The sequence below is a fragment of the Amycolatopsis sp. NPDC005232 genome, from assembly GCF_040607795.1.
Classification (GTDB): Bacteria; Actinomycetota; Actinomycetes; order Mycobacteriales; family Pseudonocardiaceae; genus Amycolatopsis.
The window spans coordinates 1-55022 of sequence record NZ_JBEXHL010000008.1 but is presented as its reverse complement, the minus strand read 5'-3'; the positions used below and the strand labels follow the sequence as shown (position 1 = coordinate 55022).

Genomic DNA, 55022 nt, shown 5'->3' with positions numbered 1-55022 from the left:
GCTCGTCGACGAGCACGGTGAGCCCTACCCGCGCGAGGAAGTGCCGCTGCGGCTGCGGTTCGCCCGGTCGATACGGATCTCGATCGACGGCAACGCGCACTTCTGCCGCGGTCTGCTTCGCACGCGTTACCCCGGGTCGGAGACCGACCAGACGACCCGGCCGCACGACCCGTCCGTTTCGGCTGTCGCCGGTGAGGAGGCACGAGCTTCGTGAAGGCTGTCCAGGTCGTCGGGTACGACGAGAAGCTGCGTATGACCGACGTTCCCGAACCCGAGGTGACCGGGCCGCACGACGTGCTCGTGCGCATCGGCGGGGCGGGTGTGTGCCGCACCGACCTCCACATCCTCGAGGGGCAGTGGGCGGAGAAGTCCGGCGTCACGCTGCCTTACACGATCGGGCACGAGAACGCGGGCTGGGTGCAGGCCGTGGGCTCCGCGGTCTCGAACGTGGCCGAGGGCGACAAGGTGATCGTGCACCCGCTGATCACGTGCGGGCTGTGCCCCGCGTGCCGGCGCGGCGACGACGTGCACTGCGAGAACAGCCAGTTCCCCGGCATCGACACCGCCGGCGGCTACGCGCAGGTGCTCAAGACGTCGGCGCGCAGCGTGGTCAAGCTCGACGACACGCTGGAGCCTTCGGACGTCGCGGCGCTCGCCGACGCCGGCCTGACCGCGTACCACGCGGCGGCCAAGGCGTCGCGTCGCCTTCACCCGGGCGACAAGTGCGTGGTGATCGGCGCGGGCGGGCTCGGGCACATCGGCATCCAGGTGCTCAAGGCGATGACCGCGGCCGAGCTGATCGTCGTCGACCGCAACGCCGACGCGGTGAAGCTGGCCGAGTCGATCGGCGCGGACCACGGCGTGGTCGCCGACGGCGGCCACGTGGCGGCCGTGCAGGAGCTGACGGGCGGCCACGGCGCGGAGGTCGTGGTCGACTTCGTCGGTGAGGGCGGCGCGACGCGCGACGGCGTGGCGATGCTGCGCCGCGCGGGTGACTACCACGTGGTGGGCTACGGCGAGAACATCAACATCCCGACGATCGACGTGATCTCCACCGAGATCAACTTCATCGGGAACCTCGTCGGCTCCTACACCGACCTGTGCGAGCTGATGGTGCTGGCCGCGCAGGACAAGGTGAAGCTGCACACCACGAAGTACTCGCTCGACAACTTCCAGCAGGCCCTCGACGATCTCGACGGCGGCCGCATCCGCGGGCGGGCGATCCTGGTCCCGTGAGCGCGGCCGTCCACAGCGGACGCGCCCGCGGCGGCGCTACGCTGCGGAGGGCACGAAGGAGGAACAGATGATCTTCATCACCGTGAAGTGGCAGATCAAGCCGGAGTACGCGGACCGGTGGCCGGAGCTCTCGCGGGAGTTCACCGAGGCCACGCGAGCCGAACCGGGAAACAAGTGGTTCGACTGGTCCCGCAGCCTCGACAACCCGAACGAGTATGTCCTCGTGGAGGCCTTCGCCGACGACGCGGCCGCGGCGCACGTCAACGCGGACCATTTCAAGAAGGCGCAGGCCGACTTTCCGCAGTACCTGCAGAAGACCCCGGACATCATCAACGCCACGCTCGACCAGGACACCTGGTCGGAGCTGGGTGAGATGAAGGTCGGCTGAGGCACCCCGGACGCGACGGCGGCGGCGCACCCCTGGGCGGGTGCGCCGCCGTTTTCGTCTGCCGTACTCCCTCGCTCGGCGGTGGCGTGTCTGTGGCGATCGAAACGAAAGCGGCATAGTCACGTGGTCGGGACCAGCCGTCGGCGGTGGTCTTCGCCGCGCTCAGCGCTCACGACGTACCCGTGCACATCGCCAGGACCATTCCCGAGTTGCTCGACCTGATCCGCCGGCGCGCTTCGGTCACGCCGACGGGGGAGTGGATCCGGACCACGACCGCAGGCGAGTCCACAAAGGATCAAGTGGCGTACGCGGCCATGAACAGGTCGATCAGGCCGTCGACCGCGGCTTCGTCGACCGGGCGGGTCGAGAGCAGGGCGCGGTAGTAGAGCGTGCCGCACAGGACCTCGGCGGCGAACCCGAGCTCGGCGTCCGCCTTGAGCTCGCCGGCGCGCTGGGCGAGAGTGATGCGCTCGAGTGTGCTCTTCTCCACGGTCGCCAGGAACCGCTCGTGCAGCGTTGCGCGCAGCGCTTCGTCGGACTGCGCTTCGGCGATCACCGCGCGGTACACGGGCCCGATCGGGGGTGTGGAGAGGGCGGGTGCCGAGCGGAGGAACTGCTCGCGCAGGTCGGCGCGGACGTCACCGGTGTCGTGGTAGTCCAGGTCGGTCGTCCAGACGCGGGAGAGCGCGTCGAGCAGCAGCGCGGACTTCGACGGCCAGCGCCGGTAGATCGTGTGCTTCCCGACCCCGGCCCGGCGCGCGACGGCCTCCATGCTCAGCCCGGCGTAGCCCACCTCCGTCGCGAGGTCGAGCGTGACCCGCAGGAGCTCGTCGGTACGCGCGGCGCCTCGGCGCCGGGGTTCCTCGCCCATGGTCGGGGAGTCTAACGGCACGGACCGTGCCATTGACAGGTGCCGACGGGGAAGCAATGCTGAGCCCAGATCGGCACGGTCCGTGCCGATCTTGACGGAAGGGGAATCTGATGGCCACCAGGCAGGCGGCTCGGCGCGAGGGCTTCAGCGCCCAAGAGCGCGCGGCGATGAAGGACCACGCGAAGGACCTCAAGGCGGCCGCGCGTGGCGGCTCGAAAGCCGAGAAGGCGGCGCAGGCGCGCCAGGACGTGCTCGACAAGATCGCGGAGTTGGACCCGGCGGACCGGGTGCGGGCCGAGCGCGTGCACGCCGTCGTCCTGGCCGCGGCGCCGCAGTTGGAGCCGAAACTCTGGTACGGCATGCCGGCCTACGCCCTCGACGGCAAGCTCCTGTGCCACTTCCAGCCGTCGGCGAAGTTCAAGACGCGCTACCCGACGCTCGGTTTCAGTGACCTGGCGAAGCTCGACGACGGTGCGCTGTGGCCGGTCGCGTATGCCGTGACCGAGGTGACCGCCGAGGTCGAGAAGCAGATCACCGCGCTGGTGCGGCGGGCGATCGGCTGATCTTGCGCCGGCCACGGAGGGGGTGCGCGTTTGACATCGCGTACTTGTGACGGTCGGCACGGGTGCTATACGCTCGCGGGCGGTCACCGTGGACCCGTTCGCAGGAGGTTCGAGATGTTCGTCGCGCTTTTCTGGGGCAAGGTCAAGCCGGAGTGGCAGAACGACGAGTACGCCGCGATCGGGGCTCGCATGTTCGAGCGGGCCTGCGCGATGCCGGGGTTCGTCGCGCTGCACAAGCTCGACGTGCCGGACGGGCGTGAGCTGGCCATCGCGTACTTCGAGACCGAAGAGCACATGCGCGCTTGGTACGACGATCCCGAGCACCGCGCCGTGGAAGCGTTGGGGCACCGGGAAATCCTCGACGACTACACGATCGAGATCCTCGAGCTGACGCGCTCGTACACCAAGGCGACGTCGACTTTCGAGGCCACCGAGGAAGATTGCTGCGCCGCGGACGAGCTTGTGGCAGGGCTGCGCGCGAAGGCCTGATCCTGCCCGGAAGGGCCTGACCGGGTGAGGTGCCGTAGAGCTCGCGGTGGAGCGCGGCGAAGCGGTGGGCGTTGCTGGACCCCCACCGCAGCGCCACCGCCGTCACGGTGGTTTCTTCCGCGCTCTTGGCCACGAGCTCCTCGTGGGCGCGCCGCACCCGGAGTTCGCGCAGGTACTTCATCGGCGACGGCAGGTCGGCGCGGTGGAACGCCGCGTGCAGGCCGCGCTCCCTCAGTCCCGCCGCGGACCAGACCGGGGAGATCATGGTGGTCAGCCAGCTGCTCGGCGGTGAGCAGGTGGCTGCTGTGGCACCTGCCGCGCCGGCGCACCGCCGTTCGCGCCGACGTGCTCGGCGTGGTGGTCCGCCCGCACCCGCTGTGGGCGACCGCGAGCGGCCGCCGGCGCAACGCGGCCCGTTGCTGCCGGAGGAACCGATGCTCCGGCTCACGGGGTAGGCGCCGGTGGACTCGGCCGGGCTCAAGAGCGTGATCAAGACCGGGGTGAAGGACGGGCTGCACTTTCGAGCAGGGCGAGGTCCACAACGGACTGTGGTGCTGCTCCGTGGCGCTCGAACCCACCGCGGCCGACGAACGGCTCGCCCTCGCGGCGATCTGCCTGACCGCGCCGGACGTCGTGCAGGAAAGACGAATCCATCGCGTGCTTCGGCAAGAGGCGTTCAACACGATCGTCGGGCTCACCGCGCGCGGGTGAGGCACACTCGGGACGCCGCTCGGAGAGGAGTGTCATGAGCGTGACCACGGGAACCGCCGGCGTCGACGGCGGTCTGTTCCGCGAGGCCATGGCGGGAGTGCGCGCGCCGGTGTCCATCGTGACGACGCTGCACGACGGCGTGCCCTATGGCACCACGGTCAGCGCCTTCGCGGCGCTCTCGGCCGATCCGCCGCTGGTCAGCGTCGCGCTGGACACCGGTTCGAGGGCGCTGGCGCGCAGGTCACATCGGCGGTGCCGTGGCTGGACGAGCCGCTGACCTACCACAACCGGGCGTTCGGAACCCACCTGCCGCAGCAGGTCGGACGGGAGGAGAAGGCGTGAAGGTCGTCATCGGTACGGAGCTTCGGCCGACGGTGGTCGAAGCCGAGGAGCTGAGGTCGCTGTCGGTCGAACGAGCCGAGGGAGTCACCGAAGCCGACGTCGACGCGGCGTTGCGCGGCGCCGGAGCCGGGACGGCGGCCGGCGGGCACGCGTGGCTGTCGGTGTCGTGGCTGCGGAGCGAAGGACCGGGTGACGATCCACAGTGGACGGAAGCGTTCGGGAAGATGATCGTTTACGCTGAGAGCAAGGGCTGGACCGATCCGCGAAGGGACGCGGTGCGGGCCCACCTGTCGTGACGAGGACGGTGTGAAGGGGAAGCGGATGCCGGACGCGATCGTGATCGGCAGTGGCGTCAACGGGCTGGTGGCGGCGGCCGAACTGGCCGGTGCGGGTTGGTCGGTGACGCTCGTGGAGCGCAACGACCGGCTCGGCGGGTTCATCGCGAGCGAGGAACGCACGCTCCCGGGGCTACGTGCACGACACGTTCTCCTCCTGGCACCCGCTGTTCGTCTCGGGCGGCGCGTACGCGGCACTGGGGGAGGAGCTGCACCGGCACGGGCTCGTCTACCGCAACGCCGACGGGCCGCTCGCCGCGAGCATCGCCGACGACGGGCGCGCCGTGGTCGCGCACCGCGACCCGGAGCAGACCGCGGCGGAGTTCGCGCACGCCGAGGACCGCACCCGGTACCTGAAGGCATTGCAGGACTTCCTGGACCACGCCGGCCCCGTCGGCGGGCTGATGGGTTCGGAGCTGCGCTCGCCTCTGTTGCTGAAGCACGCCGGCGGGCTCGCGCGCGGCCTCGGCCGCACGGGGACCGAACGCTGGCTGCGTGACTTCGTGAGCAGCGGCCGTTCGTGGTGCGCCCGGGAGTTCACCGGCTCCGAGGTCGACCACCTGTGGATCCCGTGGCTGCTGCACGCGGGCCTGGCCCCCGACCAGGCCTCGGGCGGGTTTCTCGTGCCGGTGCTGGCGGCGACCATGCACGGGTTCGGCCTTCCCGTGGTCGAGGGTGGGGCCGGACGGTTCGTCGAGGCGTTCCGGTCGCTGCTCGAAGCCCGGGGTGTGGAGATCCGCACGGGCGCGCCGGTCGAACGCATCCTCGTGGAGGGCGGCCGCGCGGTCGGTGTCGTGGCCGGCGGTGAGACCCTGCGGGCCACGCGGGCCGTGGTCGCGTCGGTGACGCCGACGGCGCTGTACGGCGAGCTGCTGCCGGCCGGGTCCGTGCCCGAGCAGGTCACCGACGAGGCCCGCCGCTTCCGTTACGGCCGCGCGGAGCTGCAGATCCACGTCGCCCTGTCCTCGCCGCTGGACTGGCGCGACGAGCGGCTGCGCGAGATCCCGCTCGTCCACGTCTCCGACGGTTCGGCGAGCACCGGCATCGCCTGCGCCCAAGCGGAAGCCGGCCTGCTGCCGGACCGTCCGACGATCGTGGTCGGCCAGCAGTACCTGCTCGACCCCTCGCGCGTGCCCGAGGGCGCGGCGGCGTTGTGGTTGCAGCTGCAGGAAACGCCGTTCGCCCCGGTCGGTGACGCGGCGGGGGAGCTCGACGTCACGGACGGCTGGACGGCGCGGCTCGCCTCCGCCTACGCCGACCGCGTGCTGGACCGGATCGCGCGGCACGCGCCCGGGCTGCGGGACAAGGTGCTGGCCGTCGACGTGATCACCCCGCCGGACCTCGAAGCCGCGAACGTCAACGCCGTCGCCGGTGACCCGTACGGCGGCGCCGCCGAAGTCGACCAGAGCTTCCTCTGGCGCCCGTTGCCCAGCGCGGCCCACCACCGCACGCCGGTGCCGGGGCTGTGGCACATCGGCGCGTCGACGCACCCGGGCGCCGGGCTCGGCGGCGGGTCGGGCCACCTCGTCGCCCAGAGCCTCACCACGCCGTCGCGCGTGGAGACGGCGAAGTCCACGCTGACGTCGTGGTTGAGGGGCTCGCGCCCCTGAGCGTAGGGCCGTGACAACGGGTGCGGCGGCCGGGAAACCGACCTGGCATCAGCGGTCACGGCGGCAGGCGGGAGACGGCATGGCGGCCGGCAGCGAACCCCTCGGCACCCCGCCCGCGAAGGCGGTGCTGCGCGCGTCTCGTCCGGAGGTATGAGACGGCGGCCGAGGTTCGTTCGCGCGGTCGATCTTCGCCGGCGCCGGTTGCGGGAGTCTCGACGCATCGGCACACGAAGGAGATCCCGATGCTGAAGACGGACTTCATCCCCGAGACGCAGTGGCTTCCGCAGGGCAGGATCACCGGGCTGCCCGCGTGGTACTTCGTGCTCGTGGGGCTGCTCGCGGCGAGCGGGGACCTCACCGTGCAGTTCCAGGACCGGTACCCGTGGGTGGCGCTGCTGCCGCTCGTCGTGCTCGCGGTCCACCTGGTGTTGTGGTCCACGATGCTGGCGCGGCGACGCCGGCTGCTGCGTGCGGTGTGGCGCCGCAAGCAGGCGCTGGGCCTGGTGGCGACGCTGTTCGTGGCGCGGCTGCTCGTGCAGCTCGGCCTCACGCGGCTGACCGACAGCGTCGCGCCGCTGCACAGCTACACCCACCTGATCCTCGGCTTGGTGATGCTCGTGGTGACGACCGTGGGTGCGTGGTTCGACCAGTGGCTGGTGCTGCGCGTGGTGAACAAGGACCGCGCGTGAGCCGTCAGCGGCGGCGCTTCGCGTCCCGGAGCACGCGCTGGGCCGCGAGCCGGCCGGACGTCGCGTTGGTGCCGGCGCCCGGCCAGGTCGCCGCGCCCGTGAGGTAGAGCCCGTCGACCGCCGTGCGGTAGCCGTGGTGGCCCCAGCCGAGCGGGCGGAACACGAAGTTCTGCGGCAGGTGGTGGCTGCCGCCGGCGCTGTCGCCGCCGACCAGGTTCGGGTTGGCGGCTTCGAGGTCCTGGGGTGTGTGCACCGCGTACTTCGCGATCCGGGCCGACGCGCCGGGTGCGTAGCGCTCGAGCTTCGCGAGTACGCGTTCGGCCATCGGCCCGGCCGCTTCGGGCCACGTCGTCGCGCGGATCGTGCCGGCGGCGTCGCCGCGGATCACCGAGGGCACGGTGCGGACCTGCAGCCACGCGACGTGCTTGCCGGCAGGGGCGCGCGTCGGGTCGACGGCCGAGGTCTGGCCGACGACCAGCAACGGGTCGGCGGGCAGCAGGCCGGCCTGGGCTTCGGCGTAGGTCTTGGCGAGATCGTCGACGTAGGGCGCGGCGTGGACGTAACCGAACTCGGCGAGGTCTTCGCCGGCGGCCCAGGGGAGCGGGCCGTCGAGAGCGAGGTGGAGCATGAGCGTGGCGGGGCCGTAGCGGAAGTTGTTCGCCTTGCGCCGCAGGTCTTCGGGGACGTCGTCGAGCAGCTTCCTGTACAGCGCTCGTGGTCCGACGTTGGCCACGACCGCGCGCCGCGCGCGCAACCGGGTGCCGTCCGCCGTTCGCACCCCGACGGCGCGGCCGTCCTCGCGCAGCACGCCGTCGACCTCGAGTCCTGTGTGGACTTCGCCGCCGTGCTCGGCCAGCAGCGCGGCGAGTGCGTCCGGGAGCCGCTGCGCTCCGCCTTCGACGACGGACATGCCGTTGTCCATGTCGGCGAACAGTTCCAGCAGCGGGAACATCGCGCCGCCGCCGACGTCCGGCGCGAAGTCGAGGTGCATGCCCCAGCACGCGGCCATCGCCTGCGCTTCGCGGGTCTCGAACCAGGTTTCGCCGAACTCGCGGGTGCTCATCAGCAGCGTCCGGGCCAGGTCGAGTGCACCGCGCACCCCCTGCTTCCGGACCAGTCGCGCGACTTCTCCGACGGCGGCTTTCGACGGCAGCGCCGAGCCGTAGAGCGCGAACAGGTGCGGGGCGAACCGCCGGTACACCGTGTAAAGGCGCTCGAATCCCTCGGCGTCCGCCTGCGAATGGGCGGCGAGGCCTTCGAGCGTCTTCGTGTGGTCGTGGTGGACGCGCAGGCTGCGGCCGTCGGGGAAGACGTTGGAGTAGGGCTGGTGCGTGACCCGGAACTTCAGGCCCAGCCGGGTGAGGTCGGCGCCGAAGTCGGCATAGGCGGCGGAACCGAGGAACAGGTTCTGGTTCGTCGAGTACAGGTCGTGCTCGAACCCCGGCAGCGTCACCTCCCCGCTCGCGATCGCCCCGCCCACGCTGTCGTTGCGCTCCACGACGGCCACTGACCAGCCGGCCTTCGCGAGGTACAGCGCCGCGACGAGCCCGTTGTGCCCACCACCGATCACGATCGCGTCGTACGTGCTCACCGGTCCACCTCGCGCATCGGGGCTCCTCCTCGAGTCCGGCTCAGCGTAAGGGTTTTCGGCCCGTCGCGGCGATCGTTCCCGGTCTGTGGCCGCTTTCGGTCAGCCGCGTGAACAGTGTGTCGTCGAGCAGCACTTCCGCGCCGGATGGCAGGGAGAGAACCTCCGTAGGACGGCGAGGACCACCCAGGAACTACGGGCCGAAGACCTCCGCGTTGTGCTCCCCGACGGACGGAGCCGGGCTCGGGTCGAGGCGAGCGCCGTCGACCACGAGCGGCGATTTCGGCGCCAGGTGCGAGCCGACGCCGGGCTGGTCGAGGGGGGCGAAGAGGTCCTGGTCCGCCAGCTCGGGGTCGCGGCCGACCTCGGCGAAGGTGCGGTAGCGCTGCCACAGGATGCGCTGGGCGTCGAGGGCCTTGGCGGCGTCGGCGTACGGCGTGGTGGCGAACCAGCGGGCCAGCAGCACCGAGATGAGGTCGCGGTGTTCGAAGCGGGCGGCTTCGCCGGAAAAGTCGATCGCGAGGCAGTCGGCGAGAGCGGCGAAGGCGGCGGTGAGGCCCGTGGCGGCCAGCAGCTTCGTCCAGTGGCGTTCGGTCAGCACGACAACCACGACGGGCACGCCGTCGGCCGTGGTGAAGTCGCGACCGTAGGTGCCGTGGATGTCGTTGCCGGACTTGGCGCGTTCGTGGCCGGTGACCTGGGCTTCAGCGAGGTACCCGAGGTTGCCCGCGGTGGCGAGGGCGACGTCCTCCAGCGCGACGCGCAACGACGCGCCCCGGCCGGTCTGAAGGCGGCGGCGCTCGGCGGCGAGCAGGCCCGTGGCGAGGTACAGACCGGCGGCGAGGTCCCACGCGGGCAGGACGTGGTTCACCGGCCCGGGCACGTCGGCCGGGCCGGTGATCAGGGGGAACCCCGTGGCCGCCTGGACGGTGTAGTCCACGGCGGCGCCCCCGTCGGAGCGGCCTTCCAGCAGCACGTGGATCACGTCAGGTCGCCGTGCGGACAGCGCGGAGTGCGTGAGCTCGGGATGCCGATCGGTGTTGGTGACGACGACACACGGTCCACCGTGGACGATCAGATCCGCCACCCGTTGCCGGTCCACTTCGGACGCGAGATCCACCGCGATCGCGCGTTTCCCTTTGTTGAGCCCGGTCCAGTACAGGCTCGTGCCCGAGTCGGCCAGCGGCCAGCGCGTGCGGTCGGGCGCGCCGCCCAGCGGTTCGACGCGCACGACGTCGGCGCCCAGCTGGGCCAGGGTCAAGCCGCACAGGGGAGTGGCGACGTAGCTGGAGATCTCGACCACCCGCAGCCCGTCGAGCAGTGCCTCAGGCATCGGCGCCGCCCCGGCCGGTGAAGTCGGGCTTGCGGCGTTCCCGGTGCGACGCCAGGCCTTCGCGAACTTCCGGTCCCGCGAACCCGTAGAACTCCAGCGCCAGCGAGGAGTCGAAGATCGCGCCGGCGATCTGCCGATACCACGCGTTGAGGCTCTGCTTCGTCCACCGGATCGCGTTCGGCGCACCGAGCGCCAGCTCCCGGGCGAGGCCGCGCGCAGTCGGCAACAGCTGCGCCTCTTCGTCCACGCACAGCGAAACCAGGCCGATCCGCTCGGCCTCCTCACCGGTCATCGGCCGGCAGGTCATCAGGTAGTACTTGGCTTTCGCCATCCCGCACAGCAGCGGCCAGCAGATCGCCGCGTGGTCCCCGGCCGCGACGCCGAGCCGCGTGTGGCCGTCGACGATCTTCGCTGTCTTCGCGACCACCGACACGTCCGCGAGCACCCCCGCCACCAGCCCCGCGCCGACGGCCGGGCCGTGGATCGCGGACACGATCGGCTTGGAGCAGTCGATGATGTTGTAAACGAGGTCCCGCGCCTCCCGCATGGTGCGCGAGCGGGCCTCGAAATCGGTGGTCAGCTTCTCGACCAGGTCGAACGATCCGCCGGCGGAGAACCCTTTGCCCTCGCCGCGCAGCAGCACCGCGTTCACCGCGGGGTCGCGGTCGAAATCGCGCCAGATCTCGGCGAGGTCGCCGTGTGCGGCCTCGCTCACGGCGTTGAGGTTCGGCCCGTCCAGCACCAGTTCGACCACGCCGTCCTCGTCCGGCCCGTCGACCCTGAGGTGTTCGAAACGCGCGTACCGGCTCATGCGGCTCCCTCCGCTCGTGGATGATCAGAGCTCAGTCTGCACCGTCGGAGCCCAGGAGTTCGGCCACGACGGCCGTGGTCGCGCGCAGCACGGCCTCGCGGTGGCGCTTGCGGCGGGCAGCCGAGTCGTGGCCGGCGGGGGAGCGGATGTCGGGCGGGGTGAGATTCCACGACTGCGCCAGCGCGAGGGTGAGCATGAGGACGTCGATGCCCTGCTCGTCGTCGACGTCGTGCGCGGTGGAGATCTCCGCGGCCTTGTCGAGGTGGGCGCGCACCTCCGCGGCCGACGCTTCGGGGCGCTCGAGCGCTTTCCACTGCATGAGGCGCATCACGGTCGGCTCGGCGACGAGGTAGTCGAACAGCGCGCCGATGTAGCCGGGCAGGTCGTCGGGGGTGAAGGGGACCAGGTCGGCGAGCACGCCGAGCCGCGCGTCGAGGACGGCGTCGAACAGGGCGTTCTTCGAGCCGTAGTACGCGTAGATGGCCTGCTTGTTCGCCGAGGCAGCGGCCGCGATGCGGTCGACCCGGGCACCGGCGAGGCCGCGCTCGACGAACTCGTCGTGGGCCGCCTCCAGCAGGCGGGCGCGGGTCGCGTCCGAGTCGTACGTCATGGCCCCAGGGTAATAAACCAACTGGCTGGTTGACAATCCGGCGGAGCCGTGGCTAGATTTTAAACCATCCAGTTGGTTTCGTCTTGCCGCAGATTAAACCAACCAGTCGGAACTATCGAAGGAGTGCGACTTGGTCACCTGGTTCGTCACCGGCGCGTCGACCGGCATCGGCCGGGCGGTCACCGAGCAGCTGCTGGCGCGGGGACACCGCGTGGCCGCCACGGCGCGCCGGCCGGAGACGCTGGCCGGCCTGGGGCACGCGGACCTGCTGTGGACCGCGCAGCTGGACGTGACCGACACGGCGCAGCTGCGGTCCGTGGTCGAGAAGGCGTTCGCGGAGCTCGGGCGCATCGACGTGGTCTTCTCCAACGCCGGCGCCGCGGCGTTCGGGGCCGCCGAAGAGCTGTCGGACGAGGCGATCGAGGGGCAGCTCGCGCTCAACACCACCGCGCCGATCCAGCTGTTCCGCGCCGTGCTGCCGCACCTGCGCGCGCAGGGCGGCGGCCGGTTCCTGCAGACGTCCACGATGGGCGCCCACATCTCCAGTCCCGGCGGCAGCATGTACCACGCGTCGAAGTGGGCTGTGGAGGGCTTCCTGGAGTCGGTGATCGGCGAGGTCGCGCCGTTCGGCGTCGGCATCACGATGGTGGAGCCCGGCACCATCCGCACCGGCTTCGGCGCGGCGATGTCCGTCGCCGAACCGCTCGACGTCTACGCGAACACGCCCGTCGGCCAGATGCGCCAGTACCTCGAAGGCGCCGGCAACCTCACCGGCGACGCCCCCGGCGACCCGGCCCGCGTGGCGGCGGCCGTGATCGACTCGGCCGGCGTCACCCCGGCCCCGCGCCGCCTCGCCCTCGGCACCGATGCCTTCGAGGCCATCCGGGCCGCACTGACCACGCGCCTCGCCGAGCTGGACGCGGGCGAGGACGTGGCCCGCAGCACCGATTTCCCCCGCTGAACCTTCGGTACCCGGGTGCCGAGAAGAGTGAAGAGAGCTGGAAAAATGACTGACACCGCACTGCCGTTCAGCGCGTCGTCCACTGCCGCCGAGGTGCTCGACGGCGTCGACCTCACCGGCCGCCGTGCCATCGTCACCGGAGGCGCGTCCGGCATCGGCCTCGTCACGGCCCGGACTCTGGCGGCGGCCGGCGCCGACGTGACCGTGGCCGTCCGCAACCCGAAAGCCGTCGAGGATCTGCCCGCCGTGCAGCTCGACCTGGCGGACCGCGCGAGCATCGCGGCTTTCACCGCCGCGTGGGACGGCCCGCTGCACATCCTGGTCAACAACGCCGGGATCATGGCGCTGCCCGAGCTCACGCGCACCGCCGACGGGTGGGAGCGGCAGTTCGCCGTGAACCACCTCGGCCCGGCCGTGCTCACCCTCGGCCTGCACGACGCCCTCGCCCAGGCCGGCGGCGCCCGCGTGGTCAACGTCGCGTCCTCGGCCCACCTCATGTCCGCGGTGGACTTCGACGACCCGCACTTCGAGCGCACGCCCTACGAAGCGTGGACCGCCTACGCCCGCTCGAAGACCGCGATGATCCTCTTCACCGTCGCCCTCGCCGAACGCTGGGCGGCCGACGGCATCACCGTCAACGCCCTGCACCCGGGCGGCATCATGACCAACCTGCAGCGCCACCTCGACGAAACGCAGCTCGGCTTCGTCGGCGCCATGGACGACCAAGGCAACGTCCTCGCCGTTCCGCCGGGGTGGAAGACCCCGGACCAGGGCGCGTCGACGTCGGTGCTGCTCGCGGGTTCGCCCCTGGTCGAGGGGCTGACGGGCCGCTACTTCGAGGACACCGCCCTCGCGCCGGTCCAGCCGAACCCCACCCCGGACGGCAAGGGTGTCGCGCCGTACGCGATCGACCCGGCACTCGCGGCGCGGCTGTGGGACGAGACGCAGAAGATGCTCGGCTGAATCCAACGACCACAGTGGACGGTCCGGGACCGGCTAGCGTGCGGCTCCCGGAACTTCGAGCTCCTTCAGGAACAGATCGTGGAAGCTGAGCCCGAGCACCTGGCGCACGTCGGGCTCGGCCCAGCCGCGGCGGTGGAGCTCGGCGGTGATGCGGGGGAGCCCGGCCGGGCCTTCGAGGCCGGGCACGAACTCGCGCGCCGTGCGGTCGTCCCACGAGCGTTCGTCGGCACGGCGGAGGCTGTCGGAGACCTCCTTGATGAAGTCCGGGCCGAGGCCGACGTGGGCGACGCCGACGACGTCCGCCGCGTGTTCGATGTGGTCGGCGACGCGGGCGACGGTGTGTTCGTGCTCGTCGACGAACTGGGCCAGGACGTTGATCCCCACGACCCCGCCGGCGTCGGCGATCGCGCGCAGGCGGGCGTCGGTGAGGTTGCGGTGGTGGGCGCGCACGGCGAAGGCCGAGGAGTGCGACGCGACCAGCGGCCGGGTGGCGAGCTCCAGCAGGTGGTCGGTGGACGTGGCGCCGAGGTGGGAGACGTCGAGCATGATGCCGAGCTCCTCGCACACCGCAACGGCGTCCACGCCCGCGCTAGTGAGGCGGCCGCCCGTGTCGTCCTCGGCCGAGCCGTCGGCGAGCATCGTGCGCCCGAAGTGCGTGAACGACGCCATCCGCACGCCGAGCCGGTGAAGCGTCTCGAACAGGCCGACGTCGAGGCCCACGGCTTCGCAGCCCTCCAGCGCCAGCACGAGGGCGATCCGGCCGTCGGCGAGGGTTTCGCGGATGTCGTCGCCGGTGAGGCACAGCCGCACGGCATCGCGGTTGCCGGCCTCGACGCGCCAGGCGGTTTCGATCATCCGCAGCGTCTGGCGCAGCGCGCCTTCGGGGCGGAACTCGGGTTCGAGGAACACCGGCAGCACCTGGAGGTCGACGCCGCCGGCGCGCAGCTGCGGCAGCCACACGCGGCGGAAGTACCCGGCCTGCCGGGCGGCGGGGTAGCGCGAGCAGAGCATGAGCAGGTCGTTGTGCGCGTCCGCGACCAGGGCGTCGTGGTGCAGGGCGACTGCTTCGGCCATGACAAGGCACTCCTCGACGGTCCACAGTGGAATCACCGGCGAGTCTAGGCGCATGGTGGCTGTGCCGTCACGTAGTGATGCTCTGAGAGCACGCTCTCAGGACGCCCGGCTCATGATGGCGCTCAGCCGGCGCGCGGCGACCTTGGTCGTCGCGCTGAGCTCGGTCAGGCGGTCCAGCGCCCGGCTCGTCGGCGCGGACACGTTGAGCGACGCGATGATCCGCCCGGTCGCGTCCCGCACGGGCGCGCCGACCGACAGCAGCCCGCCCTCCAGCTCGTCGATCGCCACGGTGCAGCTCTCCTGCCGCTCGTGGTGCAGCCGTTCGAGCACCTCGGACACGCTGCGCAGCGCCCGGGGGCCGAACTCACCTGGCGGCGTGCGGGCCAGCAGCGCGCGGATGTCGTCGTCCTCGTGGTCGAGGATCAGCGCGCGGCCCGACGCGGTCACGTGCAGGGGCGAGGTCCGCCCGACCCAGCCGCCGGCCTGCACGGTGTGCGGCGAGCGCTCACGCAGGATCGTGAACGACTGGTCGCCCTGCAGGATCGACAGCAGCGCACTTTCGCCCGTCTCGGCGACCACGGCGCGCAGCACCGCCGTGCCGCTGCCGAGCAGCCGCTGGTCGCCGGCGCGCGCCGCGAGCACGTGCAGCTGCCAGCCGAGCCGGTACCCGCGCGTCTCGGGGTTCTGCTCGACCAGCCCGTGGGCGGACAAAGCCTTGAGCATCCGCGAGATCTGGCTGCGCTCACGGCCCACGCGGCGGGCGATCTCGGCCCCGGACAGCTCGGGGTGGCGCTCGTCCTCGCCGAGGGTGCGGAGCACGGCGGCCACGCGGCCGACGGTCGAGGTGTCGGAGTTTTCGGCCATGCCTCGACGTTAGTGGTGCTGTGAAAGCTACACAAGTGGTCACGAGAGCACACTGAGACGATTCAGAGTGCTCTCGTGGCAACACCGGTGGCTTCGGCCGGGCCTCGGATCGCAGACTCCCCGGCCATGTCCATCACCGCCCCTTCCGGGGCCGCACTGTTCGGCGAGCAGACCCGCAAGGCGCTCGCCCACCTCCCGGCCCACGGCCGGCGCCTGGCCGACGTGCCGGCGTTCCTCACCGCGTACGCCCAGGTCAAGGCCGCCGCCGCGCGCGCCAACGCGGAGCTCGGTGTGCTCGACCCGATCCGTGCCGACGCCATCACCCATGCCGCCGACGAAATCGGGGTGGGGCACCACCGCGACCAGTTCCCGCTCACGCTCGTGCAGGGCGGTGGCGGGACCTCGACCAACATGAACGTGAACGAGGTCCTCGCGGCCCGCGCCGAGCAGCTGCTGCGCGAGTCGGCGGAGCCGCTTTCCGTGCACCCCAACGATCACGTCAACCGGTCGCAGTCCACCAACGACACCTATCCGACCGCGATGGCGCTCGCGCTGACGGAGCTGGCCGAACCCGTCACGACGGCGCTGAGCCGCCTCGCCGACGCGTTCGACACGCTCGCGGCCGACCAGGGCGCGCTCGTGCGCCTGGGCCGCACCTGCCTGCAGGACGCGGTCGTGCTCACCGTTGCCCAGACCCACCACAGCCACGCCCACGCGATCCGCCGCACGCGCGACGCCGTGAACCAAACCGTGGCGGCCCTGGCGGAAGTCCCCCTCGGTGCCACCGCGGTCGGCACCGGCATCGGCAGCCCCGCCGGCTACGCGGAGCTGGCCGTGCGCCACCTCGCCGAGCTGTCCGGACGTCCGCTGAAACCCGCCGAGGACTACTTCGACGCCCTGGCCCACCTCGACGCCTACGCCGCCGTCGCCGCCGCGCTCGTCCGCGCGTCCGGCGTGCTCGGCAAGATCGCCCGCGACCTGCGCCTGCTGTCGTCCGGCCCGGTCGGCGGCCTCGGCGAGGTGCGGATGCCGGAGCTGCAGGCGGGCTCGTCGATCATGCCCGGCAAGGTCAACCCCGTGGTGCCGGAACTGGTGCTGCAGCTCGGTTTCCGCGTCCGCGGGGCGGCCGCGACCGTCGCCGCGGCCGCCGACGCCGGCGAGCTCGAGCTGAACGTGATGGAACCGGTGGTCCTCGACGCGCTCGCCGGCGCGTTCGAAGACCTCGCCGCCGCGGCCACGATCTTCCGCGAGAAGTGCGTGACCCGGTTGCAGTGGGACGAGGAAGCCGTGGCGCGCAACGCCGCCGGCGCACTCGACGAGTACGTGACCCTCGCGACCACGGCGGGCTATCGCACCGCCGTCGGCGCGGCCACCTCCGCCTCCGCAGGAGAGTCCTCATGAAACCGATGGCACGCACCGACTCCGGCGCCACCGAGCCGGCCGGAGTGGCGAGAATGAGCGCGAAGACCACCTTCGCGTTGTCGGTCGGCACCTTCGTGGAGTGGTTCGACTTCGCGCTCTACGGGTTCTCGACCGCGATCATCGCCACCCAGTTCTTCCCGGGCACCAACCCCACGGCGGCGCTGCTCGGCACGCTGGCGATCTACGGCGTGTCCTTCTTCGCCCGCCCGATCGGCGGCGTGGTGATGGGCCGCGTCGGCGACCGCCACGGCCGCCGCACCGCGCTGGCCGTGTCGCTGGTCCTCATGGGACTGTCCACCGCGCTCATCGGCGTGATCCCGCCGTACGCGACGATCGGCTTCGCCGCACCGCTGCTGCTCACGCTCTGCCGTCTGGTGCAGGGGTTCGCGGCGGCGAGCGAGCTGACCGGTGCCGCGACCTACGCTGCCGAATCCGCACCGGCCGGGAAGCGTGGCCTGTACGTGAACATCGTGCTGTGCTTCGGCAGCGTCGGCACGGCGGTCGCGACCCTGGTGGTGCTGCTGTTCCGCCTCAACGAGGACTTCTACGCCTCCGGCGGCTGGCGCTGGCCGTTCGTCGCGGGCGGGCTGCTCGCGTGCGGCGGCATCTACCTGCGGCTGCGCCTGGCCGAAACCGGCGTGCACCTGCGGACGCGGGGAAAGGCGGCCACCTCCTTCCGGCAGACGCTGCGCCGCCACGGCCGCACCATCGGCGTGCTGATCGTCTTCTACGCCCTCGTCGGCGTCGGATTCCACACGCTGCTCGGCTACATGCCCACGTACATGACCAAGGTCGCGGGCCTGTCCTCGACCACGGCCCTGTGGATCAGCCTCTTCGCGTTCGTCACGTTCGCCGTGTCGTGCGTCGGGTTCGGCGCCCTCACCGACCGGGTGGGCCGCAAGCCGGTGATGATCACGGCGGCCGTCGCGATCCCCCTCCTCACCGTGCCGGCCTACCTGCTGATCGCGGGCGGGAACCTGCCGCTGGTCTGCGTGGCCCAGGCGCTGCTGGTCATTCCGGTCGCCGGCGTGCAGGCCGCGGGCAACGTGACCAACGCCGAAGTCTTCCCGCCCGAGGTCCGCTACTCCGCCGGCTCGATCGCCTACACCTTCTCCTACGCCGTGTTCGCCGGCACCGCGCCGCTGCTCGACGCCGTGTTGCTCGACGCGGGCGGCAAGCTCCTGCCTGCCCTCTACGGCGTGCTGATCGCGGTGATCGCGCTCCCGTTCCTCGTCAAGGGCATCCCCGAAAGCCGCGGCTTCGCCATCGAAACCGGCGCCCGGCCCCTCGCCGGCCAGCGAAAGGAATCCTGACCCGTGGCACCCACCTACCGGCTGGCCTTCGACATCGGCGGCACGTTCACCGACTTCGCCCTGCTCGACACCGAAACGGGCGCGCTCGAGATCTTCAAGTGCCTCACCACACCCGACGACCCGTCGCGCGCTTCCCTGCACGGCTCCCGGATGCTGCTGGAGCGCGCGGGCGTCGGCGCCGAGGCGCTGACCAACGTGATCCACGGGACCACCCTGGTGACCAACGCGCTGATCGAACGCAAGGGCGCCAAGGTCGCGCTGCTGACCACCGAGGGCTTCCGCGACACGCTGGCGCTGCGCACCGAGCAGCGCTACGACATCTACGACCTGGCCCTGCGCTTCCCCGAGCCGCTCGTGCCGCGGTACCTGCGCCGCGAGATCCGCGAACGGACCGAGCACACCGGCGAGATCGTGGCCGAGGTCCGCGAAGCCGACGTGGCCGCGGCCCTCACCCGGATCCGGGAGGAGGACGCGAAGGACCGCCGTGCCGATCCGGGAGCACCGGAGCTCTCCAGCGTCGCCATCTCGTTCCTGCACTCCTACCGCAACCCCGAGAACGAGCGGGCGGCGGCGGACCTGGTGCGCAAGCTCTGGCCCGAGGCCGACATCTCCGTCTCCAGCGAGGTCGCGCCCGAGATCCGCGAGTACGAACGCACCAGCACCACCGTGGCCAATGCCTACGTGCGCCCGCTGACCCGCGAGTACCTGCGCACGCTCGCCACCGCGTTCGCCGAGACCGGTTACCGCGGCCGGCTGTACCTGATGCTGTCCTCGGGCGGGATCGCGACGGTGGAGACCGTGTCCGAGGTGCCCGTGCGGCTCATCGAGTCCGGCCCCGCGGGTGGCGCGATCGGTGCGGCGCACTACGGCGGCCTGTGCGGCGAGCGCGACCTGATCGCGTTCGACATGGGCGGCACGACGGCGAAGATCTGCCTCATCGAGGACGGCCGGCCCGCGATCTCTCACCAGCTGGAAGTCGCGCGGGTGCACCGGTTCAAGAAGGGCTCCGGCCTGCCGATCCAGTTCCCGTCCGTGGAGATGCTGGAGATCGGCGCCGGTGGCGGCAGCGTCGCGTGGATCGACGAGCTCGGCCTGCTCAAGGTCGGTCCCCAGTCGGCGGGTGCCGCTCCCGGCCCCGCGTGTTACGGGCTCGGCGGCACCCTGCCGACGGTCACCGACGCCGCCCTCGTGCTCGGCTACCTCGACCCCGCGAGCTTCCTCGGCGGCGAGATGACGCTGGACCGGGCGGCCGCCGAACGCGCGATCGACGAGCACGTCGCCGGGCCGCTCGGCGTGTCCCGCACCGAGGCGGCGTGGGGCATCCACCAGCTCGTGGTGGAGAACATGGCCGCCGCGGCGAAGCTGCACATCGTCGAACGCGGGGGTGACCCGCGGTCCTACGCGCTGCTGGCGTCCGGGGGAGCGGGCCCGATCCACGCCGCGTCGGTGGCCCGGCTGCTGGGCAACGAACGGATCCTCTACCCGCTCGCCGCTGGGGTGCTCTCGGCGATCGGGTTCCTCGTCGCGCCGGTGTCGTTCGAGTTCTCGCGCTCGCAGCCGCAGCTGCTGGACACCACCGACTGGGACGCCGTCGGCCGGCTCGTGACCGAGCTGGAGGAGCAGGGCCGCGATGTGGTCGCCGAGGCGGGGGTGGCGCGCGCGGACGTGACGCTCGAACGCCAGGTGTCGGCGCGCTTCGCCGGGCAGATCAACGAGATCTCCGTGCCGCTGCCGGGTGGCGAGCTCGACGCGTCGTGCCGCGACGAGGTCCGCACCCGGTTCCTCAAGGCCTACACCGATCTCTACGGCCACGCGCACGACGACATCCCGGTGGAGGTGATGACGTGGCGCGTGGTGGCGAGCGGCCGGCTCGCCGAGGTCGCGGTGGAGCGGCGCGGCGCCCGTGCTTTCGAGGACCCGGTGCCTCAGCACGCGCGGCCGGCGTACTGGATCGAACTGGAGTCCTACGTGGACACCCCGGTGTACGACCGTTACCCGCTGGAGCCGGGGATGTCCGTCCCGGGGCCGGCGCTGGTCGAGGAACGGGAGTCCACGGTGCTCGTCGCGCCGGGCAGCACGGCCGTCGTCGACGAGTACCGCAACCTGGTGGTCACCCGAACGGAGGCACAGCTGTGAACCGATCCGTCTTCGACGACCCGATCACCCTGGAAGTGGTGTGGGGGCGGCTGGTGACGCTGGCCGACGAAATGCAGACCGTGCTGCGCCGCACCGCGTTCAGCACCGTCGTGTCGACCGGCAACGACCTCGGCTGCGAGATCATGGACGCCCGCGCCTGGTCCGTCGCCCACGCCGTGACCAGCAACCCGACGTTCAACCTCACCCTGCCGCACCTCACCGCGGCGCTGCTGGAGACGTTCCCCGCCGAAACGCTGCGCGAGGGCGATGTGCTGTTCACCAACGACCCGTGGATCGGCGCCGGGCACCTGCCGGACGTGGCAGTGGTGACGCCGTTCTTCAAGCACGGGCGCGTGGTCGGGTTCGCGGGGTCCATCGCGCACGTGAGCGACATCGGCGGCCTGCTGAACCAGTCCGAGGCCCGCAGCGTGTACGAGGAAGGCGTGTACTTCCCGCCGCTGAAGCTGTACGACGCCGGCGTGCGCAACGAAGCGGTGTTTTCCACGCTGCGGGGGAGTGTGCGCACGCCGGAGCTGGTCATCGGCGACGTCAACGCGATCGTGACCGCGAACTCCGTGGCCGCCGCGCACACCGTCGACCTGCTCGACGAGTACGGCCTCGACGACCTGCAGCAGCTGTCCGACGCCGTGCAATCCCGCGCGGAGAAGGCGATGCGTGCGACCATCGAGTCCATTCCGGACGGAACCTACCCGTTCGAGCTGACGTTCGACGAGCTGGACGGCGAGCTGACGCTGGGTGTCGCGCTGGTCGTGTCCGGGAGCGACCTGCTGGTCGACTACGTGCGCGTGCCGCCGCAGCACCCGCACGGCGGGATCAACTCGACGCTGACGTTCACCACCGCGCGCACCACGTACGCGCTGAACTGCCTGTTGACCCCGCAGATCCCGAGCAACCAGGGCCTGTTCCGCCCGGTGCGGGTGCAGGCGCCCTCCGGCTCCGTGCTCAACCCCGTGCACCCGGCATCGGTGAACGACCGGACGAAGGTCGGCTGGCACGTCATCCCGCTCGTGCAAGGCGCCCTCGCCGGGGTGCTGCCCGAGCGGATCCCGGCGGCGGGCGGGTTCAAGAGCAGCCTGCGGCTCATCGGCACCGGCGCGCACGACGTCGCCGTCAGCTCGCTCGCCTTCGCAGGCGGCGGGCTCGGAGCCGGCCACGACGGCGACGGGGTCGACGCGATCTGCTACCCGACGAGCTCGTCGAGCATCCCGGTCGAGATCTACGAAACCACCACTGGCGCGCGGATCGACCGCAAGGAGCTCGCGCCAGGGACGGCCGGCGCCGGCCGGTTCCGGGGTGGCCACGGGCAGGTGGTGACGCTGCGGCCGCCGCGGGCCGGGAGCGGGCTTACCTTGGCGGCGGGGTGTCACCAGCAGAGCCATCCGCCGTTCGGGCTGGCGGGTGGTCGCGCGGCGCGGCCGACCGAGGCGCGGATCGACGGCGTCGCGGTGCCGGTGTCCGAGACCTCGGCCCGGTTGGGGGCACTGCCGTTCGACGCCGGTGCTCCGACGGTCACGCTTCGCACGGCCGGCGGCGGTGGGCACGGGTCCCCTGTGGACCGTCCGGTCGAGGCGGTGCTGCGCGATGTGCGTGACGAGCTGCTCTCCGTGGAGGAGGCGCTCGACGTGTACGGCGTGACCGTGGACCTGGAGGCGCTGACCGCGACGCGGAACGCCTGATCCTCGACGCGGGCACCAAGTTCCCGAGCGCGTGGTGAGGTCCGTGGCGGAGATTCGCTCCCGGTACCCCGGGGGTGAATCTCCGCCACGGAGGTGATGATCTCGACACCGTCCGATGAGGACAGTCGGTTCCCCGGTTTTCCGGGCAGGTCAAGGGGCGTCGTCGACCTCGTGGACCGGCGACGCCCGGTCGGCGCGACCTGGCTGGGACCGCGTGCCGCGCCTGAAATTCGGGTACCCCGTCTCGCGGGGGTGAAACCTTGGCGGAACGTGAACGAGCTCCTGCAGGAGCTGCGGGCGGCCCAGACTCGACGGGCAGTCGCGAGCACATCGTCACCGTGGGCAACCGCGGCCGGCTTCGCGCTGTTGCTCTTCGTCGTGTTCTGGGGTGTCGTGCCGCGCTTGCTCGGACGCCGGTGAGCCACACCTGGACCCGATCGGCTGGGAGATTTTCAACGCCGGGCCCGCTTCCGGGCACAACGGCTACGCTGGGGCGCCTGCGTTGCCACGGGAGGCGGGATGACCACGTCGGAGAGCGGGCTCGAGAACGTCGACATGAAGGTCGAGGTGCTCGTGGTCCCCGTCGCGGATGTCGAGCGGGCCAAGGCGTTCTACACGGGAATCGGCTGGCGGCTGGACGAGACGCCGCCGGGGATCGTGCAGCTGACGCCGCACGGGTCGCCGTGTTCGGTGCAGTTCGGGGCGAACCTCACGGACGCGAAACCCGGGTCGGCGAAGGGGTACGTGATCGTCTCCGACATCGAGGCGACGCGCGCCGCGCTGGTCGCCGCCGGCGCGGCCGTGGGCGAGATCCTCCACTTCGGCCCGGATGGGCCGGAGCCCGGGGTGGACCCGGATCGCACCAGCTACCGGTCGCAGGCCACGTTCGCCGATCCCGACGGGAACCAGTGGCAGCTGCAGGAGATCACCACGCGGCTGCCAGGGCGGGTCGACGCGGCGGAGACGTCGTTCGCGTCGGTGAGCGACCTCGCCGACGCGATGCGTCGCGCGGAGGTGGCGCACGGCGAGCACGAGAAGCGCACCGGCCAGGCCGACGCGAACTGGCCGGAGTGGTACAGCCGGTACATGGTGGCGGAGCAATCGGGCACGGAACTGCCGCTCTGAGGCATTTCACGAGGCGGCTTTTCACGAGCACGGAGGACGGATGACGGACGTCGAGCGGGGGCGGGGTCTGGCGGGCCAGACCGTCGTCGTCATCGGGGGCAGTGCGGGGATCGGCCTGGAGACCGCGCGGCTCGCGCGGGCCGAGGGCGCGCAGGTCGTGCTGACCGGGCGCGATCCGGAGAAGCTCGACAAGGCCGCGGCCGACGTCGGCGCGCAGGACACCGCGGCCTTCGACGCGACCGACCCGGCGGAGATGGCCGCGTTCTTCCAGGGCCTGGCCGCCGTCGACCACGTCATGATCACCGCGGGGGCGCCGCGCTACGGGCCGCTGCTGGCGATGTCCGCGGCGGAGATCCGCGACGCGTTGAGCGACCATCTCGTGGTCGGCCTCGAAGCCGCCCGCAACGCCGCCCCGAAAATGCCACCGGGTGGCTCGCTCGTCCTGATGGGCGGCACGGGCGGCCGGCGGGTGAACCGCGCGCTCGGCATCGTGTCCTCGGCCACCGCCGCGCTGCCCCCGTTCGCCGCGACGCTGGCCCTCGAGATCGCACCGGTGCGGGTGAACCTGATCGCCGCGGGGTTCGTCGACACGCCGTTGTCGGCGTCACTGCTGGGCGAGGGCCTGGACGAGCGCCGCGCCGAACTGCGCGCCACGCTGCCCATCGGCCGCGTCGTCACCCCGGTGGACGTCGGCGCGCTCGCCGTGCACCTCATGACCAACACGGCGCTGACGGGTGCCACGTACGACATCGACGGTGGGCAGCAGTTCGCCTTCTGACGCTGGGCCTCTGGCGGTGACCCGGCCGGCGACCACGGTCAGGCGGAGCGCAGCTTGGGCAGTCAAGTCTCGTTTCCGAAGCGCGGATTTGCCCGTCAGTCCATTGAGGACAGTCGAGTCGAGGTGGTGAGGGTCGAACCGGCGCGCAGACGGTCGACGAGCCGCTGGTCGGGTGTGGCGATCGGGCGCCTCGGGACCCGAACGCGCCGGCGAGATCGGCGGCCGTGAAGGCGTGCCGCGGTGCGACGGTAACGGACGCCGTGGCGGGTGACGCGCTGCCGGAGCGGCCCGGCGTCGAGGTAGCCCTCGGCGAGCCCCAGGACTTCGTCACCGCCAGGCGCTGGACCCCAACGCCACGTGCTGGGGATCAGCGCCGACCGGCCGGGCCGGGCAGCCGTTCGCGCAACGAGGTCGACTCGACGTCGGCGAGCCGGCGCGGCCGCTTCGTGGGCGGCCGCCACCGTCGGCCGCGGCGGTGCCGGCAGGCGGTGCCGAGCCGGTCGGCCCGCCACCGCGCGGCCGCCGCGGTCACCCGGCCGTTCCGCCCGTGTCGGGCACGGTCGATGGCGGTTCGCCGAGGGTGCACCGCAAGGGCGGTCAGGCCACGCCGAAGAATGATGCTTGGGGACGGGGAGTGGACGAAACGGCAGGTCAGTCGGTTTCCGGCTGCTGCCATTCGCGTCCGGCGCGCTGCGCGGCGATCCGGATCTCGTTGCCGGTTTCCCGGCGATTCTGCCCAGGCAGTTCGGCGGCCCGCGGCGTGGGTTCGGCGTCCGAGTCCGGCTGTTGTCGGGTCTCCTGTTCGGCCATGGTCATGGTTGCCTCCGTTCTCTTTGCCCCACAACGATTCCGGATACCCGCCCCTGCGGCAAGCAAACGCGACTCCGCTTCACCCGGAAGGTGAGGGGTTGCGCATTCGGCCGGCGACCCGTCGGCCCCCGGCACGGCAGGCCGGCGGCGGCGCCCGAGTGGCCGCCGCCCCGCAATCATCCGGAGGTACCCAACGTACCCCGGCACCCCGGAAGTCCAGCGGGTTCCGGCGATTCCGGGCCGCCGGGAGTCCGATGTGGACATTCGTGAACGGATCGTGCGGCGCGTCGGTGAACCGCGTTCACGCCGAGCGCCGCGCCGACCTCGAACCGGTGACCGGCGGGGCGCGAGGGCGCCGGCGTCGGACAGCGCTGGGGGTCGGGTCGGTCAGTCGCCGCCGCGGAGGTTCTCCGTCCCGCGGCGGGACCGGCCGTGCTCGTCCTCCAGCGCCGTTTCGCGTTCGGCCTGCCGCGAAGGTGGCGGACGGTTGCCGCTCGAGTCCTCGTCGGCGGCCAGGTGGTGGGGTTCGGGGGTGGGTCGTTCGTCGTCCACGGTCGCTCCCGGGTCAGTCGTCGCCGGGCCACTCGCCGCTGGCCTTCTCGTAGCCGACGGCGCCGGCGCGCTCGGCGGCGGCCTTCACCGCGCCGAAGATCGCGCCCTGCACGGCCGCGGCGATGAGGATCTCCTGCCAGCCGCGGTGCTTGTCCGTCGCGTTCGGGGCGTCGTCCTCGCCGGCGATCCGCTGCCACAGCAGCTTGAAGACCTGGCCGGCGACCAGACCGCCGAGCGCGCTGACGGCGAAGTTCAACGGTTTGTACAGCGTCTTTTTCATGCCGGCCGGGTACCCCGGCGCGAGCGAGGCTCAACCTTGGCCGCCAGCCGGCCGTGACCGGCGTAGGCTCCGGCCACCGCGGTTCACCAAGAAGCCGTCTGCCGTCGTCCCGGCCCGTGCCGAGGACTCCGGAGACCGGCCGGGCCCGCGCACCTGGCGTCTCCGCCGATGTGTGGAGGGAGGCCTGCCGTGGCGGAACCCCTCCCGGACGTCCCCGCGAACCCGCCGGTCGTCGTCGTGCTCACCACCGCCGAGGACACGACCGTGGTGGTCCGCGGCGACGTCGACGCGACGATCGCCGGCCGGCTCTCCGAGCAGCTTGCCGTGGAGCTCGAACTGGGGCCCCACGTGCTGCTCATCGACCTGCGTGAGGTCACGTTCTGCTCGTCCGACGGCATCAGCACCCTCGTCCGTGCCCACGAGGCCGCCCGCGCCGCCGCGGTGCCGTACGCGATCGTCACCGGCCGGCTCCCGGTGCTGCGTCCCCTGCGGATGCTCGGGCTCGACCGCGTGCTGCAGGTTCACCACGACCTGTCCGACGCGAAGGCGTGGCTGGGGATCGTGTCGCGGCTGCGCTCCTGACACCGGCCGCGTCCGGGTGCGTGAGGTCGCGGCCTGCCCGCAGGGGGCGCACCTGCGGCATCAGGGCTGCGAGAGCCCCAGGTGGTCTCGCAGCGTCGTCCCCGAGTACTCCGTCCGGAACACCCGCCGGTCCTGCAGCAGCGGCACCACGGTGTCCGCGAACTCGTCGAGCCCGCCCGGCGTCACGTGGGGCACGAGGATGAACCCGTCGGCGGCGTCGTTCTGCACGAGGTCGTTGATGGCGGTCGCGACGGTCGTCGGGGAGCCGATGAACGTCTGGCGCCCCGTGACCTCGATGATGACCTCCCGCGCGGTCAGGTTCTTGGCCTCCGCGAGCTGGCGCCACTCCTTCGCCGTGGCCAGCGGGTCCCGGTACATCCGCACGCTGGCGCGGCCCTTCGAGATCAGGTCCTCGCCGACGACCGGGTCGAAGTCGGGCAGCGGGCCGTTCGGGTCGTGCTCGGACAGGTCGGTGTTCCAGAGCTGTTCGAGGAACTTGATCGCCGTCTGCTCGCTGACCTGCTGCAGCCGCACCACGTGGGCCTTTTCGTGGGCGTCGGCGTCGGTGTCGCCGAGCACGAAGGTCGCGGCGGGCATGATCACGAGCTGGTCGGGCGTGCGGCCGTACTTCGCGAGGCGGCCCTTCACGTCGCGGTAGAACGGCCGGCCGGTCTCGAGCGTGCCGTAGCGGCTGAAGATGGCGTCGGCCGTGGCGGCGGCGAACTCGCGGCCCTCGTCGGAGTCGCCGGCCTGGATGGTGACCGGCCGGCCCTGCGGGCCACGCGGCACGGGGAAGCGGCCGTCGATGGTGAAGTGCTGATCGTGGTGGGAAAACGCGCCGGCGTGGGCGTCGGACAGGAAGCGGCCGCTCGCCTTGTCCGCGAGGACCTCGTCGCCGCGCCAGGAGTCGAACAGCTCCCAGGCCGTGCGCAGGAACGTCTCGGCGCGCGAGTACCGCTGGTCCTGCGGCAGGAAACCGCCGCGGCGGAAGTTTTCGCCGGTGAAGGCGTCCCAGGACGTCACGACGTTCCACGCCGCGCGCCCGGCCGAGAGGTGATCGAGCGACGCGAACTGGCGCGCCACGTCGAACGGCTCGTTGAACGTCGAGTTGATCGTGCCCGCGAGCCCCAGCCGCTCGGTGACGGCGGCCAGCGCCGAGAGGACCGTGAACGTGTCGGGGCGTCCGACGACGTCGAGGTCGTAGATGAGGCCGTTCTGCTCGCGCAGCCGCAGGCCTTCGGCGAGGAAGAAGAAGTCGAACTTGGCGCGCTCGGCCGTCTGCGCGAGCTTCACGAACGAGCTGAACTCGATGTGGCTGCCCGCCTCCGGGTCGCTCCACACGGTGGTGTTGTTGACGCCAGGGAAGTGCGCCGCGAGGTGGATCTGCTTCGGCTCGGTCATCGGGTCCCTCCTCAGGCGGCGTAGCGGTTCGCGGGGCGGGGCAGGCCGAGCAGGCCCCGCAGCGTGGCGGCTTCGTAGTCGTGGCGGAACGCGCCGCGCCCGCGCAGTTCGGGCACGAGTCCGCGCGTGACGGCGGTGAGGTCGTCGGGCAGCGCGCCCGGCCGCAGCCGGAACCCGGTCAGGCCGGCGGCGTGCCAGTCGAGCAGCAGGTCGGCGAGCTCGGCGGGCGTGCCGGTGAAGACGTGCGCGTCGGAGGTGTACTCGCTGCCGGCGAGGTCGTCGAGGCGCGCCTTGCGGTCGGCGGCGGCGCCCGGCTTGTCGTCGAGGAACACCACGAGGTCGGCGAACACGCGCAGGCGCTCGTCCACGGCGGCGCGGATTTTCGTGACGTCCGCCCGGTCTTGCGGTGTCACGTACACGAGGTCGGCGGCCTTGTCGGCCAGCCGGTAGGCACGGTCGTTGTGCGCCAAGGCGGCGACGGGCGGCTGGCCCTGCGGCGGCCGCGGCGTGATCGACGGACCCTTCACCGAGAACCAGCGGCCCTCGAAGTCGATGTAGTGCAGTTTCTCGCGGTCGACGAACCGGCCGGTGGCGACGTCGCGGATCTCCGCGTCGTCCTCCCAGCTGTCCCAGAGCCGGCGCAGCACCTCGACGTAGTCCGCGGCTTCGTCGAACAGGTCCGCGGCGTCGGCCGGTTCGCGACGGCCGAAGTTGCGGTACTCCTCCTCGTGGCGCGACACCTGCACGCGCACGCCCGCGCGGCCGCCGCTGACGTAGTCGAGCGTCGCGATGGCCTTCGACAGGTGGAACGGCTCCGTGTGGGTGACCACAGCCGTCGGCACCAGGCCGATGCGCGAGGTCACCGGTGCGACGCGCGAGGCGATGAGCACCGCGTCGAGCCGGCCCTGGACGACGTCGGTGCGGTCCTCGAACGGGCCACGGGCGTCGGGGCGCAGGGACAGGAAGTCCTCGAAGGTGACGAAATCCAGCTTCGCCGCTTCGGCCTCCTGCACCAGGCCGGTCCAGTACCCGGCCGTGAGCAGCTCGGCCGGCCGAGCCGCCGGCTCCCGCCACGCCGCCGGGTGCCAGCCGGCTCCCTCCAGTGCGACGGCGAGCAAGGGTCCACCTGCCATGTGCGCGTCCTTTCCGCTCGGCCTGCCTTCGCAGTGTGCGCCGGGACACGCGGGTGCGGCAGCCGGAACCAGCCATTGGGAAAGCCGGGGTTTTCCCGCCCGATCGGGAATAACGCGGGGGAGTAGCGTCCACGCGGGAACCGGCGTGGACGAGGGAGTGGTGATGGCGGGAGAAGGCCTGGTGACGGTCGCGAGCAGCCGGCCGGTGCGGGAGACCGTGGACCGGCTCGTGGAGCTGGCCGAGAACGCGGGGCTGATCGTGTTCGCGCGCATCGACCACGCGGCCAACGCGGTCGCCGCGGGCCTCGAGCTGCGGCCCATGCAGCTGCTGGTGTTCGGCCACGGCCGCGGCGGCACCCCGCTGCTCGCCGAGGGCCCCACGAGCGGCCTCGATCTGCCGCTGAAGGCGCTCGCCTGGGAAGACGACCAGGGCGCCGTCCACGTCACCTACAACGACGCCACGTGGCTCGCCGAGCGCCACAACCTCGGCGACGCCAGCGCGGCCGCGGTGGGGGCGTTGGGCAAGGGGCTCGCGACGCTGGTGGGGAAGGCGACGGAGTAGCGCTCCTCAGCTCATCAACGACGAATGCCGCGCAGCCGTCGTCACCGGGCCGACCAGGGTGGGCTGCAGGCGGCGGGCCGCGTCGAGGTGGTCGGCGGTCCAGATCATCTTCACGGCGGTCGCGGTGCCCTGGTGGTCGTCGCCGGAGAGGTCGCGGTGGACGGCCGTCAGGAGGCGCGCGTCGGCGGCCGGGTCGCGGGACTTCAGCGGCGGGACGATGCCGGAGCCGGTGAGGGCGTCGGCGGTGGCTTCGTACCAGCGGGCCAGTTCGTCGCTCGCCGCGAGGACCTCCGCCCGCGCGGCGGTGCGGTCGCCGACGGCGCCGCCGGTCTCGCGGCGCCACAGGTCCAGCACGGCCTCCGCCGTCAAGCGGAGGACCGCGACGGCCGTGATCATCGCCGCGACGTCGGCCAGGGGCACGTGTTTGGGGCCGCGCTCGGTGAGGAAGACACGGAACGTGTCGTCCAGGCGGCGGGCCGCGGCGGCGGCTCGGCGGTTCTCGTCGCCGGGCTCGATGGTGGCGGGGACGAGCTCATCGCAGCGGCTCACGCCGTACTCGACGGCGCCACGCAGGTAGCGTGCGCTTTCGGCGAGGCCGTCCGCGACGGCGCGCCGCAGCTCGGCCGCGGCGCCGCGCGGCCAGAACACGATCCCCACGACGAGGCTCACGGCGCACCCGATCGCCACGTCCTCCACCCGCACCAGCCCGATCTGCAGCCCGGCGGGCTGGATGAGCGAGAACAGCAGCAACAGCACGACCGTGAACCCGGCTTGCCCGGCGGCGAACGAGATCACCGCGGGCGCGAGTCCCGTGAACACGACAGCGATCGGCAGCAGCGCCCAGAACACCGCCGTGTCGTGGCCGAGCAGCAGGATCAGCACGCTGCCGACCACAATCCCCGCGACCGTGCCGAGCAGCGCCCGCACCGCGCTCTGCCCGGTGCTCAGCGCGTTGGACCGCAGTACCGCCATCGTGCCGAACGCGACCCAGAACGAGTGCTCCACCCCGGTCAGATCCGCGATCAGCACGGCGGCCCCGAGCGCGATGCCGCCGCGCACGCTGTTGTGCAGCGTCACCGAGGTCCACGCGACGTGCGCGCCCGTCCGTTCCTGCACCGACGACAGCGCCGAACCGGCGCCGTCGGGCCGCCGCCCGATCAGGTGCTCCCACCAGGTCCGCCGCCGTGCCGCCACGGTCAGCTCGATGTTCTGCGCGATCTCGGAGATCGCGAAGCTCATCTCCTGCGCGCGGAAGCTCGGTTCGAGCGACGTCACGAACTCCGCCGTGTCCGGGTCCGGCAGCGCCGACGTCGCGGTGGCTTCCATCTCCCCGCGCGCGTCCCGCAGCCGCGCGAGCTCGGCCACCAGGTCGTCGGGCGCCGAAGCCACCGCCTTCAGCAGCCCCGCGCCGTGGTCGAGCAGCACGGCGGCGGCCAGCTTGACCTCCGACACCGCCGCCGTCGTGGCGCCGTGACCTTCGGCGACGGGCATCCGCGCCAGGATCTCCTCGAGCCACACGACCTCATCGATGAGCCGCACGAGCGTGCGCGTCGAGGTCGTCAGCCCCGTCGGGCGGTAGGGCGTGCCGAAGAACGAGTCCCGCAGCGCGGCGACGGCGGCACTCGACTCCGCGACGACGTCGTCGACCTGCGCCACCAGGTTCGGCAGGAATCCGCAGCGCACGCACTCGACCTCGGTCCGCAGCCGTTGCGCCAGCAACGCGCACGCGCGGGCCGTCGCGATCCGCAGCGGGTTGCGCACCGGCGAGGGCCACAGCACGGCGATGGCGGCCATCGACACGACCCCCGCCATGCCCCAGCCGAGCAGCCGGTCGGGCAGTGTGGCGAGCGAGCCGGGCAGCGTCGCGGGCAGGATGAACGACACGAGCAGCGAAGTCGTCGCGCTCGCGATCACGGAACTCACCACGGCGGCGAACAGCACCACGAACGCCACCACGACGGTCGTCACCGCCGCGAGCCACACGACCCGCGACACCAGCGTGCCCAGCGAGATCAGGAAGCCGCCGGCGAGAACGAGCGCGCCCTGCGCGAACACGCGGTCGCGGATCGGCCCGCCGAAGTCGACGAACAGCAGCAGCGCCACCGAGCCGACGGACGCGAACAGGCCCATCAGCGCGCTGCCCAGCACCAGGTTCCCGACCGCGAACAGCGACGGCAGGATGATCGCGGCCCGGCCCGTGCGGCGCAGCGCCGAGAGGTTGTTGTCCCGGCTTCGCAGCCACCCGAGAACCGTCATGGCCCGCCGTGCCTCCCACCGTCGAGCGGGCACCACGCCCGGACGCGAGCATGGTCGGGCAAACTCGCGTGTGTCAAGAACCCGGAACGGGCCCGAATCCACTGTGGAACGCCGCCACTCACCGCGCGGACCTGGTTGACTGTCCCCATGCTGCCCTGGGATGCCCCGCTCGCCGGCCGGCTCGACCGTCACACGATCACCTCGGAGCTGCTGCGGGACAACCCGCTCGGCGACCCGCACGAGCGGCCTCTGTGGGTGTACGTCCCGCCGGGCTACGACGACTCCGAGGCGCGCTACCCGGTGATCTACGTGATCCAGGGCTACACCGGCCAGGTCGCGATGTGGGCCAACCGCACCGCGTTCCGTCAGCCGTACCTCGAAACGGCCGACGCGGTGTTCGCCGACGGCGCGCCACCCTGCGTCGTGGTCTACGTCGACGCCTGGACCTCCTACGGCGGCTCGCAGTTCGTCGACTCACCCGGCACCGGCCGCTACCACTCGTACCTCTGCGATGAGATCGTGCCGTGGGTCGACGCGCACTACCGCACCATCCCCGCGCGCGAGTCACGCGCGATCACCGGCAAGTCGTCCGGCGGCTTTGGCGCGATGATCACGCCGATGCTGCGCCCCGACCTGTTCGGTGCGCTCGCGACGCACGCCGGAGACACGCTCTACGAGCTCAGTTACGTGCCCGAGTTCGGCAAGGCCGCGCGCGTGCTGCGCGAGTACGACCACGACATCTTCCGCTGGTGGGACGACTTCCGCTCACGCCCGGCGTTCACCAAACCGGGTGACGAGTCGCTGCTCGTGGCCCTCGGCGTCGCCGCGTGCTTCTCCGCGCGCGAGGACGGCACGCCCGAGCTGCCCTTCGACGCGGTGACCGGCGTGCTCAAACCGGACGTCTGGGACCGCTGGCTCGCGTGGGATCCGGTCCGCATGGCTCCCGCCCACGCCGAGACGCTGCGCTCCCTGGACTCGGTCTGGATCGACGCCGGCACCCTCGACGAGTGGTTCCTCGACCTCGGCGCCGCCGCGTTCCGCGACGAGCTCCTCAAGGCCGGCCTGCCCGAGGACCGCCTGCACTTCGAGCTCTTCGACGCGGGCCACGGCGGCATCGACTACCGCTACCCCTTGGCGCTGAAGTGGCTCGCCGAACGGCTGGCCCGCTAGCGCTCACTCCAGGTCGACGCGCACCGTCAGCAGGTTGTTGCCCAAGGTCCGCACCCCGGCGCTGTTCAAGCGCGGCAATGACTTCAGCCGAGCCACGGCGTCATCGTCGGGCAGGACGTGGGCGGTCCCGCGGTGCCAGCGCCCGCGCAGCCGCACGCGGACGTGCGGGTCGGCCTGCAGGTTGCGGACGTACTGCGAGCGGGTGCCGAATTCCGACACCAGCCAGAACTCGTCGCCGGTGCGCCGGCCGCCGACGGGCGTGCGGCGGGGGAGACCCGACGTGCGGCCCGTGGTTTCCAGCAGGACCTGGCCGGGCAGCCGCGACAGCACGGGGTTGCCGACGTGGCGCTGAAACGTCGTCACCAGCCGGTGCCATCCGCTGCCGCGCTGGGCGGCTTCGCGCAGCCGCCACGGGATGACCACGGCGTGGATCGGCGCCGCGAGCGCCCACAACGCCCGGGCCGGCGCGCGGTCGAACCGCACGGTGGTGGTCCAGCGCACCCGCGAGCCGACGTCGACGGTATTGCGTGTGGTCAGCAACGCCGACGGCGCTTCGAGCACCACGCTGCCGGGTTCGGAGCTCACGACCGTCCAGCCGAGCACGCGGCCCGGCCCGGGCCGGGTCCGCAGGCCGAGGCACCGCCAGCCCACGCGCAGGAACGCCCGCAGCGGCGCCGGCGCGTCTTCCCAGACGGCTCGTGCCCACTGCTCGGCGGTGCGCTCGTCGCCGGCGGGCCGCGCGATGTCCACTGTGGACTTGTAGTCGGAGGTCACGCGGTCCAGGCTAGTGCTCCGACGCTTCCGACGCGCGAGCGTGATCGACCGCGGCGGCCGCGTCCGGGCCCCAGCTCGCCAGCAGCCGCAACGCTTCCTGCGACTTCGAACCGGGCTCGGGGTGGTACACCGACAACGCCTGATCCGGGTCCTCGGGCAGCGTGAACGTCTCGTAGGACAACGTCAGCTCACCCACGAGGGGGTGCCGCAACCGCATCGTGGCGTGCGTCTTGCGCTTCACGTCGTGCGCGGCCCACAGCGTGCGGAATTCCTCGCTCTTCACCGACAGTTCTCCGACCAGCTCGGTGAGCAGCGGGTCGTTCGAATGCTGCCCGGCGTCGAGCCGCAGCTGGCCGACGACGTCGGCCGCCTTGGTGCGCCAGTCCGCGTACAGGCCGGGCGCAGCCGGATCGAGGAAGACGATGCGGGCCCAGTTGCGGTCTTCCGGCGCCCGCGCGGCCCAGTCGCCGAAGAGTGCCGACGCCGTTCTGTTCCAGGCGAGCACGTCGGTGCGGCGGCCCCACACGTACGCGGGCACGCTCTCGATCGCGTCGAGCATCGTCTGCAGCACGGGCCGCACCTGCTGCCGTTGCCGCGGCGCGGGCCGTTTGCGCTGCCGGGGCTTGGCCAGGTGCAGCAGGTGCGCACGTTCGGTCTCCGACAGGTTCAGCGCGGTGGAGATCGCAGTCAGCACTTCGAGCGAGACGTTGCGGCCGTTGCCCTGCTCCAGCCGCGTGTAGTACGCGACGGAAACCCCGGCCAGCTGCGCCAGCTCCTCACGCCGCAACCCCGGCACGCGCCGGCGCCGGCCGTACTCGGGCAGGCCCACATCGGCCGGCTTCAGGCGGGCGCGCCGCGAGCGCAGGAACTCGCTCAGCTCCGCGCGTGGATCCAGCGCCTGCTCGATGCGGGGGTGCGTGGCCATGTCCGTCAGTATCATGCCCGAACCACGAAATCGCTGCTCCTGAGCCTGTCCCTGCCAGTAGTAGGCACGCGGGACGTACGCGAAACGGGCACCTGGGTAACCCTTCGCGCCCGGCGCACAGTGAACCCGTGCCCGCCGAGCGGCTCGGCACCAGGGAGAGGGATCACTGAGATGACCGAGACAACCACAACTTCGCCCGCCACCGCGCGCGGCCGGGACCGGCTCCCGGGCAAGGCCCTCTTCGGCCTCTTCCTCGCCGGGTTCATCGGCATCCTCACCGAGTGCCTGCCCGCCGGCCTGCTGCCGGAAATCAGCCGGACCCTGCACACGAGCGTCGCGGCGACCGGCCAGATCGTCACGATCTACGCCGCCGCCACCGCGCTCGCCGCGATCCCGCTCTCGCGCCTGACCGCGAAGTGGTCGCGCAAGACCGTGCTGCAGGTCGCGCTGGGCATAGTCGCGATCACCAACGCGCTCACCGCGTTGTCCACCGACTACACCCTCACGATGGTGATCCGCTTCGTCGCCGGCCTCGGCACCGCGCTGGTCTGGACGCAGCTCGCCGGGTACGCCGCGCGGCTGTCGCCGCCGAGATGCAGGGCCGTGCCATCGCCATCGCGCTGGCGGGCACGCCGATCTCGCTGGCCCTCGGCGTGCCGGTGGGCACGTGGCTGAGCACCTTCGGCGGCTGGCAGACGGCGTTTTGGGTCTCGGCGGCGCTGAGCCTGCTGAACATGCTCTGGTTCGTGGTGAACCTGGCGAACCTGCCCGGCCAAGCCGGCCACGAACGCTTCACCCTCGGCGAGGTCCTCGCGATGCCCGGGCTGCGCACGATCCTGTTCGCGCTCACCACGTACATGGTGGCGCACAACATCCTCTACACCTACGTGACCGACTTCCTGCGGTTCGCGGGCATGGAGAGCCAGGCCGGGTGGGTGCTGTTCGCCTTCGGCGTCACGTCGGTGCTGAGCGTGGTCGTGGTCGGCGCGCACATCGACCATCACCTGCGCAAGCTGATCGTCGCGAGCACACTCCTGTTCGCGGTGAGCGTGCTGGTCCTGGCCGTGTTCTCGGGCGTGCCCTCGCTCGTCTACCTCGCCGCCGCGGCGTGGGGCCTGGCGTTCGGCAGTTCGCCCAGCCTGTTCATCGGGGGCGCGATCAACGCGACGGCCGAAGCCGCCGACGTCGCGCAGTCGATCGTGATCTCGTTCTTCTCCGGCTCGATCGCCCTCGGTGGGCTCGTCGGCGGGCTGCTGATCGCGAGCCTGGGCACGGCGTCGATCACGTGGGCTTCATTGGTGCTGCTGGTCTTCGCGGCGGTCGCGGTGATCGGCTCCTGGCCAAGCTCGCCCACATCGCTAGGCGACCGGTAAGCCGACCACATCGCGAGATCGCGCCGGCTTGTCGAGTGAACGGTGCGATCGGCCCCAGGCCGATCCGACCGTTCACTCGACAAGCCGGCTCAAAGGCGATCTCGCCCGCCTCGGCGGAGCCGAGGCAGACAACACAGCTCAGCGCGGGAAAACCGTGCCGTCGAACAGCTTCCGGGCCGTGCGCACGACCCCGCTGCGGCGCACCCGCGGCGAGGTCTCGCCCGGATCCACCTCGACCTCGACCTGCAGGTGGCCGGTCGGGTGCTCGACGTCGATGCGCGAGGTGCCGGGCAGCTTCGCCAGCTCGTGCCCGACGGCGCCGCCCAGCAGGAGCGCCGTGGCCACGCTGACGGCCCCGAGCACCCCGATCGACGTGTGCGGTTCGAGCGGGATGAACGTGCGCGTGCAGATCGTGCCGCCGTCGACGGGCGGCGCGACGAGCGTGGTCTTCGGGACCGAGCTGTCGCGCACGTCGCCGAGGCCCATCAGCTCGGCCGCCCCCAATCGCAGCGACTGGATCCGCTCCCGCAGCGCGGTGTCGGCCTTGAGCTGCTCAGGCGTTTCGTAGCCGGTGAGCCCGAAGTCGGCGGCCCGCGCGACGACCACCGGCATGCCGTTGTCCACACAGGTCACCGGCACACCGTCCACAGTGTCCACGAGGTGCCCGGTCGGGAGCAGGCCGTGACCCGTCGAGCCGGCGGTGTCGGCGAAGTCGAGCACCACCGGCGCCGCGGTACCGGGCACGCCGGAGATCGCCGTGTCACCCGTGTAGTCGACGACCCCGCCGGGAGTGGGGAAGCGGGCGACGGCGGTGCTGTCCGAGTTGACCATCCGGATCCGCACGGTCGTCTCGCCGTCGCCGGCCGGCACGAGGCCGCGTTCCACCGCGAACGGGCCGACGCCCGCAAGCAGGTTGCCGCAGTTCTGCCGGTCGGTCACGGTCGCCTCGGCCACGCCGAGCTGCAGGAACAGGTAGTCGACGTCCGCGCCGGGCGACGTGCTCGGCGACACCACGGCCACCTTGCTGGTGAGCGGGTGGGCGCCGCCGATGCCGTCGATCTGGCGCGGGTCGGGGCTGCCCATGATGCGCAGCAGCAGGTCGTCGCGCTCCGCCGCGTCGGCGGGCAGGTCCTCGGCGCGGAAGTACGCGCCCTTCGACGTGCCGCCGCGCATCAGCAGGCAGGGGACGCCCGTCACGCCTGCTCCTTCGCGTACTCCTCGGCGGTCACCCACCGCACGCCCAGCGAAGTGAGTTTCTCGCGCAGCCCGTAGCGGTCGAGCCCCAGCTCACCGCCGGCGAGGGCCGCCCGTGTGGCTTCCTCCTTGGCCAGACGCGCCTTCGACGCGGTGATGCCCCGTTCGACGTCGGCCTGCGCGACTCGCAGCACGCCGTCGTCGTCGGCCAGGATCACGTCGCCGGCGTGGATGGTCTGTCCACCGACGGTCACCGGCACGTTGACCGAACCGGCCGTCGCCTTCACGGTGCCCTGCGCGCTGATCGCCCGCGACCACACCGGGAAGCCCATCTCCTTGAGCTCAGCGACATCACGCACGCCCGCGTCGATCACGAGACCCCGCACGCCGCGCGACACCAGCGACGTGGCGAGCAGCTCGCCGAACATCCCGTCGGTCGAAGGGGACGCAGTGGTGACGACGAGGATGTCGCCCGGCAGGCACTGCTCGACCGCGGCGTGGATCATCATGTTGTCGCCGGGCCAGCACAGCGCCGTCACGGCCGAACCGCCGATGCGGGAGCCGCGGTGCAGCGGGCGGTGCTCGGTGCCGACGTAGCCGACGCGCCCGAGCGCCTCGTGCACCGTGGCGACCCCGAAGCCGGCCAGCTCGTCGATCTTGTCGCCGGGCGCCCGGGGGACGTCGGTCACCACCACGTTGTTCATTCAGCCTGCTCCATCGCTCAGTTGTCGGTCTCGCGCAGCGCGGTGATCACGCTGCGCAGGTGCGCCCGGGCCGCTTGCTCGGCGGCGTCCGGGTCGCGGCGGGCGATCGCGTCGATGATCGCCAGGTGCTCGGGCAGCGATACGTGCGGCCGGCCCGCGCGCATGGCGAGCCGGAACTGGTGGCGGACGATCTGGCCGTGGAGCCGCTCCAGCAGCTCCGCCGCCACGGACTGACCCGCGATCTCCCGCACCGTGCGGTGCAGCTCACGGTTCAGCTCGGAGTACTTCATCGACTCGCCCTCGTCGACGGCGGCCTGCAGCCGCTTCGCCAGCTCACGCAGCGAGTCGATCTCGTCGTCGCTCACCTTCTCGGCCGCCTTGGCCGCGCACAGGCCTTCGAGCACCATGCGGCACTCGGTGATGGCCACGGCCTCCTCGATCGACACCACCCGCACCCGGGCCCCGCGGTGCGGAATACGCTCCACCAGGCCTTCCGCGGTCAGGTCGATCAAGGCCGCGCGCATACTCGCGCGCGTGACGCCGAAGGTCTCGGCCAGCTCGGCCTCCACCAGACGCTGCCCCGGGACGACGTCGCCTGCCAGCAGGGCGGCCCGCAGCGCGTCGAGCGCGGCGTGCTTGCCGGCCTCCCCTTCCTTGGGCGTGGTGGTCATCCCGGCTCCTCTCCTCGATGGTGACGCTAAGCATCCCATACGAGATTGTCAACAATTTCGTAGACGACTCTTGTGACGATCCAGGTCCGCGAGTTACGTTCCCCCGGACCACCCCGGCCGCGATGACGCGCCCGGCACGACAGGAGATGATCTCGACGATGACCGGACCGGCCACGTCACCGCCCGCCGCCAGAGGGGCCAAGACTTCGACCCGCAACGCCGTGATCGGCGCTTCCTTCGGCTTTTTCGTCGACATGTTCGACGTCTACCTGCCGGTGGTGGCGCTGACGCCCGCGATGAACTACTTCCTCCCGCCCTCCGTTTCCGCGGGCAGCCGGGCCGTGATCACTTCGCTGATCTTCGTGGCCACCCTGCTCGGGCGGCCGCTCGGCTCGATGATCTTCGGCCGCCTCGCCGACAAGGTCGGCCGCCGCCGCGTGACGCTGTGGTCGATCACCGGCTGCGGCATCTGCACGCTGCTCATCGCGCTGCTGCCCGGCTACCACGCCGTGGGTCTGCTCGGCGTGGTGCTGCTGGTGGTGCTGCGCCTGATCGACGGCGTGTTCCTCGGCGGCGAGTACACCGGCGCCACCCCGCTCGCCATGGAGGCGGTCCCGACCGGCAAACGCGGTTGGTACGGCGGCCTCGTGGGCATGGGCTTCCCGATCTCGTACTGCGCCATTTCGCTGGTGACCTTCGTGATGTTGCGCATCGCGCCCTCCGGTGGCGTGAACTCGGCCTACTCCCAGTGGGGCTGGCGCGTGCCGTTCCTCGTGGGCGCGCTGCTGTGCGCGGTGTTCTGCTGGTACTTCTCGCGCACCGTCGAGGAGTCCGAGACGTGGAAGTCGGCGAAGAAGTCGCGCACGCCGATCCGCGACGTGCTCGTGGGTTCCTCTCGCAAGCAGTTCCTCCAGGTGTTCGTGATCATGAGCGGCATCTGGTTCGCCTCGAACCTCGCTTCCGGCCTGCTGCCCAGTGCGCTGCAGTTCCAGGCGCACGTGTCGGCGCAGCAGGTCACGGCCGCGCTCGTGATCGTGCAGGCAATCCACTCCGTGCTGTTCCCGTTCCTGGGTGCGTTGTCGGAGAAGATCGGCCGGCGCAAGTTCCTCGCGTGGTCCGGCATCGGCATCGGCGTGGTCTGCTCCGCCGCGTTCGCCACGATCAGCCTCGGCTGGTGGTCGGGCTTCGGCGCGGTGCTGTTGCTGACCTTCGTGATCCGGATCTCGGGTGGCAGCACGTTCGCCGTCACGCCGTCGTACCTGTGCGAGCGGTTCCCGCCCGCCGTGCGCGGCAGCGGCTTCGGTCTCGGCTACAGCATGCCGCTGATCCTGACCTCGTTCTACGCCTACTACCAGGACTGGCTCGGGCACATCATGCCGTCGGGCCTCACCGCCGCGGCCCTGCTCGTGCTCGGTGGCGCGCTCGTGTTCGTCGGCTCGCTGATCGGCCCGGAGACCAAGGACGTCGACCTCGGCGTCGCGGCCGCGGGCCAGCCTCAGCCGAAGGCGGTGACAGCGTGACGACGATCGCGTTGCTGGGCCTCGGTGAGGTGGGTTCCGTGCTGGCGGAAGACCTCACCGGGGTGGACCTCGCGGCGTGGGACGTGGCGCTGGCGGATCCGTCGAGCGCCGCGGCGCGCAACGCCGAACGGTTCGGGCTGGTGTCTGCTGTGGACGCGCACGACGCCGTTCGCGAAGCCGATCTGGTGATCAGCGCCGTGACCGCGGCCAACGACCTCACCGCGGCCAAGTCGATCGCCGACGGGCTGCCCGCCGGCTGCTGGTTCCTCGACCTCAACTCCGCGGCACCCGGCCAGAAGCAGGCCTCGGCCGAGGTGATCGAGAAGGCCGGCGGCCGCTACGTCGAGGCCGCCGTGATGTCGCCCATCAACCCCAAGCGGCTCGCGGCCCCGATGCTGCTCGGCGGCCCGCACGCGGCGGAGTTCGCGGAGTTCGCGCGTCCGCTCGGCTTCACCGGGCTGGAGGTCTACGCCGACGTGGTCGGCCGGGCCGCGGCCACCAAGCTCTGCCGTTCCGTGGTGATCAAGGGCGTCGAAGCCCTGCTCACCGAGTCGCTGCTCGCCGCGCGCGAGTGGGGCGTGGAGGGACGCGTCCTCGGGTCGCTGTCGAACCTGCTGCCCAGCGACGACTGGGAAAGCCTCGCCGCATACATGATTTCCCGCTCGCTGGAGCACGGCGTTCGCCGGGCCGAGGAACTGCGGGAAGCCGCCGTGACCGTGGCCGAGACCGGCGTCGAGCCCGTGATGGCGGAAGCGATCGCGCGCCGCCAGGACTGGGCGGCGGCTCACCGGCCCGCGGACCTCGGCGAGCTGGAGTCGCGGCTGCTGCCGCTGCTCGACGCGGTCCGCACGCGAATGTCCGAAGAAGACCCGAAAGGCGACACCGAGTGATCATCGACTGTCACGGCCACTACACGACTGTGCCCGCGGCCCACACGAGCTGGCGGGACGCGCAGCGCGCCGCGTACGACGCGGGGACCGCCGCTCCGGCGTACCCGGAGATCGGCGACGACGAGCTGCGCGAATCGGTGCAGGGCCAGCTCGGGCTGATGGCCGACCGCGGCGTGGACCTCACGGTGTTCTCGCCGCGCGCGTCGGCGATGGGCCACCACATCGGTGACGAGGCCGTGAGCACCGAGTGGGCGCGGGTGTGCAACGACCTCGTCCACCGCGTCACCACGCTCTACCCCGAGAAGTTCGTCGGCGTCTGCCAGCTGCCGCAGTCGCCGGGAGTCCCGGTGGAGCACTCCGTGGCCGAGCTGCGCCGCTGCGTGGAGGAGCTCGGGTTCGTGGGCTGCAACCTCAACCCCGACCCGAGCGGCGGGCACTGGACCGCGCCGCCGCTCACCGACAAGAGCTGGTACCCGTTCTACGAAGCCATGGTGGAGCTCGACGTGCCGGCCATGGTGCACGTGTCGGCCTCGGACAACCCGAGCTTCCACGCCACGGGCGCGCACTACCTCAACGCCGACACCACGGCGTTCATGCAGTTCCTGCAGTCGGACCTGTTCACCGACTTCCCGGCACTGCGCTTCGTGATCCCGCACGGCGGCGGAGCGGTGCCCTACCACTGGGGCCGCTACCGCGGGCTCGCCGACATGCTCGGCCGCCCGGAGCCCGACGAAGGTGTCATGCCGAACGTCTTCTTCGACACGTGCGTGTACCACCAGCCGGGCATCAACCTGCTCTTCGACGTGATCAACGTGGACAACGTGCTGTTCGGCTCGGAGATGGTCGGTGCCGTGCGGGGCATCGACTCGCGCACCGGCCACTACTTCGACGACACCCGCCGCTACGTCGACGCGCTCGGACTGTCCGATGAGGACAAGACGAAGGTGTACGAGGGCAACGTGCGCCGCGTCTACCCGCGCCTGGACCAGGCGCTGAAGGCGAGGGGCGTGTGAGCGCGTTCACGGCCGACCCCGGCTGGCTCTCCTACGACCCCGACCCGTCGAAGCCGGCCTTCGTGCTTCCGCCGGGCACCGTCGACGTGCACACACACGTGTTCGGCCCGGGCGACAAGTTTCCGTACGCGCCGGAACGCAAGTACACGCCGACCGACGCCGGCAAGGAGCAGCTGTTCGCCCTGCGCGACTTCCTGGGCATCGAGCGCCAGGTGATCGTGCAGGCGACCTGCCACGGTGCCGACAACAGCGCTCTGGTCGACGCGCTCGACGCGGCGGGCGAGCGCTCCCGCGGCATCGCGACGATCCGCGGCACCGAGTCCGACGAGGAGCTCGCCCGGCTGCACGCGGCCGGCGTGCGCGGTATCCGGCTGAACTTCGTCCGCCGGCTCGTGGACCCGAAGCCCGACGCCTACTACCACGACCTGGTCGCCCGGATCGCGCCGCTGGGCTGGCACATCGTGATCTACTTCGAGGCCGCGGACCTCGCCGAGAAGTGGGACCTGTTCACCTCGCTGCCGACCACGGTCCTGGTGGACCACATGGGCCGCCCGGACGTGACGAAACCCGTCGACGGCCCGGAGTTCGGCCGCTTCCGCACGCTGCTGCGCGAGCACCCGAACTTCCACGTGAAGGTCACCGGCCCGGAACGCCTCACGGTGGCCGGCCCGCCGTACGACGACGTGGTGCCCTTCGGCCGCGCGCTCGTGGAGGAGTTCCCGGACCGCGTCCTGTGGGGCACGGACTGGCCGCACCCCAACATGAAGAGCCACATGCCCGACGACGGCACGCTGGTCGACTTCGTGCCCCGCATCGCGCCGAGCGCCGAAGCGCGGCAGAAGCTGTTGGTGGACAACCCGATGCGGCTCTACTGGGCTGACTGAACGCGAGCCGACCGAAGGCGAGCAGACTGGGCCGGGGGAGCCGGGCCGTCCGAAATGGACGGCCCGGCTCAGCCCAGCCGTTCGGCGACGCGCGGGGGAGCGGTGTCGCTGTCGCCGGGGGAGATCGTCATCGGCCAGACCTCCTGCACCGGATCCTTCGCCGAGACGACGCGGGCGAGCACGATCTCGCCGAGCCGCCGCCCGTACGCCTCCAGCGAGACCGCGAACGTGGTCAGCGACGGCACGAGGTAGTCGCACACCGGGTTCTTGCGGAACCCCACCACGGCCAGATCCGCGCCCGGCCGCACACCGGCCTCGGCGAAGCGCCGGTAGAGCCCGAGCGCGAGTGTCTCCTGCGCCAGCATCACGGCCGTCGGCGCCGGCGCCATCGCCAGCAGGCGTTCGGCGAGCAGCCCGCCGCCCTCGGGCGTGTCGGGCAGGCGGATCTCGGCGGCGGGCTCGAGCCCGTGCGCGGCCAGCGCTTGCCGGCACCCGCGGGTGTACTCCCAGGTGCTGTTGACGTCTCCGTCGTCGTAGGCCAGCGCGATCCGCGTGTGCCCGGCGGCCACGAGCCGCTCCACCGTCTCAGCCGCGACGCCCTCGAAGTCCAGGTCGAGCCACGCGTGGCCCTCCGGCCCGCCGCGACCGAGCGCCACAAACGGCACGCCGCGCTCGGTGAGCAGCTCCACCCGCCGGTCGACGCGGTGGGTGTTGGAGATGACGTACGCGTCGGCGATGTGCCGGTCGACGGCGTTGACCAGGTACCGGTAGGGGTCCTTGGCCGGCCCGACCGGCAGCAGCACCAGGTCCATCGAGCGTTTCGCGAGCTCCTGCTGCAGGCCGTCGCAGACGCTGAAGTAGAACGTCTCGCCCATCGCGGTGCGCGCGGTGTTGGTCTGCATCACGAGCGCGACCGTGCCGGTCTCGCCGCGGCGCAGCGTGCGGCCGGACTGGTTCGGCTGGTAGCCGAGGCGCTCCGCGGCCGAGCGGACGCGCTCGCGCGTGGCGTCGCTGACCTCGCCGCGGGAGTTCATCGCGCGCGACACGGTGCTGATCGACATGCCGAGCTCGGCCGCCAGCTCCCGGATCCCGACCCGGCCCATGCGTCCCCCCGTCCCTTCAGGTTGTCGCTCACAGTATCGCGGGTCGATCACCCACTGGCGTACCGGAAACGTTTCCGGTAACGTTTCCGGCGGATGCGCCGAGGCGTCCGGTTGCTCGTGGGCGGAGGATTCATGCTCGAGTCACGTGTGGTGCGGAAGCTGTCGCTGAGACTGCTGCCCGTCTTGATCATCGGTTACTTCCTGGCGATCATCGACCGCGCGAACCTGGGGGTCGCCGCGCTCACGATGAACGCCGACCTGGGGATCGGCGCCACCGCGTTCGGGTTCGCCGCGAGCGTGTTCTTCGTGCCGTACGTGCTGCTCGAGGTGCCCTCGAACCTCGCGATGGCCAGGTTCGGGGCCCGCTGGTGGATCGCGCGCATCCTCGTGACCTGGGGGATCATCTCCGCCGCGCACGCGCTTGTGTGGGACGTGCCGAGCCTGTACGTCGCGCGCGCCCTGCTCGGCGCGGCCGAGGCCGGCTTCTTCCCGGGCGTGATCTTCTACCTGACGCTGTGGTTCCCCGCCGCGCACCGCGGCCGCATCATGGCGACGTTCACCGCCGGCATCCCGGTTGCTCTGATCATCGGCACGCCGCTGTCGGGCTTGATCCTCAACCTCGAAGGCCGGCTCGGCCTGCACGGCTGGCAGTGGGTGTACCTGATCGAGGGTGTGCCCGCCGTGCTGATGGGGATCATGATGCCGTGGCTGCTGCCGAAAAGCCCGGACAAAGCGAAGTTCCTCGACGAGGAGGAACGCGCCTGGCTCACCGGCACTCTCGCGCGCGAGGCCGCCGAACGCGAGGCGCTGGGCGAGGGCGGCAGCACCCGGCGCGAGGTGCTGAAGACGCTGCTGAGCCCGAAGGTGCTGATGTTCGCCGTGGCGTACTACGGCCTGACGAACCTCAACGGCGCGGTGTCGACGTTCCTGCCGCAGATCCTCAAGCCGTTCGGGCTCGGGAACACCGCGACCACGTTCGTCGCCGCGATCCCGTACGTGTTCGGGCTCATCGGCATGCTGGTGCTCGGGCGCCTGGCCGACCGGCCGGGGCTGCGGGCGACGAGCCTGTACATCGCGCTCGGCGTGTCGCTGGTCGGGCTGGTCGCGTCGGCGCTGTTCGACGCACCGGTGGTGAAGCTCGTGGCCTTGTGCGTGGCCGCGTTCGGCGTGTTCGGGGTGCTGCCGACGTTCTGGGGCCTGCCGACTGCGATCCTCACCGGGGCGGCGGCCGCGGGTGGCATCGCGTTGATCAACGCGCTCGGCAACCTCTCGAGTGTCGTGAACCCGGCCGTGATCGGGGCGATCGACGCGAAGACCGGCAGCTTCGACGGCGGCCTGCTGTGGCTCGCGGCGATGGCGGTGGTCGCGATCCTGGCGGTCACGGTGATCCTGCTCGTCTGGCGGCCGGCGCGACGGGCCTTGGTGACTGTGCCTTCGAAGCAGGAGGTCTGAAGTGCGCATCGCCGAAGTGCGGTTGCGGCGGCTGAAGGGTGTGCTGCCGACCGACGGCGACCTGTGGGAGGAACGGCTGGTCCGCCCGCTCGACGTCTACCCCGAGTACCGCGCCCGCGACGACCACGAGGGCGGCGTGCAACGGCCCGGCGGGTTCGAGATCACCACGTACTTCGTGGAGATCGAGACCGACGAGGGCCTGGTCGGGCGCGCCGGCCCCGTGCCGGAGACGGTGGCGTGGCTGGTGGCGCACGAGCTGCGGCCGCTGCTGCTCGACCGCGACCCGATCGCGGGGGAGAAGCTGTGGGACCAGCTGCACCGCGCGCAGGTGCACGGACGCGGCGGCCAGCCGATGCTGGCGATCAGCGCGGTGGACAACGCGTTGTGGGACCTGCGCGGCAAGTGGCTCGGGCAGCCGGTGTACCGCCTGCTCGGCGGGCCGACGCGGGACGAGGTGCCGGCGTACGCGTCGATGCTCGGCTTTGCGGTGCAGGACCTGGACCGCGTGCGCGAGCGGGCCGTGGAGTTCCGGGACCGCGGGTACCGGGCGCAGAAGTGGTTCTTCCGCCACGGCCCGGCGAGCGGGTACGAGGGGCTGCGCGCGAACGTCGCTCTCGTACGGACTCTGCGCGAGGCCGTCGGCGAGGACTACGACCTGATGTTCGACTGCTGGCAGTCGATGGACGTCACCTACGTGACGGAGCTGGCTTCGCGGATCGCCGAGTTCCGGCCGCGGTGGCTCGAGGAAGTGGTGATGCCGGACCGGATCGACGGCTACGCGTTGCTGCGGCAGCGGCTGGCGGTGCCGCTCGCGGGGGCGGAGCACGAGTACACGCGCTGGGGTTTCCGGCGGTTCGTGGACGCCGGCGCGCTGGACGTGCTGCAGCCCGACCTGTATTGGTGCGGCGGGCTTTCCGAGGCGCTGAAGATCGCGGCCTACGGCACGGCCCACGACCTCCAGGTGATCCCGCACGGCCACTCCGCGACGGCGACACTGCACTTCTCGCTGACGCAGTCGCCGGCCCACACGCCGTACCAGGAGGATCTGGTGAAGTGGAACCAGGTGCACCAGCTGTTCCTGGCTTCGCCGGTCAATCCGGCCGACGGGGTGCTCTCGCCTTCGGACGCGCCGGGCCTGGGCATGGAGCTCGACGCGGGCCGCGCCGACGCCGACGACGTCGTTTTTGCTTGAGCTATGGGGAAAGCAGGGGGATGAACACGCCTCGCTGGTGGCAGACCGCTACCGTGTACCAGATCTACCCGCGCAGCTTCGCCGACTCGAACGGCGACGGCGTCGGCGACCTGCGCGGCATCACCGGCAAGCTCGACCACCTCAGCGCGCTGGGCGTCGACGTGGTGTGGCTTTCGCCGGTGTACCCGTCGCCGCAGGACGACAACGGCTACGACATCAGCGACTACTACGGCATCGACCCGGTGTTCGGCACGCTCGCCGACTTCGACGAGCTGCTGGCCGAAGCGCACGCGCGCGATATCCGCGTGGTGATGGATCTCGTGGTGAACCACACCTCGGACGAGCACCCGTGGTTCGTCGAGTCGCGCGACCCCGCGAGCCTCCGGCACGACTGGTACTGGTGGCGCCGCGAGCCCAACAACTGGGGCTCGCGCTTCTCGGGCCCGGCGTGGGAGCAGGACCCGGACTCGGGCGAGTACTACCTGCACCTGTTTTCGCGCAAGCAGCCGGACCTCAACTGGGAGAACTCGGAGCTGCGCCGCGAGATCCACCGCATGATGCGCTGGTGGCTCGACCGCGGCGTCGACGGCTTCCGCATGGACGTCATCAACTTCATCGCGAAGCCCGTTTCACTGCCCGATGCGCCGCTCGGCCCCGGCGACCTCTACGGCGACGCGGAATCCCTGTACGCCAACGGTCCCCGCCTGCACGAGTTCCTGCAGGAGATGCACCGCGAGGTCTTCGCCGACCGCGCCGACCGGCTCCTGACGGTCGGCGAGACGCCCGGTACGTCCGTTTCCGATGCCGAGCTCCTCACCGACCCGGCGCGCCACGAACTCGACATGGTGTTCCAGTTCGACCACGTGGAGCTCGACCAGGGGCACTCGAAGTGGGACGTGCGGCCGTTCGACCTGGCGGCGCTGAAGCGCACCCTCGCTCGCTGGCAGGTCGGCCTCGCCGACCGCGGCTGGAACAGCCTCTACTGGAACAACCACGACCAGCCCCGCATCGTCTCCCGCTGGGGCAACGACGGTCCCTGGCGTGAGCTGTCGGCCACCGCATTGGCCACCGTGCTTCATCTGCACCGCGGCACGCCCTATGTCTACCAAGGCGAGGAACTCGGCATGACCAACGTGCCGTTCTCCTCGATCGACGACTTCGCCGACATCCAGTCCCGCAACCACTACTTCGAGGCGACTGGCCCTCTGGGGCAGTCCCCTGTCGAGGTCTTGGCCGCCCTCCGCGCGCGCTCCCGCGACAACGCCCGCACCCCGATGCAGTGGGACGCCTCTTCTGAGGCCGGCTTCACTTCGGGTACGCCTTGGCTTCGGGTGAACCCGAACCACGTGACGATCAATGCCGCGTCCCAAGTGGACGATCCGGCGTCGGTGTTTTCACACTACCGTCGGTTGATCGCTTTGCGCCATTCGGAGCCGCTGGTGGTTTCGGGCCGGTACTCGCTGCTGGAGCCTGATCACCGCCGGCTGTTCGCCTTCACCCGCGTGGACGGCGACCACGGTTTGCTGGTGCTGGCCAACTTGTGGCATACCCCGCTCGACGTACCACCGTCCGCGGTGGCCGGTTGGTCTTCCGCCACGCTCGTTCTGGGCAATTACCCGGGCCCGACGTCGGTGGGTGCGCAGCTCCGCCCTTGGGAGGCCGTCGTCTTCCGCCGCTGACGCCGGACGACAGCACCGACCCTCCCGGCCGGTTCCTCACCCCCCGCAGCGATCGGCAGGCCTCAAGCGGCCGGCTTCCAGCCCAGTTCAGGGCCCAGCCGGGTGGCGATGTCCGTGAGGATCTGCACGTAGTCGGCGTGCTCGAAGCTGAAGGGCAGCGCGAACGCGACCTCCGACACCTCCCGGAACGCGGCATCCGCGTAGAGCCGCTCGGCGATGGAAGCCGAGGTGCCCACCAGGTCTTCCGCGAAGGTCATGCGGGCGGGGCCGTGGGCTTTGCCGACGCGGGGCAGGCGGGAAGCGGCGTACGCCTTGTATTTCGCGCGCTGTTCGGGGCTGGCGCTGTCGGTCGGGATGACGACCAGGCCCTGGGACACGCGGGCGTCGGCGCCGAGGGGGTGGTGGGCGCGGAACTCGCGGATCTGCGCGGCCTGGATGGCGGCGAAGTCGATCTCCGTGGCGTCGGGGTCCTCGGCGCGCACGACGCTGCTGGCCAGGTAGTTCATGCGGTGCTCGCCCGCCCAGCGGGCGGAGCGGGTGCTGCCGCCGCCGTACCAGAGGCGGTCGGCGAGGCCGGGGGAGTGCGGCTGGACGCGGGGCGAGTACTCCTCGATGCCCTCGGTGCCACTGAAGTCCGTGGCTTTCTCGCCTCGGATGAAGCCCAGGAGGCGTTCCACGCGCTGGTAGCTGAAGTCCTCGGCCGACGCGGTGTCGGGGTACAGCGCGGGCGCGAGGTGGTCGTAGTGGCGCGGCTCGCCGACGCTCAGGCCCGGGTTGAGGCGCCCGCCTGAGAGGACGTCGACCGTGGCGAGGTCTTCGGCGAGGCGCAGCGGGTTTTCCCAGCCCAGGGGGATCACGGCGGTGCCCAGCTCGATGCGGCTCGTGCGTTGCGTGGCGGCGGCCAGAACCGCGACGGGCGACGAGATGCCGAACTGCAGGTGCCGGTGGCGCACCCACGCGCTGTCGAAACCGAGCTCCTCGCCGAGCTGGATGACCTGCAGCGTCGACTCGTGGCCGGCGGCGGGATCGGCCTCGTCGAACAGCCCGATTGTGAGGAAGCCCAGCTTGCGCAACGGTTCCGAGGTGATCGGCACGGCAGTTCCTCCTGGCTCCGGGTCTTGCCGCAGATCAACCTCGACGGCGCCGGGATTGTTCCGGTTCCGGTGTGGTCTGAAGCACTACGTCGGTACCTCACGGGAAGTCCGGTTTGCTGGACTGAAACTAACTTGTAACGGGGCGAAGGTTCCACTCCAGCGGCGCGCGCGCCAGAATCGCGCGTTGTGATCGCGTCAGAAAAGCATTCGGAGGCTTGTCGTAAATCCTGAAAACAGGTACTGGCGCGAATCATTCGGACAAAGTTCCCGAACATTCGGATCGAGGCTCATCCATGGTTGAACCCGCCCAGCAAACCGCATCTGCGGGCACTTCGCAGAAAATGCGCAGATCGGTCGGTTTCTACGGCCTGATGTTCGTTTCGCTCGGCTCGATCATCGGCTCCGGGTGGCTGCTCGGCGCGCTCAAGGCGGCGAAGGTGGCGGGTCCCGCGTCGCTCGTGTCGTGGGTGCTCACCGCGGTCATCATGGCCACGCTCGCCCTGGTCCACGCGGAACTCGGTGCGGCCTACCCGGTCGCCGGCGGCACGGCCCGGTACCCCGCGCTCGCGTACGGAGTGCTCGGCGGGTTCGTCGGCGGCTGGGTGGCGTGGCTGCAGGCGGTGGCGCTCGCGCCGGTGGAGGTCGAGGCGAGTCTCGAATACCTCGACAACGTCACCTGGATCAAGGAACACCTGAATCTGCTGAGTCCCTCGGGCACGCTCACCGCGAGCGGATTCGGCTGGGCGACGCTGCTGATGGCGATCTTCACGATGATCAACCTCGTCGGCGTGAAATTGCTGTCGGAAAGCAATTCGGCGACGGTGATCTGGAAGACCGCGGTGCCGGTGCTGACCGTGGTCGTGCTGCTGTCGCTGCGGTTCCACCCGGGCAACTTCACCGCGGGCGGTGGTTTCGCGCCGCACGGCGCCCACGGCATCTTCGCCGCGCTGCCGGTCGGCGTGGTGTTCGCGTTGCAGGGCTTCGAACAAGCCGTGCAGGTGGGCGGCGAGGCGCGCGACCCGCAGAAGGACCTGTCGCGCGCGATCATCGTCGCGATGGTCATCGGCACGATCGTCTACCTGCTGCTGGAGGTCGCGTTCATCGGCGCGCTCGACCCGGCCGCGCTGCTCAAGGGCTGGGACAACCCGATCGCGCAAGGCTCCTTCGGCCCGTACGCCACGCTGGCGACCCTCGCCGGCGCCGGCTGGCTGTCGTACGTGCTCTACGCCGACGCCTTCGTCTCCCCGGCCGGCACGGGCATGCTCTACCTCGGCACGTCGGCGCGCCTGTCGTACGCGATGGGCCGCGAGCGCACTCTGCCGAAGGGCCTGGGCAAGCTCAACGTGCGCGGGGTGCCGGTGTGGTCGATCGGGTTGTCGTTCGTGGTCGGCGAAATCGCGTTCCTGCCGTTCCCGAGCTGGCAGTCGCTGGTCAGCGTGATCACCTCGGCCACCGCGCTGATGTACGCGTTCGCCCCGGTCTCGATGATCGCGCTGCGCAGGCGCGACCCGGACCGCCCGCGCCCGTACCGCGCGCCGATGCCGAAGGTGCTGGCGCCCGCGGGCTTCGTGGCCGCGAACCTGATCATCTACTGGAGCGGCTTCGACACCACATGGAAGATCATGATTGCCGTGGTGATCGGCTTCGGCCTGTTCCTCATCGCCCGTGTGACCAGCCCCAAGCTGGAACGCATCCCGATCGACTGGAAGGCCGCGCAGTGGATCGTGCCGTGGCTCGCCGGCCACGTGCTCATCGGCTACTTCGGCCGCTACGGCGAGTCGGGCAACATCAGTGCCCTGCCGGAGTGGATCGACCTGCTGGTGGTGATCGTGTTCAGCCTGGCGGTGTTCTACTGGGCCGTGAACGTCGCCGTCGACAGTGACAAGGTGAAGGCAGCGGTCGAGCGAGAGGCGCTGGAGCTGGCCGTGCAGTGATCTCGCGGGTGACCGGTTTCCCTTGCGGGCGACCGGTCACCGGCGCCGCCACGCCCCGGGCATCGTTCCTTCGCGGCGGCTGAACACGCGGGTGAGCGCGGCGTTGGACTCGTAACCCACCCGAGCGGCGATCTGCGCGACGCTGAGGTCGGTCTCGCGCAGGAGCCGCTTGGCCTGGTGCAGCCGCCACGACGTGAGGTAGCCCAGCGGGGTCTCGCCGACCACGGCCCGGAAGGCGGCCGCGAACGCCGAGCGCGAAAGGCCGGCCTCGCGGGCCAGCGTTTCGACCGTCCACGGGTGCGCGAGGTCGGCGTGCAGCGCGCGCGTGGCGGCCGCGAGGCGGGGGTCGCGCTGGGCGGCGAGCCAGCCGAGGTCGCCGCCTCCGGTTTCGCAGAACGCGCGGACGGCCTGGATGAACAGCACGTCCGCGAGCCGGCTGGTCACGAGCCGGGAGCCGAGGCCCGCGGCGGCCTCCTCGCGGGCGAGCAGGTCGAACGTCGCGCGCAGCTGCTCCCCGGCCTCGCCGCGCAGGTCGAGCAGGAACAGCGGGGGCAGCATCGCGAACAGCGGCTCGGCCGCGGTGGCGTCGAAGGAGAACCGGCCGGACACGATGTCGCTGCGTTCACCGCTCCCGCCGTGCGTCGCGACGGTGCATTCCGGGTCGGTGAACAGGGATTCGCACTCGACCAGGTCCCGGCCGGGCTCGTCCTCGAGCGTGAACCGCGCGCCGGCGCGGACGACGAAGCAGTCGCCCGCCGCGAGCCGGCGCGGTTCGCCCATGGCGTCGCCCGTGAGCACGCACGAACCGGAGGCGATCAGCACGAGGCGGGTGGTCTCGGGCGAGTGGAAGGCGATGCCCCACGGCGTGCCGGCCTCGATCCGCACGTACCGCGACTGCTCGATCCGCATCGCGGTGAGCACGTCCTCCAGCGGATCCATGGGGCGCGCTCCTGGACGATCGGACAACGATTGCGGACCCGAAGGTAACACTCGTCCGATGCGGCGGTTCTAGCGTGGGTCGCATGAAGATCACCGAACTGTTCGACCTGACCGGCAGGACCGCCCTCGTCACCGGCGCGAGCCGCGGGATCGGCGCCGCCGTGAGCAGGGTGCTGTCGGAGGCGGGCGCGCGAGTGGTGCTGGTCGGCCGGTACGCCCAGACCCTGGCCGCGGTGGCGCGCGAGCTCCCGGGTGACGCCGACGTGGTCGCCGCCGACCTGGCGCGCCCGGACGCCCCCGCCGAGATCCTCGCCGCGGCGGGCCCTGTCGACGTCCTCGTCAACAACGCAGGCAGCGGCACAGGCGCGGGCTTCGCCGACCGGCTACAGCTCGCCGACGTCGACGAGGCTTGGGCGGTGTACCTGCGCGCCCCGATCGTGCTGTCCGGCCTCGCCGCCGCCGGCATGGCCGCGCGCGGCGGCGGCAGTGTCGTCACCTTGTCGTCGGGCGCCGCTCACCAGGGCCTGCCTGGGTTGTCCGTCTACAGTGGACTCCGCGCCGGCGCCGAAGCCGCCACCCGCGCGCTGGCCGCCGAGTGGGGCTCCCGCGGCGTCCGCTTCAACGCCGTCAGCCCCGGCGCCGTCCGCACCACGCTCGGCGCTTGGATCGTCGACGACGACTCGGCCCGGGCCAAGTACCTGGAGACGGTGCCGCTGGGCCGGGTCGGCGAGCCGGACGATGTCGCTGCCGCCGTGTTGTTCTTCGCTTCCCCAGCGTCGTCGTACATCACCGGCCAGACCCTCGCCGTCGACGGCGGCTGGGTCACGACGGCGCTGTCGCCGGTGGGCTGAGCCGGATTCGCTCGCCGCACGGCCGTTCAGGACTACCTTGCGAAGTGCTGTCGACCGGCCGGCGAGGGCAGAAGATCGAGGTGGGGGTCATGGACGATCGAGCGGCTGCGGGCGGCAACGATCCTGCGGCAGCGCCGCAACCGGCGCGGGCCGGTCGGGTGGCGGGTGAATGGGTCACCGAGATCTTCGAGTACGACGGTGGACGGCGGGTCACGGTGTACGTGCCGCCGGATCCGCCCGAGGCGGTCGTGTTCGCCGGTGACGGTCAGCTGATCTCGCAGTGGGGCGGCCACCTCGAAGCCGCCGACGTGCCGCCCACGATGATCGTCGACGCCCACCGGACCGCCGACAAGGACGAGATGGTGCGCATCCGGGAGTACTCGCCGTCGTTCGACCAGGCCCGGTTCGCGGCGCACGAGCGGTTCTTCGCCGGGGACGTCCGCCGATGGGTGCGGTCGCGCTTCGGCGTCGACTTGCCCGCCGAACGCACGGCGGTGTGCGGTGTCTCGGCAAGTGGCGAGCTCTCGCTGGCGATGGGGCTTCGGCATCCGGACGTCTACGGTGCGGTCTTTTCCGCGTCGCCGGGCGCCGGCTACCGCCCGCCTGCCGCGCTGCCGAGCCCGCTGCCGCGCGTCTACCTGGTCGCCGGCACTCTGGAGCCGTTCTTCGCGAGGAACGCGACGCGGTGGGCGGACGCGCTGCGCGATGCCGGCGCGGACGTCGTGCTGACAGAACGGGCCGGCGATCACGGCGGCCCGTTCTGGGCCGCGGAGTTCCCGCTGATGGTGGCCTGGGCTTTCGGAAGTTGACCAGCGCGCACCTTCTCGCCGCCGGAAAGGCTTAGCCGGCAAGAAAATCACTTGACCCCGCCACCAGACTCGCCGGTATGGGGTCGTGGGGGCGGTTGCAGCTGGTCGCGGTGTTCGGATCGGCGGGGGAAGGCCTGGTGCTCTCGGCGATTCCGCTGCTGGCCGTGTCGATCACGACGGACCCGCGGGAGATTTCGCTGGTGACGGTGGCCGGGCAGGCGCCGTGGTTGCTGTTGTCATTGTTCGCGGGCGTGGTGATCGACCGGGTGCGGCGGACGGCGGTGCTGGCGGGGGCGTACGCGTTGCTCACCGCGGCCGCCGTCGCGCTCGCCGCGGCCGGATCGCTGCACGAACTGAGCCTGTCCGTGGTGGCGGTGGTGGCGTTCGTGGTCACCACGGCGCAGGTGTTCGGCGACGGCGCCAGCGGCGCGCTCGTGCCGGACGTCGTGGGGCCCGGCCGGCTGGCGGCGGCGAACGCGCGGCTGCAGGTGATCGACCGGGGGCTGGTGCAGTTCGTCGTCCCGCCGGCGACGGGGGTGCTGCTGGGGATCGGGGCGGGGATTCCGGCGTGGGGCGCCACTGCGGCGGCCGTCGTGGCGTTTGCCTTGGTACGCGGGATTCCGTCGGCGCCGCCGGTGAAGTCGCCGGCGCATCCGTTGCGCGACATCGGCGAAGGGCTGCGGTACCTGGTGGGCACGCCGCTGCTGCGCTCGATCACGATCACCGTCGCGCTGGGGTCGTTCGCGGCGAGCGCGGGCAACGCGATGCTGGTGCTCTTCGCGACGCAGGTGCTGCACCTCGGCCCCGTCGGCTACGGCGGGCTGCTCGCGTGCCTGGCCGTCGGTTGGGTCGCGTCGTCGTTCGTGGTGGACTGGGTGGTGCGGCGGCTGGGTTACTCGTGGTCGATGCGGCTGGCCCAGAGCTGCGCAGTGGTGGCGCAGCTCGCCATCGCTTTGGTGCCGCCGTGGCCGCCGGTCGTGGGGCTGGTGCTCGTGTTCCTCACGGCGACCACGCTCGTGTGGAACGTCTGCTCCCAGTCGTCACGCCAGCGCTTCACGCCGTCGCCGCTGCTGGGCCGGGTGCTCACCAGCCACCGTGCGCTGGCGTGGGGGCTGACGCCGCTCGGCGCGCTCGCGGGCGGGTTCGTCGCGGCGCACGTGAGTCTGCGCGCGGTGTGGGTGATGAGCGCGTTGATCCAGCTGGCCGGCGCCGCGGTGGTGTGGTGGCAGCTCTCGCCCGCCGCCTTCCGCGACGCCGAGCTCGCTCAGGCGCGCTTGGGCAGCTTCCACCCGGGGCGGGGGAAGTGGCAGGTGTAGCCGTTCGGATAGGTCTGCAGGTAGTTCTGGTGCTCGGGCTCGGCCTGCCA

General features: G+C 71.4%; 55 protein-coding genes and 5 pseudogenes (1 of these 60 running past the window's edge). 36 read left to right on the top strand and 24 right to left on the bottom strand.

Annotation, left to right across the window (positions count from 1 at the left end; genetic code table 11):
• From ABZU76_RS17180 to ABZU76_RS17170, 3 genes are all read left to right on the top strand, one after another.
• A protein-coding gene (locus ABZU76_RS17180) for an iron-sulfur cluster assembly protein (RefSeq protein WP_354870221.1) crosses the window boundary here: on the top strand, positions 1 to 214 show its 3' portion. Its footprint begins 539 nt before the window's first position; the window shows 214 of its 753 coding nt (coding positions 540–753); the start codon falls outside the window, past its left edge; its stop codon occupies positions 212 to 214.
• The gene (locus ABZU76_RS17175) at positions 211 to 1236 is read left to right on the top strand and encodes an NAD(P)-dependent alcohol dehydrogenase (RefSeq protein WP_354870218.1); all 1026 of its coding nucleotides are present in this window, start codon (positions 211 to 213) and stop codon (positions 1234 to 1236) included. The genes ABZU76_RS17180 and ABZU76_RS17175 overlap by 4 nt, the downstream gene beginning before the upstream one ends.
• Positions 1237 to 1303: 67 nt before the next feature.
• A complete protein-coding gene (locus ABZU76_RS17170; RefSeq protein ID WP_354870215.1) occupies positions 1304 to 1624 on the top strand; it encodes a putative quinol monooxygenase in 321 nt (106 codons plus the stop codon).
• A gap of 295 nt (positions 1625 to 1919) precedes the next feature.
• Here ABZU76_RS17170 and ABZU76_RS17165 read toward each other — a convergent pair whose 3' ends face one another.
• Positions 1920 to 2495, bottom strand: coding sequence for a TetR/AcrR family transcriptional regulator (locus ABZU76_RS17165; RefSeq protein ID WP_354870212.1), 576 nt, complete (start codon positions 2493 to 2495; stop codon positions 1920 to 1922).
• A 110-nt stretch (positions 2496 to 2605) separates the two neighbouring features.
• Between ABZU76_RS17165 and ABZU76_RS17160 the strand changes: the two genes are divergently transcribed.
• Both ABZU76_RS17160 and ABZU76_RS17155 read left to right on the top strand, forming a co-directional pair.
• On the top strand, positions 2606 to 3058 hold the full coding sequence (locus ABZU76_RS17160; protein ID WP_354870210.1) for a DUF1801 domain-containing protein: 453 nt from the start codon (positions 2606 to 2608) through the stop codon (positions 3056 to 3058).
• A gap of 114 nt (positions 3059 to 3172) precedes the next feature.
• Positions 3173 to 3547: a hypothetical protein gene (locus tag ABZU76_RS17155; RefSeq protein ID WP_354870875.1), complete on the top strand. Its 375-nt coding sequence runs from the start codon at positions 3173 to 3175 to the stop codon at positions 3545 to 3547.
• A 28-nt stretch (positions 3548 to 3575) separates the two neighbouring features.
• Here the strand turns inward: ABZU76_RS17155 and ABZU76_RS17150 are convergent.
• Positions 3576 to 3812 (bottom strand): annotated as a pseudogene (locus ABZU76_RS17150) (helix-turn-helix domain-containing protein); the annotation flags it as partial.
• Positions 3813 to 4108: 296 nt separating this feature from the next.
• Here ABZU76_RS17150 and ABZU76_RS17145 point away from each other — a divergent pair.
• From ABZU76_RS17145 to ABZU76_RS17120, 6 genes and pseudogenes are all read left to right on the top strand, one after another.
• Positions 4109 to 4258 carry a hypothetical protein gene (locus ABZU76_RS17145; RefSeq protein WP_354870208.1) on the top strand — a complete coding sequence of 50 codons (150 nt, stop codon included), beginning with the start codon at positions 4109 to 4111 and terminating at the stop codon, positions 4256 to 4258.
• Between the two features lie 34 nt (positions 4259 to 4292).
• Entirely contained in the window at positions 4293 to 4535 is a 243-nt protein-coding gene (locus ABZU76_RS17140) for a flavin reductase (protein WP_354870205.1), read from the top strand.
• A 61-nt stretch (positions 4536 to 4596) separates the two neighbouring features.
• Entirely contained in the window at positions 4597 to 4896 is a 300-nt protein-coding gene (locus ABZU76_RS17135; RefSeq protein WP_354870203.1) for a hypothetical protein, read from the top strand.
• Between the two features lie 25 nt (positions 4897 to 4921).
• A pseudogene (locus tag ABZU76_RS17130) lies at positions 4922 to 5020 on the top strand (FAD-dependent oxidoreductase); the annotation flags it as partial.
• Positions 5021 to 5072: 52 nt separating this feature from the next.
• Positions 5073 to 6545, top strand: a complete 1473-nt coding sequence (locus ABZU76_RS17125; protein ID WP_354870201.1) for an NAD(P)/FAD-dependent oxidoreductase — start codon at positions 5073 to 5075, stop codon at positions 6543 to 6545.
• 242 nt (positions 6546 to 6787) lie between these two features.
• Positions 6788 to 7234, top strand: a complete 447-nt coding sequence (locus ABZU76_RS17120) for a hypothetical protein (RefSeq protein ID WP_354870199.1) — start codon at positions 6788 to 6790, stop codon at positions 7232 to 7234.
• Between the two features lie 4 nt (positions 7235 to 7238).
• Here ABZU76_RS17120 and ABZU76_RS17115 read toward each other — a convergent pair whose 3' ends face one another.
• The 4 genes from ABZU76_RS17115 to ABZU76_RS17100 all read right to left on the bottom strand — a co-directional run bounded on the left by ABZU76_RS17115 (position 7239) and on the right by ABZU76_RS17100 (position 11576).
• Positions 7239 to 8825, bottom strand: a complete 1587-nt coding sequence (locus ABZU76_RS17115; protein WP_354870197.1) for an NAD(P)/FAD-dependent oxidoreductase — start codon at positions 8823 to 8825, stop codon at positions 7239 to 7241.
• A 190-nt stretch (positions 8826 to 9015) separates the two neighbouring features.
• Positions 9016 to 10155 (bottom strand): CoA transferase, encoded by a 1140-nt coding sequence (locus ABZU76_RS17110; RefSeq protein WP_354870194.1) that lies wholly within the window; start codon positions 10153 to 10155, stop codon positions 9016 to 9018.
• Entirely contained in the window at positions 10148 to 10966 is an 819-nt protein-coding gene (locus ABZU76_RS17105; protein WP_354870192.1) for an enoyl-CoA hydratase/isomerase family protein, read from the bottom strand. The genes ABZU76_RS17110 and ABZU76_RS17105 overlap by 8 nt, the downstream gene beginning before the upstream one ends.
• A 31-nt stretch (positions 10967 to 10997) precedes the next feature.
• On the bottom strand, positions 10998 to 11576 hold the full coding sequence (locus ABZU76_RS17100; RefSeq protein WP_354870190.1) for a TetR family transcriptional regulator: 579 nt from the start codon (positions 11574 to 11576) through the stop codon (positions 10998 to 11000).
• 130 nt (positions 11577 to 11706) lie between these two features.
• Between ABZU76_RS17100 and ABZU76_RS17095 the strand changes: the two genes are divergently transcribed.
• Positions 11707 to 12537 carry an SDR family oxidoreductase gene (locus ABZU76_RS17095; RefSeq protein ID WP_354870188.1) on the top strand — a complete coding sequence of 277 codons (831 nt, stop codon included), beginning with the start codon at positions 11707 to 11709 and terminating at the stop codon, positions 12535 to 12537.
• 45 nt (positions 12538 to 12582) lie between these two features.
• On the top strand, positions 12583 to 13500 hold the full coding sequence (locus ABZU76_RS17090) for an SDR family NAD(P)-dependent oxidoreductase (RefSeq protein WP_354870186.1): 918 nt from the start codon (positions 12583 to 12585) through the stop codon (positions 13498 to 13500).
• A gap of 33 nt (positions 13501 to 13533) precedes the next feature.
• On the opposite strand, the gene ABZU76_RS17085 is transcribed toward ABZU76_RS17090, so the two are convergent.
• Together ABZU76_RS17085 and ABZU76_RS17080 are read right to left on the bottom strand one after the other, a co-directional pair.
• Entirely contained in the window at positions 13534 to 14574 is a 1041-nt protein-coding gene (locus ABZU76_RS17085) for a membrane dipeptidase (RefSeq protein ID WP_354870184.1), read from the bottom strand.
• Positions 14575 to 14670: 96 nt separating this feature from the next.
• Positions 14671 to 15438, bottom strand: a complete 768-nt coding sequence (locus tag ABZU76_RS17080; protein WP_354870182.1) for an IclR family transcriptional regulator — start codon at positions 15436 to 15438, stop codon at positions 14671 to 14673.
• 126 nt (positions 15439 to 15564) lie between these two features.
• On the opposite strand from ABZU76_RS17080, the gene ABZU76_RS17075 reads away from it, so the two are divergent.
• From ABZU76_RS17075 to ABZU76_RS17045, 7 genes are all read left to right on the top strand, one after another.
• A complete protein-coding gene (locus ABZU76_RS17075) occupies positions 15565 to 16839 on the top strand; it encodes a lyase family protein (protein WP_354870180.1) in 1275 nt (424 codons plus the stop codon).
• Complete coding sequence (locus ABZU76_RS17070) at positions 16836 to 18173, top strand: MFS transporter (protein WP_354870177.1); 1338 nt, start codon at positions 16836 to 16838, stop codon at positions 18171 to 18173. Before ABZU76_RS17075 ends, ABZU76_RS17070 begins: the two co-directional genes overlap by 4 nt.
• Before the next feature lie 3 nt (positions 18174 to 18176).
• Complete coding sequence (locus tag ABZU76_RS17065) at positions 18177 to 20309, top strand: hydantoinase/oxoprolinase family protein (RefSeq protein ID WP_354870175.1); 2133 nt, start codon at positions 18177 to 18179, stop codon at positions 20307 to 20309.
• Positions 20306 to 22006, top strand: coding sequence for a hydantoinase B/oxoprolinase family protein (locus ABZU76_RS17060; RefSeq protein WP_354870172.1), 1701 nt, complete (start codon positions 20306 to 20308; stop codon positions 22004 to 22006). Before ABZU76_RS17065 ends, ABZU76_RS17060 begins: the two co-directional genes overlap by 4 nt.
• 270 nt (positions 22007 to 22276) lie before the next feature.
• Complete coding sequence (locus ABZU76_RS17055) at positions 22277 to 22426, top strand: hypothetical protein (RefSeq protein WP_354870169.1); 150 nt, start codon at positions 22277 to 22279, stop codon at positions 22424 to 22426.
• Between the two features lie 99 nt (positions 22427 to 22525).
• Positions 22526 to 23131, top strand: coding sequence for a VOC family protein (locus tag ABZU76_RS17050; protein ID WP_354870166.1), 606 nt, complete (start codon positions 22526 to 22528; stop codon positions 23129 to 23131).
• Positions 23132 to 23171: 40 nt separating this feature from the next.
• A complete protein-coding gene (locus tag ABZU76_RS17045; protein WP_354870164.1) occupies positions 23172 to 23909 on the top strand; it encodes an SDR family oxidoreductase in 738 nt (245 codons plus the stop codon).
• Positions 23910 to 24276: 367 nt separating this feature from the next.
• Here ABZU76_RS17045 and ABZU76_RS17040 read toward each other — a convergent pair whose 3' ends face one another.
• The 4 genes from ABZU76_RS17040 to ABZU76_RS17025 form a co-directional block, all read right to left on the bottom strand.
• Positions 24277 to 24441 carry a hypothetical protein gene (locus tag ABZU76_RS17040; RefSeq protein ID WP_354870161.1) on the bottom strand — a complete coding sequence of 55 codons (165 nt, stop codon included), beginning with the start codon at positions 24439 to 24441 and terminating at the stop codon, positions 24277 to 24279.
• Positions 24442 to 24560: 119 nt separating this feature from the next.
• Positions 24561 to 24725 carry a hypothetical protein gene (locus tag ABZU76_RS17035; protein WP_354870158.1) on the bottom strand — a complete coding sequence of 55 codons (165 nt, stop codon included), beginning with the start codon at positions 24723 to 24725 and terminating at the stop codon, positions 24561 to 24563.
• Between the two features lie 381 nt (positions 24726 to 25106).
• Complete coding sequence (locus ABZU76_RS17030; RefSeq protein WP_354870155.1) at positions 25107 to 25271, bottom strand: hypothetical protein; 165 nt, start codon at positions 25269 to 25271, stop codon at positions 25107 to 25109.
• 13 nt (positions 25272 to 25284) lie between these two features.
• Positions 25285 to 25551, bottom strand: a complete 267-nt coding sequence (locus tag ABZU76_RS17025) for a DUF4235 domain-containing protein (RefSeq protein ID WP_354870153.1) — start codon at positions 25549 to 25551, stop codon at positions 25285 to 25287.
• A gap of 189 nt (positions 25552 to 25740) precedes the next feature.
• Here ABZU76_RS17025 and ABZU76_RS17020 point away from each other — a divergent pair, with 189 nt between their 5' ends.
• Positions 25741 to 26133, top strand: coding sequence for an STAS domain-containing protein (locus ABZU76_RS17020; protein ID WP_354870150.1), 393 nt, complete (start codon positions 25741 to 25743; stop codon positions 26131 to 26133).
• Positions 26134 to 26193: 60 nt separating this feature from the next.
• On the opposite strand, the gene ABZU76_RS17015 is transcribed toward ABZU76_RS17020, so the two are convergent.
• Together ABZU76_RS17015 and ABZU76_RS17010 are read right to left on the bottom strand one after the other, a co-directional pair.
• Positions 26194 to 27534 carry an NtaA/DmoA family FMN-dependent monooxygenase gene (locus ABZU76_RS17015; protein WP_354870147.1) on the bottom strand — a complete coding sequence of 447 codons (1341 nt, stop codon included), beginning with the start codon at positions 27532 to 27534 and terminating at the stop codon, positions 26194 to 26196.
• A gap of 11 nt (positions 27535 to 27545) precedes the next feature.
• Positions 27546 to 28667, bottom strand: coding sequence for an LLM class flavin-dependent oxidoreductase (locus ABZU76_RS17010; protein WP_354870145.1), 1122 nt, complete (start codon positions 28665 to 28667; stop codon positions 27546 to 27548).
• A 145-nt stretch (positions 28668 to 28812) separates the two neighbouring features.
• Here ABZU76_RS17010 and ABZU76_RS17005 point away from each other — a divergent pair, with 145 nt between their 5' ends.
• On the top strand, positions 28813 to 29229 hold the full coding sequence (locus ABZU76_RS17005; protein WP_354870143.1) for a DUF302 domain-containing protein: 417 nt from the start codon (positions 28813 to 28815) through the stop codon (positions 29227 to 29229).
• Between the two features lie 6 nt (positions 29230 to 29235).
• On the opposite strand, the gene ABZU76_RS17000 is transcribed toward ABZU76_RS17005, so the two are convergent.
• A complete protein-coding gene (locus tag ABZU76_RS17000; RefSeq protein WP_354870141.1) occupies positions 29236 to 31485 on the bottom strand; it encodes an FUSC family protein in 2250 nt (749 codons plus the stop codon).
• Positions 31486 to 31632: 147 nt separating this feature from the next.
• On the opposite strand from ABZU76_RS17000, the gene ABZU76_RS16995 reads away from it, so the two are divergent.
• A complete protein-coding gene (locus tag ABZU76_RS16995) occupies positions 31633 to 32655 on the top strand; it encodes an alpha/beta hydrolase-fold protein (protein WP_354870139.1) in 1023 nt (340 codons plus the stop codon).
• Positions 32656 to 32658: 3 nt separating this feature from the next.
• On the opposite strand, the gene ABZU76_RS16990 is transcribed toward ABZU76_RS16995, so the two are convergent.
• Both ABZU76_RS16990 and ABZU76_RS16985 read right to left on the bottom strand, forming a co-directional pair.
• A complete protein-coding gene (locus tag ABZU76_RS16990) occupies positions 32659 to 33429 on the bottom strand; it encodes a nitroreductase/quinone reductase family protein (protein ID WP_354870136.1) in 771 nt (256 codons plus the stop codon).
• Between the two features lie 10 nt (positions 33430 to 33439).
• A complete protein-coding gene (locus ABZU76_RS16985) occupies positions 33440 to 34354 on the bottom strand; it encodes a helix-turn-helix domain-containing protein (protein ID WP_354870133.1) in 915 nt (304 codons plus the stop codon).
• A 171-nt stretch (positions 34355 to 34525) separates the two neighbouring features.
• Between ABZU76_RS16985 and ABZU76_RS16980 the strand changes: the two are divergent.
• Positions 34526 to 35196, top strand: a pseudogene (locus ABZU76_RS16980) (MFS transporter); the annotation flags it as partial.
• Entirely contained in the window at positions 35170 to 35727 is a 558-nt protein-coding gene (locus tag ABZU76_RS16975; RefSeq protein WP_354870837.1) for an MFS transporter, read from the top strand. The pseudogene ABZU76_RS16980 and the gene ABZU76_RS16975, both read left to right, overlap by 27 nt.
• Positions 35728 to 35865: 138 nt before the next feature.
• Here the strand turns inward: ABZU76_RS16975 and ABZU76_RS16970 are convergent, their stop codons facing one another.
• The 3 genes from ABZU76_RS16970 to ABZU76_RS16960 are packed head-to-tail and all read right to left on the bottom strand — an operon-like array spanning position 35866 to position 38296.
• A complete protein-coding gene (locus ABZU76_RS16970) occupies positions 35866 to 36924 on the bottom strand; it encodes a 4-oxalomesaconate tautomerase (protein WP_354870131.1) in 1059 nt (352 codons plus the stop codon).
• Positions 36921 to 37625, bottom strand: coding sequence for a 4-carboxy-4-hydroxy-2-oxoadipate aldolase/oxaloacetate decarboxylase (locus ABZU76_RS16965; RefSeq protein WP_354870128.1), 705 nt, complete (start codon positions 37623 to 37625; stop codon positions 36921 to 36923). Before ABZU76_RS16965 ends, ABZU76_RS16970 begins: the two co-directional genes overlap by 4 nt.
• Positions 37626 to 37642: 17 nt before the next feature.
• On the bottom strand, positions 37643 to 38296 hold the full coding sequence (locus tag ABZU76_RS16960) for a GntR family transcriptional regulator (RefSeq protein WP_354870125.1): 654 nt from the start codon (positions 38294 to 38296) through the stop codon (positions 37643 to 37645).
• Positions 38297 to 38454: 158 nt separating this feature from the next.
• Here ABZU76_RS16960 and ABZU76_RS16955 point away from each other — a divergent pair, with 158 nt between their 5' ends.
• Genes ABZU76_RS16955 through ABZU76_RS16940 form a run of 4 tightly spaced genes read left to right on the top strand, consistent with a single transcriptional unit; the run spans position 38455 to position 42603 of the window.
• Positions 38455 to 39816: an MFS transporter gene (locus ABZU76_RS16955; protein WP_354870123.1), complete on the top strand. Its 1362-nt coding sequence runs from the start codon at positions 38455 to 38457 to the stop codon at positions 39814 to 39816.
• On the top strand, positions 39813 to 40706 hold the full coding sequence (locus ABZU76_RS16950; protein ID WP_354870120.1) for a DUF1932 domain-containing protein: 894 nt from the start codon (positions 39813 to 39815) through the stop codon (positions 40704 to 40706). The genes ABZU76_RS16955 and ABZU76_RS16950 overlap by 4 nt, the downstream gene beginning before the upstream one ends.
• Positions 40703 to 41719, top strand: a complete 1017-nt coding sequence (locus ABZU76_RS16945; protein ID WP_354870118.1) for an amidohydrolase family protein — start codon at positions 40703 to 40705, stop codon at positions 41717 to 41719. The genes ABZU76_RS16950 and ABZU76_RS16945 overlap by 4 nt, the downstream gene beginning before the upstream one ends.
• The gene (locus tag ABZU76_RS16940; protein WP_354870116.1) at positions 41716 to 42603 is read left to right on the top strand and encodes an amidohydrolase family protein; all 888 of its coding nucleotides are present in this window, start codon (positions 41716 to 41718) and stop codon (positions 42601 to 42603) included. Before ABZU76_RS16945 ends, ABZU76_RS16940 begins: the two co-directional genes overlap by 4 nt.
• Before the next feature lie 68 nt (positions 42604 to 42671).
• On the opposite strand, the gene ABZU76_RS16935 is transcribed toward ABZU76_RS16940, so the two are convergent.
• Positions 42672 to 43706, bottom strand: coding sequence for a substrate-binding domain-containing protein (locus ABZU76_RS16935; protein ID WP_354870113.1), 1035 nt, complete (start codon positions 43704 to 43706; stop codon positions 42672 to 42674).
• Between the two features lie 132 nt (positions 43707 to 43838).
• Between ABZU76_RS16935 and ABZU76_RS16930 the strand changes: the two genes are divergently transcribed.
• From ABZU76_RS16930 to ABZU76_RS16920, 3 genes are read left to right on the top strand one after another with little or no spacing between them, the layout of a single operon-like run.
• Positions 43839 to 45158 carry an MFS transporter gene (locus ABZU76_RS16930; RefSeq protein WP_354870110.1) on the top strand — a complete coding sequence of 440 codons (1320 nt, stop codon included), beginning with the start codon at positions 43839 to 43841 and terminating at the stop codon, positions 45156 to 45158.
• Position 45159: 1 nt separating this feature from the next.
• Entirely contained in the window at positions 45160 to 46350 is a 1191-nt protein-coding gene (locus ABZU76_RS16925) for an enolase C-terminal domain-like protein (RefSeq protein WP_354870108.1), read from the top strand.
• Between the two features lie 20 nt (positions 46351 to 46370).
• Positions 46371 to 48029, top strand: coding sequence for an alpha-glucosidase (locus ABZU76_RS16920; protein ID WP_354870105.1), 1659 nt, complete (start codon positions 46371 to 46373; stop codon positions 48027 to 48029).
• A gap of 62 nt (positions 48030 to 48091) precedes the next feature.
• Here ABZU76_RS16920 and ABZU76_RS16915 read toward each other — a convergent pair whose 3' ends face one another.
• Positions 48092 to 49123 carry an LLM class flavin-dependent oxidoreductase gene (locus tag ABZU76_RS16915; protein ID WP_220240479.1) on the bottom strand — a complete coding sequence of 344 codons (1032 nt, stop codon included), beginning with the start codon at positions 49121 to 49123 and terminating at the stop codon, positions 48092 to 48094.
• 341 nt (positions 49124 to 49464) lie between these two features.
• Here ABZU76_RS16915 and ABZU76_RS16910 point away from each other — a divergent pair, with 341 nt between their 5' ends.
• Positions 49465 to 51057 (top strand): APC family permease, encoded by a 1593-nt coding sequence (locus ABZU76_RS16910; protein ID WP_354870102.1) that lies wholly within the window; start codon positions 49465 to 49467, stop codon positions 51055 to 51057.
• A 36-nt stretch (positions 51058 to 51093) separates the two neighbouring features.
• Here the strand turns inward: ABZU76_RS16910 and ABZU76_RS16905 are convergent, their stop codons facing one another.
• Complete coding sequence (locus tag ABZU76_RS16905) at positions 51094 to 51996, bottom strand: AraC family transcriptional regulator (RefSeq protein WP_354870100.1); 903 nt, start codon at positions 51994 to 51996, stop codon at positions 51094 to 51096.
• Positions 51997 to 52079: 83 nt separating this feature from the next.
• Here ABZU76_RS16905 and ABZU76_RS16900 point away from each other — a divergent pair, with 83 nt between their 5' ends.
• The 3 genes and pseudogenes from ABZU76_RS16900 to ABZU76_RS16890 all read left to right on the top strand — a co-directional run.
• Positions 52080 to 52847, top strand: a complete 768-nt coding sequence (locus tag ABZU76_RS16900) for an SDR family oxidoreductase (protein ID WP_354870097.1) — start codon at positions 52080 to 52082, stop codon at positions 52845 to 52847.
• An 89-nt stretch (positions 52848 to 52936) separates the two neighbouring features.
• The gene (locus ABZU76_RS16895; protein WP_354870094.1) at positions 52937 to 53656 is read left to right on the top strand and encodes an alpha/beta hydrolase-fold protein; all 720 of its coding nucleotides are present in this window, start codon (positions 52937 to 52939) and stop codon (positions 53654 to 53656) included.
• Positions 53657 to 53733: 77 nt separating this feature from the next.
• Positions 53734 to 54930 (top strand): annotated as a pseudogene (locus tag ABZU76_RS16890) (MFS transporter); the annotation flags it as partial.
• Here the strand turns inward: ABZU76_RS16890 and ABZU76_RS16885 are convergent.
• A pseudogene (locus ABZU76_RS16885) lies at positions 54921 to 55022 on the bottom strand (peptide-methionine (S)-S-oxide reductase); the annotation flags it as partial. The pseudogenes ABZU76_RS16890 and ABZU76_RS16885 overlap by 10 nt on opposite strands.

Excerpts from the sequence above, each read along its gene's own strand:
- ABZU76_RS16955 (WP_354870123.1), top strand. The coding sequence starts at position 38,455 with ATGACCGGACCGGCCACGTCACCGCCCGCCGCCAGAGGGGCCAAGACT.
- ABZU76_RS17100 (WP_354870190.1), bottom strand. The coding sequence starts at position 11,576 with ATGACGTACGACTCGGACGCGACCCGCGCCCGCCTGCTGGAGGCGGCC.
- ABZU76_RS16905 (WP_354870100.1), bottom strand. The coding sequence starts at position 51,996 with ATGGATCCGCTGGAGGACGTGCTCACCGCGATGCGGATCGAGCAGTCG.
- ABZU76_RS16920 (WP_354870105.1), top strand. The coding sequence starts at position 46,371 with ATGAACACGCCTCGCTGGTGGCAGACCGCTACCGTGTACCAGATCTAC.
- ABZU76_RS17045 (WP_354870164.1), top strand. The coding sequence starts at position 23,172 with ATGACGGACGTCGAGCGGGGGCGGGGTCTGGCGGGCCAGACCGTCGTC.
- ABZU76_RS17140 (WP_354870205.1), top strand. The coding sequence starts at position 4,293 with ATGAGCGTGACCACGGGAACCGCCGGCGTCGACGGCGGTCTGTTCCGC.
- ABZU76_RS16985 (WP_354870133.1), bottom strand. The coding sequence starts at position 34,354 with ATGGCCACGCACCCCCGCATCGAGCAGGCGCTGGATCCACGCGCGGAG.
- ABZU76_RS16975 (WP_354870837.1), top strand. The coding sequence starts at position 35,170 with ATGCCCGGGCTGCGCACGATCCTGTTCGCGCTCACCACGTACATGGTG.
- ABZU76_RS17050 (WP_354870166.1), top strand. The coding sequence starts at position 22,526 with ATGACCACGTCGGAGAGCGGGCTCGAGAACGTCGACATGAAGGTCGAG.
- ABZU76_RS17000 (WP_354870141.1), bottom strand. The coding sequence starts at position 31,485 with ATGACGGTTCTCGGGTGGCTGCGAAGCCGGGACAACAACCTCTCGGCG.
- ABZU76_RS17120 (WP_354870199.1), top strand. The coding sequence starts at position 6,788 with ATGCTGAAGACGGACTTCATCCCCGAGACGCAGTGGCTTCCGCAGGGC.
- ABZU76_RS16900 (WP_354870097.1), top strand. The coding sequence starts at position 52,080 with ATGAAGATCACCGAACTGTTCGACCTGACCGGCAGGACCGCCCTCGTC.
- ABZU76_RS16965 (WP_354870128.1), bottom strand. The coding sequence starts at position 37,625 with ATGAACAACGTGGTGGTGACCGACGTCCCCCGGGCGCCCGGCGACAAG.
- ABZU76_RS17035 (WP_354870158.1), bottom strand. The coding sequence starts at position 24,725 with ATGACCATGGCCGAACAGGAGACCCGACAACAGCCGGACTCGGACGCC.
- ABZU76_RS17160 (WP_354870210.1), top strand. The coding sequence starts at position 2,606 with ATGGCCACCAGGCAGGCGGCTCGGCGCGAGGGCTTCAGCGCCCAAGAG.
- ABZU76_RS16935 (WP_354870113.1), bottom strand. The coding sequence starts at position 43,706 with ATGGGCCGGGTCGGGATCCGGGAGCTGGCGGCCGAGCTCGGCATGTCG.
- ABZU76_RS16895 (WP_354870094.1), top strand. The coding sequence starts at position 52,937 with ATGGACGATCGAGCGGCTGCGGGCGGCAACGATCCTGCGGCAGCGCCG.
- ABZU76_RS16910 (WP_354870102.1), top strand. The coding sequence starts at position 49,465 with ATGCGCAGATCGGTCGGTTTCTACGGCCTGATGTTCGTTTCGCTCGGC.
- ABZU76_RS17155 (WP_354870875.1), top strand. The coding sequence starts at position 3,173 with ATGTTCGTCGCGCTTTTCTGGGGCAAGGTCAAGCCGGAGTGGCAGAAC.
- ABZU76_RS17075 (WP_354870180.1), top strand. The coding sequence starts at position 15,565 with ATGTCCATCACCGCCCCTTCCGGGGCCGCACTGTTCGGCGAGCAGACC.
- ABZU76_RS17025 (WP_354870153.1), bottom strand. The coding sequence starts at position 25,551 with ATGAAAAAGACGCTGTACAAACCGTTGAACTTCGCCGTCAGCGCGCTC.
- ABZU76_RS17110 (WP_354870194.1), bottom strand. The coding sequence starts at position 10,155 with ATGCCTGAGGCACTGCTCGACGGGCTGCGGGTGGTCGAGATCTCCAGC.
- ABZU76_RS17015 (WP_354870147.1), bottom strand. The coding sequence starts at position 27,534 with ATGACCGAGCCGAAGCAGATCCACCTCGCGGCGCACTTCCCTGGCGTC.
- ABZU76_RS17070 (WP_354870177.1), top strand. The coding sequence starts at position 16,836 with ATGAAACCGATGGCACGCACCGACTCCGGCGCCACCGAGCCGGCCGGA.
- ABZU76_RS16960 (WP_354870125.1), bottom strand. The coding sequence starts at position 38,296 with ATGACCACCACGCCCAAGGAAGGGGAGGCCGGCAAGCACGCCGCGCTC.
- ABZU76_RS17170 (WP_354870215.1), top strand. The coding sequence starts at position 1,304 with ATGATCTTCATCACCGTGAAGTGGCAGATCAAGCCGGAGTACGCGGAC.
- ABZU76_RS16930 (WP_354870110.1), top strand. The coding sequence starts at position 43,839 with ATGCTCGAGTCACGTGTGGTGCGGAAGCTGTCGCTGAGACTGCTGCCC.
- ABZU76_RS16995 (WP_354870139.1), top strand. The coding sequence starts at position 31,633 with ATGCTGCCCTGGGATGCCCCGCTCGCCGGCCGGCTCGACCGTCACACG.
- ABZU76_RS17165 (WP_354870212.1), bottom strand. The coding sequence starts at position 2,495 with ATGGGCGAGGAACCCCGGCGCCGAGGCGCCGCGCGTACCGACGAGCTC.
- ABZU76_RS17085 (WP_354870184.1), bottom strand. The coding sequence starts at position 14,574 with ATGGCCGAAGCAGTCGCCCTGCACCACGACGCCCTGGTCGCGGACGCG.
- ABZU76_RS17010 (WP_354870145.1), bottom strand. The coding sequence starts at position 28,667 with ATGGCAGGTGGACCCTTGCTCGCCGTCGCACTGGAGGGAGCCGGCTGG.
- ABZU76_RS17080 (WP_354870182.1), bottom strand. The coding sequence starts at position 15,438 with ATGGCCGAAAACTCCGACACCTCGACCGTCGGCCGCGTGGCCGCCGTG.
- ABZU76_RS17105 (WP_354870192.1), bottom strand. The coding sequence starts at position 10,966 with ATGAGCCGGTACGCGCGTTTCGAACACCTCAGGGTCGACGGGCCGGAC.
- ABZU76_RS17090 (WP_354870186.1), top strand. The coding sequence starts at position 12,583 with ATGACTGACACCGCACTGCCGTTCAGCGCGTCGTCCACTGCCGCCGAG.